Annotated in this window: 48 protein-coding genes and 2 pseudogenes (1 of these 50 cut by a window edge); 21 read left to right on the top strand and 29 right to left on the bottom strand. The window is 64.8% G+C overall.

Going from position 1 to position 57,671, the window contains the following annotated elements; genetic code table 11:
* The 4 genes in view from ACVIHF_RS07140 to ACVIHF_RS07125 are tightly spaced (at most 45 nt apart) and all read right to left on the bottom strand, a layout consistent with a single transcriptional unit that may run on beyond the window.
* Positions 1–674: the 5' portion of an ABC transporter ATP-binding protein gene (locus ACVIHF_RS07140; protein ID WP_092083309.1), read on the bottom strand. 55 nt of this gene lie to the left of the window's left edge; 674 of the gene's 729 nt are visible here — the first part of the coding sequence; the start codon lies at positions 672–674; the stop codon falls past the left edge of the window.
* Positions 664–1,584 (bottom strand): branched-chain amino acid ABC transporter permease, encoded by a 921-nt coding sequence (locus tag ACVIHF_RS07135; RefSeq protein WP_253609610.1) that lies wholly within the window; start codon positions 1,582–1,584, stop codon positions 664–666. Before ACVIHF_RS07135 ends, ACVIHF_RS07140 begins: the two co-directional genes overlap by 11 nt.
* Positions 1,577–2,500 (bottom strand): branched-chain amino acid ABC transporter permease, encoded by a 924-nt coding sequence (locus ACVIHF_RS07130; RefSeq protein WP_050386056.1) that lies wholly within the window; start codon positions 2,498–2,500, stop codon positions 1,577–1,579. Before ACVIHF_RS07130 ends, ACVIHF_RS07135 begins: the two co-directional genes overlap by 8 nt.
* Positions 2,501–2,545: 45 nt before the next feature.
* A complete protein-coding gene (locus ACVIHF_RS07125) occupies positions 2,546–3,793 on the bottom strand; it encodes an amino acid ABC transporter substrate-binding protein (protein WP_225163931.1) in 1,248 nt (415 codons plus the stop codon).
* Between the two features lie 222 nt (positions 3,794–4,015).
* On the opposite strand from ACVIHF_RS07125, the gene ACVIHF_RS07120 reads away from it, so the two are divergent.
* The 4 genes from ACVIHF_RS07120 to ACVIHF_RS07105 all read left to right on the top strand — a co-directional run bounded on the left by ACVIHF_RS07120 (position 4,016) and on the right by ACVIHF_RS07105 (position 7,880).
* A complete protein-coding gene (locus ACVIHF_RS07120; protein WP_253609611.1) occupies positions 4,016–4,429 on the top strand; it encodes a Zn-ribbon domain-containing OB-fold protein in 414 nt (137 codons plus the stop codon).
* Positions 4,430–4,433: 4 nt separating this feature from the next.
* Entirely contained in the window at positions 4,434–5,573 is a 1,140-nt protein-coding gene (locus tag ACVIHF_RS07115; RefSeq protein WP_253609612.1) for a thiolase C-terminal domain-containing protein, read from the top strand.
* A 109-nt stretch (positions 5,574–5,682) separates the two neighbouring features.
* Positions 5,683–6,597, top strand: coding sequence for an SDR family oxidoreductase (locus tag ACVIHF_RS07110; protein ID WP_018270553.1), 915 nt, complete (start codon positions 5,683–5,685; stop codon positions 6,595–6,597).
* 170 nt (positions 6,598–6,767) lie between these two features.
* Positions 6,768–7,880, top strand: coding sequence for an SMP-30/gluconolactonase/LRE family protein (locus ACVIHF_RS07105; protein WP_253609613.1), 1,113 nt, complete (start codon positions 6,768–6,770; stop codon positions 7,878–7,880).
* Positions 7,881–8,015: 135 nt separating this feature from the next.
* Here the strand turns inward: ACVIHF_RS07105 and ppc are convergent, their stop codons facing one another.
* The 3 genes from ppc to ACVIHF_RS07090 all read right to left on the bottom strand — a co-directional run bounded on the left by ppc (position 8,016) and on the right by ACVIHF_RS07090 (position 13,589).
* A complete protein-coding gene (gene ppc / locus ACVIHF_RS07100; RefSeq protein WP_253610066.1) occupies positions 8,016–10,823 on the bottom strand; it encodes a phosphoenolpyruvate carboxylase in 2,808 nt (935 codons plus the stop codon).
* Positions 10,824–11,093: 270 nt separating this feature from the next.
* Positions 11,094–12,638 carry an acyl-CoA synthetase gene (locus ACVIHF_RS07095; RefSeq protein WP_253609614.1) on the bottom strand — a complete coding sequence of 515 codons (1,545 nt, stop codon included), beginning with the start codon at positions 12,636–12,638 and terminating at the stop codon, positions 11,094–11,096.
* Positions 12,639–12,776: 138 nt separating this feature from the next.
* The gene (locus tag ACVIHF_RS07090) at positions 12,777–13,589 is read right to left on the bottom strand and encodes a crotonase/enoyl-CoA hydratase family protein (RefSeq protein ID WP_253609615.1); all 813 of its coding nucleotides are present in this window, start codon (positions 13,587–13,589) and stop codon (positions 12,777–12,779) included.
* Positions 13,590–13,689: 100 nt separating this feature from the next.
* Here ACVIHF_RS07090 and ACVIHF_RS07085 point away from each other — a divergent pair, with 100 nt between their 5' ends.
* Positions 13,690–14,565 carry an SDR family oxidoreductase gene (locus tag ACVIHF_RS07085; RefSeq protein WP_018270548.1) on the top strand — a complete coding sequence of 292 codons (876 nt, stop codon included), beginning with the start codon at positions 13,690–13,692 and terminating at the stop codon, positions 14,563–14,565.
* 81 nt (positions 14,566–14,646) lie between these two features.
* On the opposite strand, the pseudogene ACVIHF_RS07080 reads toward ACVIHF_RS07085, so the two are convergent.
* Positions 14,647–15,546, bottom strand: a pseudogene (locus ACVIHF_RS07080) (IS481 family transposase); the annotation flags it as partial.
* A gap of 280 nt (positions 15,547–15,826) precedes the next feature.
* Here ACVIHF_RS07080 and ACVIHF_RS07075 point away from each other — a divergent pair.
* Positions 15,827–17,407, top strand: coding sequence for a fatty acid--CoA ligase (locus ACVIHF_RS07075; RefSeq protein ID WP_253609616.1), 1,581 nt, complete (start codon positions 15,827–15,829; stop codon positions 17,405–17,407).
* A gap of 207 nt (positions 17,408–17,614) precedes the next feature.
* On the opposite strand, the gene ACVIHF_RS07070 is transcribed toward ACVIHF_RS07075, so the two are convergent.
* The 3 genes from ACVIHF_RS07070 to ACVIHF_RS07060 form a co-directional block, all read right to left on the bottom strand.
* Entirely contained in the window at positions 17,615–18,583 is a 969-nt protein-coding gene (locus ACVIHF_RS07070; protein ID WP_310885498.1) for an IS4 family transposase, read from the bottom strand.
* Positions 18,584–18,907: 324 nt separating this feature from the next.
* On the bottom strand, positions 18,908–19,387 hold the full coding sequence (locus ACVIHF_RS07065) for a GFA family protein (RefSeq protein WP_057015736.1): 480 nt from the start codon (positions 19,385–19,387) through the stop codon (positions 18,908–18,910).
* Positions 19,388–19,402: 15 nt separating this feature from the next.
* Complete coding sequence (locus ACVIHF_RS07060; RefSeq protein ID WP_038388013.1) at positions 19,403–20,677, bottom strand: acyl-CoA dehydrogenase family protein; 1,275 nt, start codon at positions 20,675–20,677, stop codon at positions 19,403–19,405.
* Between the two features lie 220 nt (positions 20,678–20,897).
* Here ACVIHF_RS07060 and ACVIHF_RS07055 point away from each other — a divergent pair, with 220 nt between their 5' ends.
* Positions 20,898–21,677 carry an enoyl-CoA hydratase-related protein gene (locus ACVIHF_RS07055; RefSeq protein ID WP_253609617.1) on the top strand — a complete coding sequence of 260 codons (780 nt, stop codon included), beginning with the start codon at positions 20,898–20,900 and terminating at the stop codon, positions 21,675–21,677.
* Between the two features lie 191 nt (positions 21,678–21,868).
* On the opposite strand, the gene ACVIHF_RS07050 is transcribed toward ACVIHF_RS07055, so the two are convergent.
* The 3 genes from ACVIHF_RS07050 to ACVIHF_RS07040 are packed head-to-tail and all read right to left on the bottom strand — an operon-like array spanning position 21,869 to position 24,072.
* The gene (locus tag ACVIHF_RS07050; RefSeq protein WP_229189420.1) at positions 21,869–22,240 is read right to left on the bottom strand and encodes a DUF6285 domain-containing protein; all 372 of its coding nucleotides are present in this window, start codon (positions 22,238–22,240) and stop codon (positions 21,869–21,871) included.
* A gap of 60 nt (positions 22,241–22,300) precedes the next feature.
* Positions 22,301–23,284: a phosphotransferase family protein gene (locus ACVIHF_RS07045; RefSeq protein WP_253609618.1), complete on the bottom strand. Its 984-nt coding sequence runs from the start codon at positions 23,282–23,284 to the stop codon at positions 22,301–22,303.
* Positions 23,281–24,072, bottom strand: a complete 792-nt coding sequence (locus ACVIHF_RS07040; protein ID WP_018270541.1) for an enoyl-CoA hydratase/isomerase — start codon at positions 24,070–24,072, stop codon at positions 23,281–23,283. Before ACVIHF_RS07040 ends, ACVIHF_RS07045 begins: the two co-directional genes overlap by 4 nt.
* 151 nt (positions 24,073–24,223) lie before the next feature.
* On the opposite strand from ACVIHF_RS07040, the gene ACVIHF_RS07035 reads away from it, so the two are divergent.
* The 5 genes from ACVIHF_RS07035 to ACVIHF_RS07015 all read left to right on the top strand — a co-directional run bounded on the left by ACVIHF_RS07035 (position 24,224) and on the right by ACVIHF_RS07015 (position 28,478).
* Complete coding sequence (locus ACVIHF_RS07035; protein WP_253609619.1) at positions 24,224–25,006, top strand: SDR family NAD(P)-dependent oxidoreductase; 783 nt, start codon at positions 24,224–24,226, stop codon at positions 25,004–25,006.
* A gap of 450 nt (positions 25,007–25,456) precedes the next feature.
* Positions 25,457–25,834: a VOC family protein gene (locus tag ACVIHF_RS07030; RefSeq protein ID WP_253609620.1), complete on the top strand. Its 378-nt coding sequence runs from the start codon at positions 25,457–25,459 to the stop codon at positions 25,832–25,834.
* Positions 25,835–26,008: 174 nt separating this feature from the next.
* Positions 26,009–27,283: an acyl-CoA dehydrogenase family protein gene (locus ACVIHF_RS07025; protein ID WP_076827195.1), complete on the top strand. Its 1,275-nt coding sequence runs from the start codon at positions 26,009–26,011 to the stop codon at positions 27,281–27,283.
* 293 nt (positions 27,284–27,576) lie between these two features.
* Positions 27,577–28,191 carry a flavin reductase family protein gene (locus tag ACVIHF_RS07020; RefSeq protein WP_092083295.1) on the top strand — a complete coding sequence of 205 codons (615 nt, stop codon included), beginning with the start codon at positions 27,577–27,579 and terminating at the stop codon, positions 28,189–28,191.
* A gap of 11 nt (positions 28,192–28,202) precedes the next feature.
* On the top strand, positions 28,203–28,478 hold the full coding sequence (locus ACVIHF_RS07015) for a GNAT family N-acetyltransferase (protein WP_069276199.1): 276 nt from the start codon (positions 28,203–28,205) through the stop codon (positions 28,476–28,478).
* A gap of 68 nt (positions 28,479–28,546) precedes the next feature.
* On the opposite strand, the gene yghU is transcribed toward ACVIHF_RS07015, so the two are convergent.
* Positions 28,547–29,425: a glutathione-dependent disulfide-bond oxidoreductase gene (yghU, locus tag ACVIHF_RS07010; protein WP_253609622.1), complete on the bottom strand. Its 879-nt coding sequence runs from the start codon at positions 29,423–29,425 to the stop codon at positions 28,547–28,549.
* Between the two features lie 277 nt (positions 29,426–29,702).
* Between yghU and ACVIHF_RS07005 the strand changes: the two genes are divergently transcribed.
* Positions 29,703–30,836: a nitronate monooxygenase gene (locus ACVIHF_RS07005; RefSeq protein WP_253609623.1), complete on the top strand. Its 1,134-nt coding sequence runs from the start codon at positions 29,703–29,705 to the stop codon at positions 30,834–30,836.
* Positions 30,837–30,980: 144 nt separating this feature from the next.
* The gene (locus ACVIHF_RS07000) at positions 30,981–32,492 is read left to right on the top strand and encodes an acetyl-CoA acetyltransferase (protein WP_253609624.1); all 1,512 of its coding nucleotides are present in this window, start codon (positions 30,981–30,983) and stop codon (positions 32,490–32,492) included.
* 183 nt (positions 32,493–32,675) lie between these two features.
* Here the strand turns inward: ACVIHF_RS07000 and ACVIHF_RS06995 are convergent.
* The 6 genes and pseudogenes from ACVIHF_RS06995 to ltnD form a co-directional block, all read right to left on the bottom strand.
* Positions 32,676–33,879: pseudogene (locus ACVIHF_RS06995) on the bottom strand (efflux RND transporter periplasmic adaptor subunit).
* Positions 33,866–37,045, bottom strand: coding sequence for an efflux RND transporter permease subunit (locus ACVIHF_RS06990; protein WP_253609625.1), 3,180 nt, complete (start codon positions 37,043–37,045; stop codon positions 33,866–33,868). Before ACVIHF_RS06990 ends, ACVIHF_RS06995 begins: the two are co-directional and overlap by 14 nt.
* Positions 37,046–37,426: 381 nt before the next feature.
* Complete coding sequence (locus tag ACVIHF_RS06985; RefSeq protein ID WP_253609626.1) at positions 37,427–39,118, bottom strand: methyl-accepting chemotaxis protein; 1,692 nt, start codon at positions 39,116–39,118, stop codon at positions 37,427–37,429.
* Positions 39,119–39,287: 169 nt separating this feature from the next.
* Positions 39,288–40,577: a 3-oxo-tetronate kinase gene (otnK, locus tag ACVIHF_RS06980; protein ID WP_253609627.1), complete on the bottom strand. Its 1,290-nt coding sequence runs from the start codon at positions 40,575–40,577 to the stop codon at positions 39,288–39,290.
* A complete protein-coding gene (otnI, locus tag ACVIHF_RS06975; protein ID WP_253609628.1) occupies positions 40,574–41,356 on the bottom strand; it encodes a 2-oxo-tetronate isomerase in 783 nt (260 codons plus the stop codon). Before otnI ends, otnK begins: the two co-directional genes overlap by 4 nt.
* A gap of 12 nt (positions 41,357–41,368) precedes the next feature.
* Positions 41,369–42,298: an L-threonate dehydrogenase gene (gene ltnD, locus ACVIHF_RS06970; protein ID WP_375167102.1), complete on the bottom strand. Its 930-nt coding sequence runs from the start codon at positions 42,296–42,298 to the stop codon at positions 41,369–41,371.
* 178 nt (positions 42,299–42,476) lie between these two features.
* Here ltnD and otnC point away from each other — a divergent pair, with 178 nt between their 5' ends.
* Together otnC and ACVIHF_RS06960 are read left to right on the top strand one after the other, a co-directional pair.
* Entirely contained in the window at positions 42,477–43,133 is a 657-nt protein-coding gene (gene otnC, locus ACVIHF_RS06965; protein ID WP_253609630.1) for a 3-oxo-tetronate 4-phosphate decarboxylase, read from the top strand.
* Positions 43,134–43,184: 51 nt separating this feature from the next.
* Positions 43,185–43,442 (top strand): hypothetical protein, encoded by a 258-nt coding sequence (locus ACVIHF_RS06960; protein WP_253635992.1) that lies wholly within the window; start codon positions 43,185–43,187, stop codon positions 43,440–43,442.
* 176 nt (positions 43,443–43,618) lie between these two features.
* Here ACVIHF_RS06960 and ACVIHF_RS06955 read toward each other — a convergent pair whose 3' ends face one another.
* The 6 genes from ACVIHF_RS06955 to ACVIHF_RS06930 all read right to left on the bottom strand — a co-directional run bounded on the left by ACVIHF_RS06955 (position 43,619) and on the right by ACVIHF_RS06930 (position 49,235).
* On the bottom strand, positions 43,619–44,323 hold the full coding sequence (locus ACVIHF_RS06955) for an ABC transporter ATP-binding protein (protein ID WP_253609631.1): 705 nt from the start codon (positions 44,321–44,323) through the stop codon (positions 43,619–43,621).
* Positions 44,307–45,038 carry an ABC transporter ATP-binding protein gene (locus ACVIHF_RS06950; RefSeq protein WP_016842862.1) on the bottom strand — a complete coding sequence of 244 codons (732 nt, stop codon included), beginning with the start codon at positions 45,036–45,038 and terminating at the stop codon, positions 44,307–44,309. The genes ACVIHF_RS06955 and ACVIHF_RS06950 overlap by 17 nt, the downstream gene beginning before the upstream one ends.
* Positions 45,035–46,012: a branched-chain amino acid ABC transporter permease gene (locus ACVIHF_RS06945; RefSeq protein WP_016842863.1), complete on the bottom strand. Its 978-nt coding sequence runs from the start codon at positions 46,010–46,012 to the stop codon at positions 45,035–45,037. The genes ACVIHF_RS06950 and ACVIHF_RS06945 overlap by 4 nt, the downstream gene beginning before the upstream one ends.
* Positions 46,012–46,890, bottom strand: a complete 879-nt coding sequence (locus ACVIHF_RS06940) for a branched-chain amino acid ABC transporter permease (RefSeq protein WP_076827182.1) — start codon at positions 46,888–46,890, stop codon at positions 46,012–46,014. Before ACVIHF_RS06940 ends, ACVIHF_RS06945 begins: the two co-directional genes overlap by 1 nt.
* A 191-nt stretch (positions 46,891–47,081) precedes the next feature.
* A complete protein-coding gene (locus tag ACVIHF_RS06935) occupies positions 47,082–48,329 on the bottom strand; it encodes an ABC transporter substrate-binding protein (RefSeq protein ID WP_076827180.1) in 1,248 nt (415 codons plus the stop codon).
* Positions 48,330–48,416: 87 nt separating this feature from the next.
* Positions 48,417–49,235, bottom strand: coding sequence for a putative hydro-lyase (locus ACVIHF_RS06930; protein WP_253609632.1), 819 nt, complete (start codon positions 49,233–49,235; stop codon positions 48,417–48,419).
* 120 nt (positions 49,236–49,355) lie between these two features.
* Between ACVIHF_RS06930 and ACVIHF_RS06925 the strand changes: the two genes are divergently transcribed.
* The 3 genes from ACVIHF_RS06925 (at position 49,356) to ACVIHF_RS06915 (ending at position 52,593) form a co-directional block, all read left to right on the top strand.
* Positions 49,356–50,273 carry a LysR family transcriptional regulator gene (locus tag ACVIHF_RS06925; RefSeq protein ID WP_057017643.1) on the top strand — a complete coding sequence of 306 codons (918 nt, stop codon included), beginning with the start codon at positions 49,356–49,358 and terminating at the stop codon, positions 50,271–50,273.
* Positions 50,274–50,398: 125 nt separating this feature from the next.
* Positions 50,399–51,649: a Zn-dependent hydrolase gene (locus ACVIHF_RS06920; RefSeq protein ID WP_253609633.1), complete on the top strand. Its 1,251-nt coding sequence runs from the start codon at positions 50,399–50,401 to the stop codon at positions 51,647–51,649.
* A 32-nt stretch (positions 51,650–51,681) separates the two neighbouring features.
* Positions 51,682–52,593, top strand: a complete 912-nt coding sequence (locus ACVIHF_RS06915; RefSeq protein ID WP_253609634.1) for an NAD(P)-dependent oxidoreductase — start codon at positions 51,682–51,684, stop codon at positions 52,591–52,593.
* A 390-nt stretch (positions 52,594–52,983) separates the two neighbouring features.
* Here the strand turns inward: ACVIHF_RS06915 and ACVIHF_RS06910 are convergent, their stop codons facing one another.
* Positions 52,984–54,063 carry a tartrate dehydrogenase gene (locus tag ACVIHF_RS06910; RefSeq protein WP_057017663.1) on the bottom strand — a complete coding sequence of 360 codons (1,080 nt, stop codon included), beginning with the start codon at positions 54,061–54,063 and terminating at the stop codon, positions 52,984–52,986.
* Positions 54,064–54,231: 168 nt separating this feature from the next.
* Here ACVIHF_RS06910 and ACVIHF_RS06905 point away from each other — a divergent pair, with 168 nt between their 5' ends.
* Positions 54,232–55,008: an SDR family oxidoreductase gene (locus tag ACVIHF_RS06905; protein ID WP_253609635.1), complete on the top strand. Its 777-nt coding sequence runs from the start codon at positions 54,232–54,234 to the stop codon at positions 55,006–55,008.
* A gap of 116 nt (positions 55,009–55,124) precedes the next feature.
* Here the strand turns inward: ACVIHF_RS06905 and ACVIHF_RS06900 are convergent, their stop codons facing one another.
* On the bottom strand, positions 55,125–55,979 hold the full coding sequence (locus ACVIHF_RS06900) for an alpha/beta hydrolase (RefSeq protein ID WP_253609636.1): 855 nt from the start codon (positions 55,977–55,979) through the stop codon (positions 55,125–55,127).
* 88 nt (positions 55,980–56,067) lie between these two features.
* Between ACVIHF_RS06900 and ACVIHF_RS06895 the strand changes: the two genes are divergently transcribed.
* Positions 56,068–57,492, top strand: coding sequence for an amidase (locus tag ACVIHF_RS06895; protein WP_253609637.1), 1,425 nt, complete (start codon positions 56,068–56,070; stop codon positions 57,490–57,492).
* Positions 57,493–57,671: the final 179 nt, after the last annotated feature.

The following is a 57,671-nucleotide window of genomic DNA, read 5'->3' as shown; positions in this document are numbered from 1 at the left end:
GCGGTCGCCAGCGTGCCCTCGAAGATCTCCTTGCCCGCATTGAGCACGATGACGCGGTCGGTGATCTGTTCGATGAAGCCCATCAGATGCTCGACCACGATGATCGCCATGCCGGTCGCGGCCAAGGCCTTGATGCGGCCGGCGATCCAGTCGAGCTCCGCCGGGTTGAGGCCGGCCGCGAGTTCGTCGAGCAGCAGCAGCCGCGGCCGCGTGGCGAGCGCACGGGTCAGATCGAGCATCTTCTGCTGCGCGCTGTTGAGATCGGCGGCCGGACGGTCGGCGACCTCCTTCAGCCTGAAATCCTCAAGCAGTTCGGCAATCGACGGCGCACCGGTCGCGCCGCCATAGGCCAGCGCCACCTGGATGTTCTCGCGTACCGTGAGCGACAGGAACGGCTTCGGCACCTGGAAGGTGCGGTTGATGCCGCGGTGAACGAGCTTGTGCGAGGCGACGCCGCCGGCGGACGCGCCGTCGAACACGACCTCGCCGCCGTCTGGCGCATAGAGACCGGAGATCACATTGATCGCCGTGGTCTTGCCGGAGCCGTTCGGGCCGACCAAACCGAGGATCTCGCCCGGCACGACGTGAAAGCTGAGGCCGTCGAGAGCGTGGAAACCGCCGAAGCGCTTGACCAGCTTCGAGACCTTGAGGATCGGGTTTTTCTCAGGGGACATGCCACCCCCTGCGGGTTGCCAGCGACACCAGTCCTGCGGGCAGGAACAGCACCAGGCCCATGATCAAAAGACCATAGATCAGCTGGAAATATTGCGGCGTGGTGAAGCCGATCAGATTGTAGATGCCGTAAAGGATCAGCACACCGACGATCGGGCCGGTGATGGTGGCAACGCCGCCGAACAGCGCGAACACGATCGCGAAGATCGAGAACTCGCCGGAGAACACGTTGTCCGGATAGAACACCGAGACGTACCAGGCGTAGATGCCGCCGGCGAGGCCAGCGACCAGCGCCGAGGCGAGCCAGGCAATCACCCGCATCTTCACGATATTGACGCCGGCCATCGAGGCCGACACCGCATCCTCGCGCACGGCCTGCAGCGCCAGCCCGAACGGCGAGTTCTTCAGATAGACCACGGCGCCGACCGTCAGCGCCATCACGACGACCGCGGCATAGTAGGCGTGGGTCGGGTTGAAGGTGCCGGTGAGCGACACGCCGTAGGGGCCCTTGGTGATCCCCTCCAGCGCGGGGTTGGCGACGAAATGCAGCACCGCGAGCGAGGCCGCGAGGTTGGCGATCGCGAAATACGCGCCCGACAGCCGCAGCAGCGGCGTCAGCAACAGGCCGAGCGCAACCGCCACGACGCCGCCGACCAGCACGGCGAGCGGCGCCGGTGTATGCAGATGCATCACCACGATGGCGAAGCCATAGGCGCCGGCGCCGAAGAAGCCGACATACCCGAACGGCAGATAGCCGGTGAAGCCATAGATGATGTTCACGCCTTGCGCGAGGATCAGGAAGATCACGAAGTTGAACAGCAGCAGATGGTTTTGATAGACGCCGGGCAGCAGTGCGAACACCACCACCAACGGCGCCAGGATGAACAGCAGGTGCTTCGAGGCGTTATGCAACGCGCACCCGCCTTCCGAGCAGACCGCTCGGGCGCAACAACAGGATCACGATCAACAACACATAGGGCAGCAAGTCGGCCCAGGAACTGAGATAGGTCTGCACCAGCATGTAGCACAGACCGTAGACGACACCGCCGAGCGCGGTACCGAGCGGATTGCCCAGCGAACCCAGCACGACGATCGCAAACGACGTCACCGTCGCGTCGGCGCCGAACGCCGGCGTCACCGAGCCGAACATGAAAGGCGCGAACACGCCGGCGACCGCCGCGATGCCGAGGCCGATACCGAACGCCGCCGCCGAGACGCGATCGACATCGATGCCGGTCGCCAACGCCTCGTCGCGCCGTGACATCACGGCGCGGGTCAGGGTGCCGAGCCTTGTGTGGTAGAGATAGAGGTAGACCAGCGCGATCGCGATCAGGCTGGTGATGGCCGCGATCACCCAAGGCGCGGGAAAACCCTGGCCGAAGATCTGGATCGGCCCTGCGCCGCCCGCCTTGCCGCCGAACCACTTCACCTTGATGGTCGTGAACACGGTGCCGAGCAGCCGGCTCTGGATCGAGCGCTCGCTGGTGCCGGCGAAGATCGTGGTGACGGCCTCGATCACCTGCGACAGGCCGAAGAACAGGATGATCGACAGCATTTCCGGATTGGCCGAGCCCTGCAGCCGCGGCACCAGCACCCAGTACAGCAGCACGCCCACCAGCACGAAGACCACGAAGGCCAGCGGCACCGCGAACAGCGGGTCGATGCCGGCGAGGCCGACCACGCCGAGCGCGATGAAGGCGCCGAGCATCAGGATGTCGCCATGCGCAAGGTTGACGATGCGCATGACGCCGAACACGAGATTGAGACCGATGCCGACCAGGCTGAAATACAGCCCGAACAGCACGCCGGCAACCAGCGCATAGGTCATGCTACCGCTCGCCGCCGAAGGTTACGCCTGCCGCACTCACCTGCATCACGGCGCCGGATAGATCGGCTTGCCGTTGGCGGTGTCGTGCGGATAGATCGAGACGAACTTGATGTGATCGTGCTCGTCGACCGTGAGCTGGCCGAGCGGCGTCAGTTCGCCGATCTGGCCGCCGGTCTCATCCAGCGCGAAGGTGCCGTCCAGCGTCTTGAGCTGGCCGCTGAGCGAGAACACCGCGCGGCGCAGCTCCATCTGGTCGAGGCTGGTCGCAACCGACAGTGTCTTCTCGATCACCAGCGCCGTGGTGTAGCCGGCCACCGCGTTGAAGCCGAACTCCATCTTGCCGTCGTTGTACTTCTTGGTCCAGGCGGCGCGGAAATCCTTCATGTTCATCCCGAAATTGACGGGATAGTCCAATTCGGACGGCGGCACGTAGGTCCAGATGTGCTCGAGGCCCTTGGCGCCGACATTCTTCTCGAGCAACTCGGTCTCGAGACCGGCATAGATCGCGAACAGCATCTTGAACTTGGTGCCGACGTCCTGGACGTTGCGCAGGAAGGCGATGTCGTTCGGCGCATAGCCGAAATGGATCACCGCGTCCGGATTGGCGTTGCTGATGTTGTTGATGATGACGTTGTAGTTGGTGGTCTCGGTCGGAACGCCCTGGTCATAGACGATCTCGATCGGCGCGCCGGACTCCTTGACGAACTTGCGGAACGCGTTGGCCTGGGTGCCGGTGAACTCGTTGGTCGAATAGAGGATCGCGACCTTCTTGATGCCGAGGCCAGGGCCGTCATGGCTGATGAAGTCGGCGACCGGCTTCGGCCACACCGTCGACACCGGATCGGCCATCAGCGCGATGTAGGGATTGTCCTTGGAGAAGAAGCTCGCGCCGGTGCCGGTCTGGTCGAACAGGAACATCTTGTGATCGCGCGCGATCGCAACCGCGGGCGCCGTCAGCACCGATCCGGAATCGGCGACCAGGAGATCGACCTTATCCTGGGTGACGAGCTGATTATAAAGCGTCGAGGCGGTCGCGGTGTTGCTCTGGTCGTCATAGGAGACGAGCTTGATCGGGATCTTCTTGTCGAACGCCTTCACGAACACGCCGCCCTCGGCGTTCTTCTGTTCGACCCACAATTTCAGCGAGCTGTAGACCGGCATCGAGATCGAGGCGTAGCGCCCCGAGGATGCGTAGAGCGTGCCGATCTTGATCTCCGACGGTGCGTCGGCGGCCATCGCCTGCGTGGCGAATGCGAGGCTGGCAGCGAGTGCCGCGCCGATGATCCTCAGCATGATATTGTTCCTCCCGGCTATCTTGGACGTGTCTTGAACCGCGGCCCTTCTACGCGCCGGATCGGAGCGACACAAGCATCGCGGCCTTAGCAATTGTGCGAGGGGCGGAATATGCGGCATGCGCGGGACACAGGCCGCTGCGCGGAGCATGGATGGACCGTTGACGGGCCTTGGTTCAATGTCGCATCAAGACTGTAACGATTTCGGGAGGAGACATCAGACATGGCCGAGCCCGCGCGCGCGAAACCAAAACCGACACCGGAGACCCAGCATTTCTGGGATGGCGCCAAGGCCGGCGAGCTGCGCCTGCAGCGCTGCGATGCCTGCGCCAATGTCTACTTTCCGCCGCGGCCGTTCTGCCCCTCCTGCGCCTCGCGCAAGGTTTCGATCTTCAAGGCTAGCGGCAAGGGCAAGCTCTACAGCTACGTCATCAACCACCGTCCCGCCGCGCCCGGCTTCACGCCGCCTTACGCGATCGCCGTCGTCGAGCTCGACGAGGGCCCGCGCATGATGAGCAACATCATCGATTGTCCGCAGACGCCGGAAGCGCTCGAGCTCGACATGCGGCTCGAGGTCGCCTTCGAGGCGCTCGACGACAAGATCACGCTTCCTTTGTTCCGTCCGGCAAAGGGATAACGCAATGCGCAGGAACCAGGTTGCCGTCGTCGGTGCGGCCGAAACCACCGAACTCGGCGTCATCCCGAACATGTCGCAGATCCAGCTGCACGCGGACGCGGCGCTGAATGCGATCGCGGACGCCGGCCTGAAGCTGTCCGACATCGACGGCTTCGCTACCGCGGTGGAGACCCCGCAGCAGATGGCGCACTATCTCGGCATCACGCCGACCTGGGTCGACGGCACCTCGGTCGGCGGCTGCTCCTTCATGCTGCACGTCCGCCACGCCGCCGCCGCGATCGAGGCCGGCCTGTGCAAGACCGTTCTGATCACGCATGCCGAAAGCGGCAAGTCGATGATCGGCAAGCAGCCGCGCTTCACGCCCGCCGACAGCCTCAACGGCCAGTTCGAAGCACCGTTCGGCGTCTACGGGCCGCCGAGCATGTTCCCGATTCCCGTGCTGCGCTTCATGAAGACGCACGGCATTACGCATGAGCAGCTTGCGATGGTCGCCGTCGTGCAGCGCGAATGGGCGGCGAAGAACCCGCGCGCGACCATGAAGGATCCGATCACCGTCGCCGACGTCCTGAACTCGCGGATGATCGCCTATCCGCTCCGGCTGCTGCAATGCTGCCTCGTCACCGACGGCGGCGGCGCGCTGATCCTCACCTCAGCCGACCGCGCCAAGGATTTCCCGAACAAGCCGGTCTACATCCTCGGCACCGGCGAGAGCGTGGAAACGCCGATGGTCAGCCAGATGAAGACGTTCGACTCATCGCGCGCCTTCAAAGTGGCAGGGCCGCTGGCCTTCAAGGAGGCCGGCATCACCCACAAGGACGTCGATCATCTGATGATCTACGACGCATTTGCGCATCTGCCGCTCTACGGCCTCGGCGACCTCGGCTTCATGCCGTACGAGGAGACCGGCAAGTTCATCGCCGACGGCAACACCCGCCCCGGCGGCAAGCTGCCGCTCAACACCAATGGCGGCGGCCTCAGCTACATGCACTCCGGCATGTACGGCATGTACGCGCTGCAGGAGAGCGTGCGGCAGATGCGCGGCATCGCGCCGGCGCAGGTGCCGAACGCAAAGATCTCGGTCTGCCACGGCGTCGGCGGCATGTTCGCCGCAAGTGGCACGATCATCTTTACGAACGAGAAGTAACAACTCCGTCGTTCCGGGGCGCGCGAAGCGCGAACCCGGAACCTCGAGATTCCGGGTCTGGTGCTTCGCACCATCCCGGAATGACGGAGAGCAAACCAGGAGAACCGACATGGCAAAATCACTGCAGGATAAAGTCATCATCGTCACCGGCGCGGGGCGCGGCATCGGCCGCGAAATCGCGCTGCTCTGCGCGGCGGAAGGCGCCAAGGTCGTGGTCAACGATCCCGGCGGCGCCGCCGATGGCGCCGGCACGAGTGCCGCGCCCGCCGAGGAGGTGGTCGAGGAGATCAAGAAGCGCGGCGGCACCGCGGTCGCCAATTTCGAGTCGGTGGCGGAAGCCATTCCCGCCAGCAAGATCGTGAAGACCGCGACCGATCATTTCGGCCGGCTCGACGGCGTCGTCAACAATGCCGGCATCCTGCGTGACATGATCTTCCACAAGATGAGCGTGGAAGCGTTCGAGGCCGTCATCAAGGTGCATCTGATGGGCTCGTTCTATGTCAGCCACGCCGCGGCGCGGATCTATCGCGAGCAGGAGTCGGGCTCGTTCGTGCACTTCACCTCGACCTCCGGCCTGATCGGCAATTACGGCCAGGCCAACTACGCCGCCGCCAAGCTCGGCATCGTCGGCCTGTCGAAATCGATTGCGCTCGACATGGGCCGCTTCAACGTGCGCTCGAACTGCGTGTCGCCGTTCGCCTGGACCCGCATGATCGGCACCATCCCGACCGAGACCGACGCCGAGAAGGCGCGCGTCGAGAAGATCAAGCAGATGGGCCCGGAGAAGATCGCGCCGGTCTGCGCCTATCTGCTCTCGGACGCGGCCAAGGACGTCACCGGACAGATCTTCGGCGTGCGCATGAACGAGATCTTCCTGTTCGGCCAGCATCGTCCGGTGCGCTCGGTGCATCGCGGCGAAGGCTGGACGCCCGAGACCATTGCCGAACACGGCATGCCGGCGCTGAAGGGATCGTTCGCCAAGCTCGACCGCTCGGCCGACGTCTTCACCTGGGATCCGATCTGAACTTGATCTGATCCTCCGATCTGATCTGACAGATTTATGAACTAGTCGCCTCCGCGAAACAGCGGGGGCGACACACTCTTTGGTTGTTTCATCATGGCGTGCCCGCATTGTGCCAGAATTGCGGGGGTATGATCGTCCTCCCGATAACAAAAAAGCCTGGGAGGACTTTCGTGACAAATCCAAGCAACATTCAGAAACACGAGGGCGACGGTGCGAAGGCGTTCGACCGTCGGACAATCTTGCGCGGTGCAACCGCGCTTGCTGCAACCGCGATGGCCGCATCCGATGCCGCAGCGCGCGACTTCGGCCCCAACGCGGAGCCGCAGCGCTATCCCGATCCAGACATCGTCGTGATCGACGACAAGCGCTTCAAGGCCAAGGTCGGCAACACCGCGATCAAGCGGCTCTACACCGGCTGCCTGTGGGCGGAAGGCCCGGCCTGGAACGCGCAGGGCCAGTATCTGGTCTGGAGCGATATCCCGGCCAACCGGCAGTTGCGCTATCTCGACGATGACGGCCACATCTCCGAGCAATTCCACAAGCCGTCAAACGAGGCCAACGGCTCGACCTTCGATTTCGAGGGCCGCCAGATCACCGCCGAGCGCACCCGGCTGGTGCGCTACGAGCACGACGGAACCGTCACGCCCTTGGCGGAGCAGGCCAATGGCAAGCAGCTCAACGGGCCGAACGACATGGTCGTGCATCCCAACGACAAGTCGATCTGGTTCACCGATCCCGGCTACGGCGCGATCTCGATCTATGAGGGCCAACTGGCCAACACGGGATCGAAGCAGCCCTACCAGAAGGAAGCCGTGTATCGCATCGATGCTGCGACCGGTCAGATCACCAAGGTTGCCGACGAGCCGTTCAAGCCGAACGGCATCGCCTTCAGCCACGACTACAAGAAGGTCTATGTCTGCGACACCGGCATCACGCACTATCCGAATGCCAAGAACATCGTCTGGCAGTACGACCTCAACGGCGACAAGCTCTCCAACCCGCGCACGCTGATCGACATGACGCTGGACGGCAAGTCAGGCTTCCCGGACGGCCTGCGTGTCGACATCGACGGCAATATCTGGGTCGGCGCCGGCTGGGTCGGACCGGGCTATGACGGCGTGCAGGTGTTTGCGCCCGACGGCCAGCGGATCGGCCAGATCCTGCTGCCGGAGACCTGCGCCAACCTCACCTTCGGCGGCAAGAAGCGCAACCGCCTGTTCATGACGGCAAGCCAGTCGCTCTACGCGGTCTATGTCGAGACGAAGGGCGCGCACAACTGCTGATCTAACCGTCGTCCCGGCGAAGGCCGGGACCCATTACCACTGCAGTTGGTTGTTGAAGAAAGCTGGGGCCCACATCGTTCACGACACTCCCGGTCGTGGTTATGGGTCCCGGCCTTCGCCGGGACGACAGCGTAGCTAGCCGCTATTCCTCAGCCCCGCCGAAATCCCGTTGATCGTGATCTGAATCCCGCGCAGCACCTGCTCGTCCGGGTTCTGCGCGCGATACTCCTTCAGCAATTCCACCTGCACGTGATTGAGCGGATCCATGTAAGGGAAGCGGTTGCGGATGCCGCGCTCCAGCAGCGGATTGCCCTGCAGCAGCCGGTCGTGCCCCATGATGTCGAGCAGCGTCTCGATCGACAGGTGCCATTCGCGGCGGATCTGGCCGAAAATCTTCTCGCGCAACGCGACGTCAGGCACCAGCTCGGCATAGCGCGAGGCGATCGCGATCGAGCTCTTCGCCAGCACCATATCCATGTTGGAGAGCAGCGTGCGGAAGAACGGCCATTCCCGATAGAGCTCCTGCAGGAACGCCATGCCCTGCTCCGGATGCTCTGATATCCAGCTCTCGACCGCGCTGCCGAAACCATACCATCCCGGCAACATCAGCCGGCATTGCGCCCAGGAGAACACCCACGGAATGGCGCGCAGGTCCTCGATCTCGCGGGTCTTCTTGCGCGAGGCCGGGCGGCTGCCGATGTTCAGCGTCGCGATCTCGTTGATGACGGTCGAGCCCCAGAAATAATCGGCGAAGCCTTCGGTCTCATAGACAAGGCCGCGATAGGCCTTGAAGGCGAGCGCGGAAATCTCCTCCATCGCCTTGAGATATTCGGGGCGCGGCGCGCTCTGCCGAGGCTGCAGCAGACTGGTTTCCAGCGTTGCAGCCGCGAGGATCTCCAGATTGCTGCGGCCGACCTCGGCATTGGAGTATTTCGACGAGATGATCTCGCCCTGCTCCGTGATGCGGATCTGGCCGTTCACGGCGCCGCCGGGCTGCGCGATGATCGCGTCATAGCTCGGGCCGCCGCCGCGGCCGACCGAACCGCCGCGGCCGTGGAACAGCCGCAAGCGCACGCCGTGGCGCTCGAACACCTCGACGAGGCCGATCTCGGCCTTGTAGAGTTCCCAACCCGAGGTGACGAAGCCGCCATCCTTGTTGCTGTCGGAATAGCCGAGCATCACCTCCTGCACGCTGCCGAGACTGTCGACCAGCTTGCGATAGTCGTGCAGCACCAGCATGCGGTCCATGATGCCGCTGGAGGCCTGCAGATCCTCGATGGTTTCGAACAGCGGCACGATGTTGACGGCGCTGCGGCCGGACGGGTTGACGAGCCCGACCTCCTTCAGCAACACCGCGACCTCGAGCATGTCGGACATGCCCTGGCACATCGAGATGATGCATTGAGAGATCACCTCCGGGCCGAACCTGGCGTGCGCCTCGGCCGCGGCTCGGAACACGGCGAGCTCGCTCTGGGTCTCCTCGGAATATTTCACGAAGGGCGAGGCCAGCGGCCGCGCATTGCGCAGCTCGCCGAGCAGCAGGCTGACGCGGGCGTCCTCGCCGAGCGCCAGATAGGACATCCCAGGATTGGCGGTGTCGAACAGTTCGGCGATGGTGCGCTCGTGCACCGCCGAGTTCTGGCGGATGTCGAGCCGCGCCAGATGGAAGCCGAAGCAATCCACCGCCCGCCGCAACAGCCGCAGCCGGCCGCGCGCGATCACGCTGGAATTGTTCGCGATCAGCGAGCGGTTGAGCACGTCGAGATCGGCCTGGAATTCCCTGGCGCGCGCATAGGGCTCGGCCTTGCCGACCGGCGGCCGCGTGGTCTCGACCTCGAGCCGAGAGGCCGTCGCCGCAAGTCGTGCATAGATGCCCGAAACGGCCAGACGATACGGCTCGCCGCTGCGATGCGGTGAGGTGTCGGGCGAACGCTCGGCGAGGCTCCGCAGTTCGTCCGAGACATCGGCGAGATGCGCCGCCAGCGACAATTCGGCGCCAAGCGCATGCAGCTCCTCGAGGTAGAAGTTGAGCGCCTGGCTCGACTGCAGGCGCAGCGTGCCGCGCATCACCTCCGCGGTGACGAAGGGATTGCCGTCACGATCGCCGCCGATCCAGCTTCCCATCCTGAGGAAGGAAGCGAGTTCGCCGGCCTCACCGCCCTCCTTGTTCAGGCGGTCCTCCAGCGCGCAATGCAGCCGCGGCACCTCCTGCAGGAAGGTGTAGTCGTAGAACGACAGGCCGTTGGCGACCTCGTCGAGCACGGTCAATTTGGTCCGGCGCAGCAGGTTGGTCTGCCACAGCGTCACCACGGCGCGGCGCAGTTGCTCGTCGCTGGCCTCGCTTTCGTCGGGCGTCATCTGCAGCCGCTCGCGGCGGTCGAGCAGATCGGCGATCTCCATCTCGCGATCCATCGTGCTCTTGCGGCGGACCTCGGTCGGATGCGCGGTCAATACCGGGCTGACCAGTGCACTCTTGAAGAAGCTGCGCAGGTCGGCCGGGCTGATGCCGGCCTGACGGGCATGCACCAGCGTCTGTTCCAGCGTGCTCGGCCGCGGCGCCCCGCTCGGGCCGCGGCTGCGCATCTGGCGGATGTTGTTCTGGTCCTCGGCGATGTTGGCGAGGTGGGAGAAATAGCTGAAGGCGCGGACGATCCGCAGCGTCTCGGCAATCGACATGCCGTCGAGGATGCTCTCCAGCTCCCGCCGCGCCAGCTTGTCCTCGTCGCGATGGAAGCGAACCGAGGTCTGGCGGATGCGCTCGACCAGGTCGAATGCATCGGCCCCTTCCTGGTCGCGCACGGTGTCGCCGAGAACGCGCCCCAGCAGGCGGATGTCGTTCCGGAGCCGCGCATCCTCCTCCTGCGCAGTCGCTTCCAGAAGGCTGGCCTCTGCGGCACGTTTGGCGCGGATTTCCGTCTCGGGCGGCATGGTCTGGGGAGGCATTACCTGGGGAGACATGGCTCGGCTACTCCGGAGGCTGCCCGGCTCCTCCCGAGTGTGCGCTTTTTTTGCCGCAGCGCAAGATGAACTTGGTGGCGGTGCACACACACCAATGTCGTCCCGGGACCCATAACCACCGGCGGCTGCGGTCGAAGCAAGTTGGGGCTACCGCAGCGCGCAATACGGAGATTGGTGGTTATGATCCCGGGTCGCGCGGAGCCTGTCATCGGGCGGCGCTTCGCGCCGACCCGTTGGCTTGCCCGGGACGACGGGCTAGATCCTCCGCCCCGCCCGCTCCCAATAGGGATCGCGCAGCCGGCGCTTGAAGATTTTTCCGGAATCCTCGCGCGGCAGGCTGGTCTGGATCTCGATGTGCTTGGGCACCTTGTAATCGGCAAGCGCGGTCTTCAGCTGGGCGCGGACGGAGGCGATGTCGAGCGCGACGCCGGGCTGCGGCTCGACCACCGCCATCAGCGCCTCGCCGAATTCGGCATCGGGAATACCGAACACCGCGCAGTCGTGCACGCCGGGGACGGCATGCAGCACCGCCTCGATCTCGGCCGGATAGATGTTGACGCCACCCGAGATCACCATGTCGCGCTTGCGATCGCAGATGAAGACGTAGCCGTCGGCATCGATATAGCCGACGTCGCCCGAGGTAATGAATCCCTGCCGGTCGATCTCGGCGCGCTTCTCGGCCTTGTTGTGATAGGTGAAATCGGGATTGCCCTTGATCCGCGAATAGATCTCGCCGATCTGGCCCTGCGGCACCTCCTTGCCGTCGTCGCCGATGAAGCGAAGCTCGGCGCCGGGCGAGATCTTTCCGACCGTGCCGGGCTTCTTCAGCGCGTCCTCGGAATTGGCGAAGGTCACCGCGCCTGACTCGGTCGAGCCGTAGAACTCGTAGATCACCGGCCCCCACCATTCGATCATGGCGCGCTTGACATCGGGCGGACAGGGCGCGGCGGCATGGATGATATGGCGCAGCGACGACCTGTCGTACTTCCGGCGCACCTCCTCTGGCAGCTTCATCAGGCGGATGAACATCGTCGGCACCATGAAGATGGTGTCGATCCGCTCGCGCGCGATCAGCTGCAGAAACTCCTCCGCGTCGAAGCGCGGCATCAGCACCAGCGCGCCGCCGAGCTTGCCCGAGCGCAAGCCGAAGGAATTCGGCGCGGAATGGTAGAGCGGTCCGGGCAGGATCGCGCGTGCACCGGGCTTCAGGCCGTAGATCATCGCGCGCATTGCTTCCGCATTGGCGGTCTGCTCCGGCGTCGGCGCGAAGCGGCGCACGCCCTTGGGATGGCCTGTGGTGCCCGAGGTGTAGATCATGTTCTGCGGCTGCGGCACCACCGGGCCGTCATAGCGCGGGAACTGCGCCAGCCAGGCTTCGAAATCGATCGCGAAATCCGGTGTCGCCAGATGATCGGGATTGATCTTGTAGTTGGCGAGGATTTCCGGTGGCGTCGGCACGCTGAGCACGATGACGCCGGGCGGGATCGCGCCGCGCAGCGGATGCAGCATGTCGGCATGACCGATCAGGACGCGCGTGCCGGAATCCGTCAGCACGTAGTTGATCTCCTCCGGCTTGAAGTGCCAGTTGATCGGCACGCCATAGGCGCCGAGCCGCATCGCGGCATAGGCAGCCTCGATGAAGGCGATGTCGTTGCGCATCAGCATGCAGACGCTGTCGCCCGGCTTGACGCCGAGCTCGTTGAGGCCGCTGGCAATACGGTCGGCGCGCTCGGCCACTGCAGCGTGATCGCGCCGGCGACCGCCGCTGACGATGCCGAGGAAGAGCTGGGACGTTTCCATTGTCGTTGTCCGATCTTTCGTCGGGTTAAATGTCATTCCGGGGCGCGCAGAGCGCGAACCCGGAATCTCGAGATTCTCCGGTGCGCAATTGCGCACCATGGTTCGATGCTTGCGCATCCCCCGGAATGACTGCGGTCGTTACCCCGCATCCGCAAACCTTGGCGCGCGCTTCTCCAGATTGGCGCGCACGGATTCGGTCTGGTTCGGGCTGCCGAGCAATTTCTGCTGCTCGACCGATTCCGCGAGCAGCGCGGCCGCCGGGTCGACCGACAGATTGTTGAGCATGCGCTTGGCGGCACGGATCGCATCCGGGCTCTTGCCGGCGATCTCGCGCGCGACTTCGAGCGCCGCGGCGCGCGGGTCGTCGCAGACGCGGGTGGCAAGGCCGTAACTTTGGGCCTCCTGCGCCGAGAAGATGCGGCCGGTATAGGTGAGCTCGCGCAGGATGTCGTCGCGCACGAGGCTCGCCAGAATCGGCGTGCCCGCCATGTCGGGCACAAGACCCCATTTGATTTCCATGATCGACATCCGTGCATCTTGCGAGAGGAAGCGCATGTCGGCGCCGAGCGCGAGCTGGAAGCCGCCGCCGAACGCGACACCGTGAACCGCTGCGATCACCGGCACCGGAAGCTGGCGCCAGCCCCAGACCGCCTGCTGCGGGAAATTGGCCCTGCCGTGGGTGCGGACGGTGAGATCGCGCTTCTCGCCGCCCGGCACTCCGTTACCGCCATCCTTCATGGCGGCGAAACGGCCCATGTCGAGCCCGGCGCAGAACGCCCGGCCCTCGCCGGACAGCACCACCACCCGAACGGCTTTTTCCCTGGAAAGCCGGTCGGTTGCGGCGACCAATGCCTCGAACATCGCGGCGTCGAGCGCGTTCATCTTGTCCGCCCGCACCAGGCGGACATCGGCGATACCGTCCGAAATCGATATCGAAACGCGATCTTCCATTGAAATCTCCTCCGCTGTTCCTTGTTGGCGCTTTACAGAAAGGCCGTTGTCCGCTTTTAGTCAATCGACCAATTAACTGACAACCCCCGTGGAGGAAACGATGTTCTCTGATCAGCTTCTTGCCGGGCGGCGCATACTGGTAACCGGTGGTGGCACCGGCCTCGGCAAGTCCATGGCCTCGCGGTTCCTGCAGCTCGGGGCCGAGGTGCATATCTGCGGCCGCCGTAAGAGCGTCTGCGACGAAACCGCCACCGAGCTGATGGCCGAGCATGGCGGGCGCGTGGTCAGCCACGGCGTCGATATCCGCAACGCCATGGCGGTCGACGAGATGATCGAGGCGATCTGGACCACCAGCGGTCCGCTCACCGATCTCATCAACAACGCCGCCGGCAATTTCATCTCGCGCTCGGAAGAACTGTCGCCGCGCGGCTTCGATGCGGTCGCCAACATCGTAATGCACGGCACCTTCTACGTGACGCACGCGGTGGGCCGGCGCTGGATCGCCGGCGGCCATCGCGGCAACGTGGTGTCGATCACCGTGACCTGGGTGCGCAATGGCTCGCCTTACGTGGTGCCGTCGGCCATGAGCAAGTCGGCGATCCACGCCATGACCATGTCGCTTGCGATCGAATGGGGCCGTCACGGCATCCGCCTGAACACCATCGCGCCCGGCGAGATCCCGACCGAAGGCATGAGCAAGCGCATCAAGCCCGGCGACGAGGCCGGCGCGCGCACCAAGGCGATGAACCCGATGGGCCGCGTCGGCACCATGGAGGAGTTACAGAACCTCGCGGTGTTCCTGATTTCCGGCGGCTGCGACTGGATCAACGGCGAGACCATCGCCATGGACGGCGCGCAGGCGCTCGCCATGGGCGGCAATTTCTACCAACTGCGCGACTGGAGCGACGACGACTGGACCAAGGCGCGCGAGTCGATCAAGGCCCAGAACGAGAAGGACCGCGCGGCGCGGGGCTGAGGCCCGCGCTTGCTCCTCAATCACTACTGTTGTCCCTGCGAAAGTGTTCAGTCCCGTGAGTTTAGCAACGGCCTGGATCGGGGCCTGGTAGCCGAGGCATTTGAGGCGAGTCCGGTTGTAGTCGTGGACGAACTTGGCGATGAAGGCGTCGCGATCGGCATGGTCGATGAAGGTCCGCCGGGCGCTGCCGCGCTTTTGTTCGCGGCCAATGGCTTCGGCGATACGCCGGTTGAAGCGTTCGACGAGGCCGTTGGTCTGCGGGTGGTAAGGCTTGGTCAGGCGATGCTGGATGCCGCGCTGCTTGCAGAGCCGATCAAAGGGGTGGTCGCCGGAAGGCTTCCCGGGCGGCTTGTTCTTCTTGTCGACAGCGAAGCGGTCGGTGAACTCCGCGCCATTGTCGGTCAGGATGGTGTGAACCTGGTGCGGGAAGTCGGCCAGGAAGCGCTCGAGGAAGCCGGTCGCGGTGGCCCCGTCCCGCCTGGAATGGATCTCGACAAAGACGTAGCGGGTGGCGCGGTCGATGGCGACGAAGGCATAGCTGGTGCGGCGCTGCAGGGACGGCAGATACTTCACGTCGATATGGATGAAGCCGATGCTGGCGGTCTCGAAGATGCCGACCTTGGGTTTGTCAGGCTTGGCGAGCCGGCTGATGCCATTGCGCTGCAGGCAGCGGTGAATGGCGCTGCGGGACAGCTTGGCATTGATGCATCGCTGCATCACCTCGACGATGTCATCCAGCGGCAACTGCAGCGACGTCCGCAGCTCGCAAACCGCCCTTTCTTCGACAGCCGACAGGCTGGTCACCAGGTTCTTCGGCCGGTGCGAGCGATCTTCGACCGTCGTGCGGTCGCGCCAACGATAGATCGTGGTCTCGCTGACCCCCAGTTCCGTCGCCAATTCGGCAACCGACTTCCTGCTGCGCTGGATATAGGCGCGCGTCTTCGGCGTCGTCGTGGCGTTCGCGTGCAGGCTCAGTTCCATGACCCGAGGTGCTCCCTGACAAAGGCCACGCCTCGTTCTACACCGATTCCATCAAACCAATCAGCAGGGACCAAACACGAAAGCAGGGACCCAAACCACCGCTGCGCGTTGTTGAGCTCGCTGTGGCCCCAGCGTCGCGCCACATACAGATTCGTGGTTATGGGTCCCGGCCTTCGCCGGGACGACGATGTTGAAACAGCGCGGCCAATTCCTCCGTATTGTTTTTCCCGCGCGATGCCGCCACACTCCGTGCAACCAAAACAAGACGTCACGGGGGAACATGTCCGACGCGCCGAAACTGACCAACCTTGCCGACATGGTGCGCGAGCGCGCCAAGAGCCGCGGCGATGCGCTGGCCTATGAATTCGAGGGACGGCAAACCAGCTTCGCCGAGTTCGACATCAAGACCAACCGCGTCGCCAACGCGCTGATCGCGATGGGCGTCGAGAAGGGCGAGCGCATCGCCTATCTCGGCAAGAACAGCGATTTCTATTTCGAGCTGTTGATGGGCGCGATGAAGGCCGGTGTGGTGATGGCGCCGGTGAACTGGCGCCTTGCAGGCCCCGAGGTCGCCTTCATCGTCGACGACTGCAAGGCCCCCGTCCTGTTCGTCGGCCCCGAATTCATCACGCAGGCGCGCAACATCAGCGACAAGCTGCCCAGCGTCCGCACCATCATCACGACCGAGGGCGGCGCGCCGGAATGGCCCGACTTCGTCGCCTGGCGCGATGCGCAGGGCGGCGATGACCCGCGCGTTGCGATCGAGCCGAAGGACATCGCGATCCAGCTCTACACCTCGGGCACGACGGGCAAGCCGAAAGGCGCGATGCTGTCACACGCCAATTTCCTCAACCTCGTGCAAAGCGGCAACGAGGCCGAGAAGCCGGAGTGGAACCGCTGGACCACCGACGACGTCTCGCTGGTCGCGATGCCGATCTTCCACATCGGCGGCTCCGGCTGGGGCGTGATGGGCCTCTATCACGGCGCCCGCGGTGTAATCGCGCGCGAGTTCGACCCGACCAAGGTGCTCGACTTCTTCGAGCAGTCCGGCATCACAAAGCTGTTCATGGTGCCGGCGGCGATGCAGTTCGTGGTGCGGCAGCCGCGCGCGCGGCAGGTCGACTTCTCCCGCCTGAAATACATGCTCTATGGCGCCTCACCGATTCCGGCGGCGCTGCTGAAGGAGTGCATCGAGGTCTTCAAATGCGGCTTCGTGCAGATGTACGGCATGACCGAGACCACCGGCACCATCGTCGCGCTGCCGCCGGAAGACCATATCGAAGGGCTCGACCGCATGCGCTCGGCCGGCAAGGCGTTGCCCGGTATCGAGCTTGCGATCCTCGATCCGGACGGCAAGGCGCTGCCGCCGGGCGAAGTCGGCGAGATCGCCACCCGTTCCGGCTCCAACATGGTCGGCTACTGGAATCTGCCCGAGGCCACCGCGCGCACCATCGACAACGACGGCTGGCTGCGCACCGGCGATGCCGGCTACATGGACAGTGACGGCTACCTCTACATCCACGACCGCATCAAGGACATGATCATCTCCGGCGGCGAGAACATCTATCCGGCCGAGGTCGAGAGCGCGCTGTGCGACCATCCGGACGTGGCGGAAGCCGCTGTCATCGGCATCCCCGACGACAAATGGGGCGAGGCGGTGAAGGCGGTGGTGGTGATGAAGCCGGGAAAGACTGCGACCGCGGCCGACATCATCAACTTCACACGCGAGCGGATCGCCGGCTACAAGACACCGAAATCGGTCGACTTCATCCCGGCGCTGCCGCGCAACCCGTCGGGCAAGATTTTGCGGCGGAGCCTGCGTGAACCGTATTGGGCGGGCAAGGACCGGCAGGTGAATTAGCCCTCGCTGTCGTCCCGGCGAAGGCCCATAGGCGCTAAGATAGTTTGATCATAGTCTGATAGTGGCGCTTATGTCTGGGTGGCTCGCGTAGATGTCGCCGGAGAGCGTGACTGGCTCTGCAGAGTAGAGCGATTGCGGGCTGTGGAATGATCGCTTGCCGTAGCGAAGCTACGAGCTGGCGCAGCAGACGCCACGTCACTGGGTGGGTCAGGCGGCGTCGGCCAAGCGGGGAGAGTCTTCGAGTTCGTCGACGAGCGGCTCGAGCAATAGAATGATCAGCAGATGAGCGAGGATATGGGGTCTGGCGGACCGCTCGTCGGTTCCGGGAGGTCCCTTCAGGCCAATCAGGCTTTTCAGCCGCTTGAAGCCGAGCTCAATGCGCCATCGCAGCCGATAGAGGGCGAGGATATCTGCAGTCGTGAAGTCCTCTGGCCTGAGTGAGGTCACCAGGATCACCCAATCTGCGGCGTCAAGTGTTTGCCTGGAGAGCTGATGACCTCCCTTTTGTGCAGTCCGGCGCGCCTTGCGTCGCGCAGCCGCAGCAGCTTGCGCCGGCTTCTTCGCGGCAACCAGACGCACTGCGAGCGGCGGCGCACCTGACTTGCGCTTTATCCAAATCGGCCGATCGATCAGGCCACGCGCCGAGGCGTTGCGCAGTTCGGCAGTGAGGTCAACAAGATTACCTTCGGCATCGAGCCAGCGCGCGCTCTTCCAGCCGGCCCGGATCACGAAGTCCGCATCGGCATCGACGAGATGCGCCATGCGCTCCGGTTGCAGATAGGCGCGATCGGCAAGACGGATCTCACCGGCAACCGCCGGTATCCGATCCAGCGTCTCGCCCGCTCGCTGATCGGTCAGTTCGAAGTGACCAAAGCGCTCCTGCGGAAGATCGAACGCGCTATGGATACGCCACACTGCGTTCTTGTTCCTGCCGCTCGTCCCAGCCTTGGGGACCGTCGTGGCGTCAACAATACGGATCAGACGACCGCGGCTCGCCTTCGGCGCCGCGGCGGCAAGCGCCTGCTCGACCAAGATTGCCAGCCAATCTCCGCACTGACGTAAGCGATACAACAGAGCCACGTTGGAGATATCGACAAGCCCAACCGACGTGGCCCATGCCGCCGTCAACCGCAGCCCTTTCTCACCAAGGCAATAAGCCAAGATCAGGCGCAGCAAGTCGACCGCATTGCTGATCTCCCGCGGACGGACAAACGCCTTCGTCTTGCGCGCGCTAATGTTCAGAGCCTCGGCTCCGCCAAGTCGGGCGACAACGCGCGCCCAATCTTTGTTCACAAGCGATTCGTGTGCCATTCCATCTTGGAATCACAAGCGAATCCAAGGCGCAAATCCTATTTTAGCGCCTATGGGCGAAGGCCGGGACCCATAACCATCGTTGTTCATTGTCTGTCGACGCTGGGGCCACATCTCGTTCAACCAATAGCCGACTGTGGTTATGGGTCCCTGCTTTCGCAGGGACGACGGTGGAGGGAGTGTCGCACTTCACTTCTTCCCCGTCCTCTCCCGCAAGACGCGCCACCGCTCCTGCGCCTCTTTCGGCCAGACCTCTTTCCGATCGTAATACTCGGCGAACACTTTCGCGCCCGGCGGGAACGTCACCCAGGGCTGCTTCGACGAAGTGAAGATGTGCGCATCCGGCGGGCACTGGCTCGGATCGTCCAGCGTGCCGACGCGGACGAAGCGAACTGCCGGTCCTGCGCCCGGATAGTTGCTCCACACCGCGACCTTGCAGATGGGGCAGCGCGCGATCTTCTGCCCCTTGCCGCTCGCCGAGGGCGTGTCGACGATCTCGGGCTCGGCCGCGATGTGCTCAACCCGCTCGGCCTCGTACAACGCGTTGAGCGCGTGCACGGTGCCGGTCTCGCGCTGGCACCAGGTGCAGTGGCAGGCGTGCACGATCAGCGGCCTGCCGGTCAGGCGGTAGCGGACGTTTCTGCAGGTGCATCCACCTTCCATGCTCATGCCGCCTCCTCTGCGTTAGTGCTTGCCGGCTCCCATGTAGCCGAACAGGAAGCCCGCCACCTTGCGCTTCTGGATCTCCTCGCTGCCTTCCGTGATGCGATAGCGGCGGTGATGGCGGTAGATGTGCTCGAACGGCTTGTGGCGCGAATAGCCCATGCCGCCATGCACCTGCATCGCGCGGTCGGCGGCTTCGCAGCACAGACGGTTTGCCCAGAAATTGCACATCGAGACCCGGTCGGACAGCGTGTGCTCGACCTGCGCCTGGGTCAGTTGATCCATCTCCCAGGCGGTCTTGCGGATCAACAGCCGCAGCATCTCGGCCTGGGTCGCGAGCTCGACCAGCGGCCACTGGATCGCCTGGTTCTCCGCCAGCGCCTTGCCGAACGGCTTGCGCTCGCGGGCATACTTCACGCTCTCATTGATGCAGTACACCGCAGCGCCGAGCGAGCTCGCCGCCTGGCGGATGCGGTTCTCGTGCACGAAGCATTGCGCCAGCGACAGGCCGCGGCCGACCTCGCCGAACTGCGCATCCTCCGGCACGAACACATCGGTGAAGCTGACCCGCGGATGGTCGGTCGGCATGTTGAAGGTCCACATATACTCTTCGACCTTCACCCCCGCCGATTTCGCCGGCACCAGGAAGCAGCTGATGCCGCGTGCGTCGCCGTCATTGCCCGAGGTGCGGGCAAACAGCGCGCAGTGCGTGGCGACATGCATGCCTGTCGTCCACATCTTCTCGCCGTTGATGATCCAGCCCTTGACGTTGTCGCGCGTGGCCTGAACCGCTTTGGTTTCCATATGGGTGGCGTCCGAGCCGTGCTCGGGCTCGGTCAGACCGAACGTGATGCGGTACTTGCCGGTGATCGAGCCGTCGATCATCGCCTTCTGCTCGTCGGTTCCGTAGCGGTCGAGCATGGTCACGATCGGCAGATTGCCGACGATCGAGTGTTCGTTCTGCAGGTCGTTGTGCAAACCGAGACCCTTTGAGGCAAAATGTTCGCGGATCACGGCCATCCACAGGTTGGAGCCGTCCTTGCCGCCATAGCGCTTCGGGATCGCGAAGCGCAGATGGCCGGCGGCATCGGCCAGGTTCTTGGCCTTGCGCAGCAGGAGCTCCCATTCATGGCGCGGCAGGCCGCCCTTGTCGAAATCGGTGCGCGCCCATTCACGGCGATGGTCGAAGAAGCGGATGTTGTCGTCAGCCTCTTCCAGCGGCTTGATCTCGCGTTCGATGAAGCGATCGAGCTCGGCGAGATAGGCTGTCAGGTCAGCCGGCAGATTGAAATCCAAGGCGGTCTCTCCCGGAAATATTGTTGATTCTGATTTTGCGTCTAGACGCTGTCGCGCATCCGCGTTCGGATTGATTAAGGTGAGAAGCCTGTCGCCAAGTCAAGCAGGCGAGCGAGGCTTGCGCGCGCGGTCGCCTTGCGTAATTGGATGGCACGGAACGACGCGCAGGCGCTAGGATATCAGCAATATTCTTCGCCGCAGAAAATCGACGGGAGCAAACATGGATCTGAAATTCTCCAAGGTGACGCGCAAGGGTCCCATCACCATCGTGACGCTGTCGCGGCCCGAGGTCTACAACGCGCTGCATATCGACGCGCATTTCGAGCTCAACAAGGTGTTCGACGACTTCTCCGCCGATCCCGAGCAGTGGGTCGCGATCGTCACCGGCGCCGGCGACAAGGCGTTCTGCGCCGGCAACGACCTGAAATGGCAGGCCGCCGGAGGCAAGCGCGGCTGGGACAAGGGCGGCTTTGCCGGCCTCACCACCCGCTTCGACTGCGACAAGCCGATCATCGCCGCCGTCAACGGCGTCGCGATGGGCGGCGGCTTCGAGATTGCACTGGCCTGCGACCTGATCATCGCTTCCGAGAATGCGACCTTCGCCCTGCCCGAGCCGCGGGTCGGCCTCGCGGCGCTGGCCGGCGGCCTGCACCGGCTGCCGCGCCAGATCGGGCTGAAGCGCGCCATGGGCATGATCCTGACCGCGCGCCATGTCAGCGCCAAGGAAGGCCTCGAACTCGGCTTCGTCAACGAGGTGGTGCCGCAGGGCGAGGCGCTGGCAGCCGCCGAGCACTGGGCCGAGACCATCACCAAGAACTCGCCGATGTCGATCCGCGCCTCCAAGCAGGCGATCCAGAAGGGCCTTGAAGTGTCGCTGGAGCAAGCGCTGGCCGAGCAGCGCGAGTATCCGGCGGTGAAGGCGATGGCCGCCTCGCAGGACTACATCGAGGGACCGAAGGCGTTTTCGGAGAAGCGGCCGCCGAAGTGGCTGGGGCGGTAGCACGTCCCTTCTGTCATTCCGGGGCGATGCGAAGCATCGAAGCCGGAATCTCGAGATTCCGGGTCTGGTGCTGACGCACCATCCCGGAATGACGGCAATCCTGTCATGACGACGTAGGATGGGTAGAGCGTAGCGAAACCCATCGAGGCTTGGCGCGTGGTCCTGATGGGTTTCGCTTCGCTCTACCCATCCTACTTTCCGAGCTCCCGCTTGTAGGACGCGTAGTTCGGCTGGTCGACGGCGAGCTTGTCCATCGTGGTCTGCCAGAGATGCTCCGATAGCCCCGGCGTTTTCAGATCGACCTCGCCACCTGCGATCTTCCCCGACAGCACGCGGTTCAGCTCCATCAGCGTCCCGTCGGTGCCCAGCAATTGCTTCAGCCGCGCGGCCTCGGTCGCATCGCCGGCCTCGGCGAGCGCGAGCTGCCGCGTCACCAGGTCGAGCGCGTTGATGCCGACGCGCAGCTTGAAGCCGTTGTGCCCCTTGATCGCGGGCGCGATCTCGCTGCGCAGGAAGTCGGCGACGGCCTTGATCAGTTCGGTGGGTGTCGGTTCGTCCTGCATGTCACTTGCTCTCTTTCTTGCGCATGATCGATTCCGAAGACCGGTCTCCACGTTTCGGGATCATGCGCGCGGCGCCAGCAACCGCAGCAGATCGATCTCGGTCTCCGACGCGCGCCGCCCGATCATCGCGCGCTCCATCGAGTGATCCGGGCCGCTTCGGAAGCGCTGCATCATGCCGCAACACATCACGCCCCAGCGCAGCGTGCCCATCACTTCCCAGAACATCACGCGCTCGGGGTCGGCCTTGCGGCCGGCTTCCTCATAGCCCGCGAACAGATCTTCGCGCGTGCCGAAACCGCCGACCGGCTTGTCGATCTCGCCGAAGCGCCATGAGTTGACGCAGATCCATCCGAGATCCTCCATCGGATCGCCGGTATGCGCGAGCTCCCAGTCGAGCACCGCGCGCACCCCGTCGGGACCGATGATCAGATTACCGTGGCGGAAATCGCCATGCACCAGCGTCGTCTCCGACGACGGACCGGGATCGTGATCGCGCAGCCAGCGCAGCGCCAGTTCGAACACCGGCCGCGGCCAGTTGAAGCTGTGATACTCGCGGGAGAGATCCTCGATCTCCCTGGTCGCGGTCAGGCTGCGCAGCTTCGGCAGTTTGGCCTGCGGCAGGCCATGGATGCCGGCAATGACACGGCCGAGCTGGCGGGCGAGAATCGGCCGCGCGCCGGAAAATTCCTCGTCGCGCAAAATTTTCCGCGCGATGGTCTCGCCTTCGACCCGCGCCATGATGAAGCCGCGGCCAAGGCCGTCCTCCGGCCTCAAGACATGCATCACCTTCGGCGACGGCAGGCCCGCGTCATGCGCGAGCTGCATCAGCGTCGCCTCGGCATCGAGGCCGGCGGCGCGGCCCGGAGCGGCACCGTAGCCCGGCGGCGCGCGGCGCAGGATCGCGCCGACAGTGCCGTTCGGGTGCACGATGTCGAACGACCAGGTCTCCTGGCTGGCGCCGCCGGAGAGTTTTGCCGCGCCGGTGACGCCGGTTGCGCCTGGATGAAACGAGGCGACGCAGCGGGTGAGCTCGGTCTCGATCATTTGCCCTTGAACTTCGCCGGCCGCTTCTCGAGGAATGCGGTGACACCTTCCTTGAAATCCTCGGCGCTGCCGGCAAGGCGCTGCGACTCGAATTCCAGATTGAGCTGATCCTCGAGGGTATTTTCCGGGCTGTCCCAATAGAGCTTGCGGATCAGCGACAACGCCACCGTCGGGCCGTTGGCGAGATCGTGCGCGAGCTTCATGGTTTCTTCCATCAGCGCGGCGTCGTCATAGACGCGGTTGACAAGGCCCCACTCCAGCGCCTTCTCGGCCGGCAGCCGCTCGCCGAGCAGCGACAGCTCGACCGAGCGCGCCTTGCCGATCAGCCGCGGCAACAGCCAGGTCGAGCCGCAATCCGGCACCAGACCGATGCGGCGGAACGCCTGCAGGAAATAGGACGAGCGCGCGCACAGGATGAGGTCGCCCATCAGGGCGAAGCTCATGCCGGCGCCGGCGGCCGGGCCGTTCACCGCCGTCACGATCGGACAGTGCAGCTTACGCAATCGGCGCAGGAACGGATGGAACGCGGTCTCCAGCGCCGCGCCGGCATTGCTCTTGCCGGGCTTCTGCTGGTTGCGGCCCTGCAGATTGGCGCCGGTGCAGAAGGCACGGCCCGCGCCCGTGATCACCAGGCAGCGCACCTCGTCGCGCTTGTCGTCGATCGCATCGAGTGCCTCGGCAAGCCCGCCCAGCATGTCGATCGAGACCGCGTTCATGACTTCCTGGTGGTCGAGCCTGAGGATCGCGACCGATCCGTCGAAGTCGAGCGTGACGTGTTTGAACTGCATGGTTTCCTCTTCACCTTGTTTCGGCGGTGGGTACCGCGGTAGGTCGATGCTTCGACCCATATTTGATTTTTGTGCCGGGCTTGTCCATGGTCGGCGGCAAGCCCATCCGTGAACGCGTGATTAGCGCGCACCCAACCAAATGGAAACCCCAATGAGTGGCATCTTCGATCTCACCGGCCGCGTCGCTGTCATCACCGGCGGCAACGGCGGCATCGGCCTCGGCATCGCGCAGGCGCTGAACGCTGCCGGCTGCAACGTCTCGATCTGGGGCCGCAACGCGGAAAAAAACGCCAACGCCGCGGCCTCGATGAAGGCCGGCCCCGGCAAGGTCGCGACGCAATTCTGCGACGTCACCGATCCCGGCTCGGTCAAGACCGCGATGAAGGCGACGCTGGACACCTTCGGCCGCGTCGACGGCTGCTTCGCCAACGCCGGCATCGGCGGCGGCGGACGTAGAGCCTTCATCGACCGCACCGAGGAGGAATGGCGCAAGATGTTCGCGACCAATCTCGACGGCGTGTTTCACGTATTCCAGGCTGCGGCACGCCACATGACCGACCGCGCCGAGGCCGGCGACAAGTTCGGCCGGCTGGTCGCGACCTCGAGCCTCGCCTCGCTGTTCGGCACCGCGCGCAACGAGCACTATGCCGGCACCAAGGCGGCGCTGAATGCGCTGTGCCGTGCGCTCGGCGTCGAGCTCGCGCGCCACGGCGTCACCGCGAACGCGATCCTGCCGGGCTGGATCAAGAGCGACATGACCGCCGGCATCATGGCCAACGACAAGTTCGTCGCCAATGTGATGCCGCGCATCCCCCTGCGCCGCTTCGGCGAGCCGAGCGATTTCGGCGGCATCGCCGTCTACATCATGAGCAAGGCGTCGTCCTATCATACGGCGGATTGCTTTGTGATCGACGGCGGGTACACGGCGTTTTGAGTTTTCGCTACCGCCACGTCTACCGCTGTCGTCCCTGCGAAAGCAGGGACCCATAACCACAGAATGCTGTTGTTGAAGCAAGCTGGTGCCCCAGCGTCGTCACCCAATGAGCAACGGTGGTTATGGGTCCCGGGTCGCGCTGCGCTTGCCCGGGACGACAGCGAGAATGTGGCGCGAGCTTGAGTCATACATCCGCATCCTCGCGGCACCGCTGCGTCCGAGTCTTGCGTTTACTTGCCTCCTCCAAAGCAGAGGGCGCAGCGAAAGCCCGGTGCCGATCGCAGCGTCGCGCGGGGTGCGCAGTTGCGCGGCGTGGAATGACGGCCGCAGAGTGACGGACAGAACAACGCGCGACGCAGCGTCGCTTCCGTCGTGGCAAAACTGCTGCTAGCGTTTGAGCCGCAAGGGACGCAATAAGGCGGCTTTTAACAAGCAGGGAGGATATTTCAGATGTTTTCACACGTGATGGTTGGCACCAACGATCTGGACAAGGCCAAGGCGTTTTATGATGCGCTGCTTGGCACGCTCGATGTCCGGCCGGCCCGGGTTGACGGTCACCGCATCATGTACCTCACCAAGGCCGGCATTTTCATGGTGTCCAAGCCGATCAACGGCGAACCGGCGACGCACGCCAATGGCGGCACGATCGGCTTTGCCTGCTCTTCGCCGGAGCAGGTCGAGGCCTGGCACGCGGCCGGCGTCGCCAATGGCGGCAAGCCTTGCGAGGACCCGCCGGGCGTACGGGAAGGTTCTGGCGTGAAGCTCTATCTCGCCTATCTGCGCGACCTCGACGGCAACAAGATCTGCGCGATGCATCGGATGAGCTAACCGGCGTCCGCCGGACTCTTTCACGCTGTACGCGGCGGCGTTCAAACAACGTTTGAAACGCCGTCGCGAAATTCCGCGATACGGTAGAGGTGATCGGAAAATCGGTACTCGCGCTTGGCGTCGCACGCGTCTATTGTCCGCCGCGAAACGCGCCTTCGCGAGGGAGAAAAGACAGTGAAACATGCCTATGTGCCGCGCACCACGAACTACACGCTCAGTCCAGGCGACGAGCTCAATGACCTGCGCATGTCGGACAAGGTCCGCCCGCTCTACGACCATGTGAAGCAGTTCATCCGCGACACGGTCGACCCGATGTCGGTCGAGTTCTATCGCGCCGGCGAGAAGAAGACCAATCGCTGGAGCTTCACGGACGAGCAGCTCGCGATCCTGCAGAAGGCCAAGGACAAGGCCAAGGAAGTCGGCCTCTGGAACTTCTTCCTGCCCGATGCAGAAACCGGCGAAGGCCTCAACAACCTCGACTACGCCTACATCGCCGCCGAGCTCGGGAAGAGCCCGCTGGCCTCCGAGACCATGAACTGCTCGGCGCCCGACACCGGCAACATGGAGGTGCTGGAGCGCGTCGGCACCAAGGCGCAGAAGGAGAAGTGGCTGAAGCCGCTGCTCAACGGCGAGATCCGCTCGGCCTACGCGATGACCGAGCCGAACGTCGCCTCCTCAGACGCCAAGAACATCTCGACCACCGCAAAGCTCGTCGGCGACGAGTGGGTGATCAACGGCGAGAAGTATTACATCTCCGGCGCCGGCGATCCGCGTTGCAAGATCATGATCGTGATGGTGAAGACCAATCCCGACGCGGCGCCGAGCAAGCAGCAGTCGCAGATCCTGGTGCCGATCGACACCCCCGGCGTGGAGATCCTCGGGCCCATGCACGTGTTCGGCCATGACCATGCGCCGCGCGGCCACATGCATCTGCGCTTCAACAATTGCAAGGTGCCGAAGGAGAACATGCTGCTCGGCGAAGGCCGCGGCTTCGAGATCTCGCAGGTTCGCCTCGGACCGGGCCGCATCCATCACTGCATGCGCACCATCGGCAAGGCCGAGAAGGCGCTCGACATGATGGTGCAGCGTGGCCTGACCCGCGAGGCCTTCGGCAAGAAGATCGCCCATCTCGGCGGCAACATGCAGATCATCGCCCAGGCGCGTTGCGAGATCGAAGCGATGCGGCTGATGGTGCTGAAGGCGGCCAAGGCGATGGACGTGCTCGGCAACAAGGAAGCCCGCGTTTGGGTCTCGATGGTCAAGGCCATGGTGCCCGAGCGCGCCTGCAAGGTGATCGACCAGGCGATCCAGATGCACGGCGCCACCGGCATCTCGCAGTGGTCCCCGCTCGGCGAAATGTACCAGGACGTCCGCCATCTCCGCTTCGCCGACGGTCCGGACGAGGTGCACTGGATGGTGGTCGGCCGCCACGAGCTGAGCATGCCGTAGTCGCTTCTTCTCCTTCTCCCCGCTCTTGCGGGGAGAAAGCCGCGATGAGGGGCCGCCTCCGAAAGCACGGTGAGAGATAGTCTCGCGGAGAATCCCCCTCACCCGGATCGCATCTGACGATGCGATCCGACCTCTCCCCGCAGGCGGGGCGAGGTAAGGGAAGAGCGCTCCAAGGAACAAGCAAGCAAGTCTGCAAGGCGGGTTCGCGCGAGCGTAACCCGCCTTTTGCTTTGCGGTCCGCTCGCGGCGGGTTACGCTCCCCTAACCCGCCCTACGAACTTCCGGACATTCCCATGGAATATTCCCCAAGCGACCTCACCCAGCGCGAACGCTACAAGGTGCTGACCTCCTTCGTGCTGCCGCGGCCGATCGCCTGGGTGACGAGCACGAGCGCGGACGGCGTGGTCAATGCGGCGCCGTTCTCGTTCTTCAACGTGTTCTGCGAAGATCCGCCGCTCTGCATGTTTGCGGTCAATCGCCGGCCCGACGGCCGCGAGAAGGACACGTTGGTCAACATCCAGCGTCTCGGCGAATTCGTGGTCAACCTGACCGACGAGCCGCTGGCGCGCGCGATGCATGAGACCTCCGGCGACTTCCCGCCCGAGGTCGGCGAGCCTGATTATCTCGGCCTGAAGCTCGCGCCATCGAGCAAGATCGCGGTGCCCCGGCTTGCGGATGCACCGTTCGCGATGGAGTGCAAGACCTGGAAGCTGATCGACGTCAATGGCGACCGCCAGCTGATCATGGGCGAGGGCATCCATTTCCACATCCGCGACGAATTGTGGGACCGCGAGGCGATGCGCGTCCACATGGAGCGCTACCACCCGATCGGCCGCATGTTCGCCGACCGCTACTGCCGCACCGATGACCGCGTGGTGTTCCCCGCGGCCGAGGGCGCAAAGAAATAGAGGATCAGACAATGAGCGAAACATTCCGCGACAACGAAGCGCAGAGCCGGTTCGAGCTCGCCGTCGACGGCTCAACCGCTTTCGTGGTCTACCGCAAGACGCCAGACACGATCACGCTGGTTCACACCGAGGTGCCGGCGGAGCTCGGCGGCCGCGGCATCGGCTCCAAGCTCGCACGCGCCACGCTCGACGCCGTCCGAGCGCAGGGCATCAAGCTCGTCGTGAAATGCGAATTCATCCAGGGCTTCATGAAGAAGCATCCGGAGTATGACGATCTGTTGGGGTGATCGCAGGGCGGGTTGGCAAAGCTGTCATTTCGTCATGGCCGGGCTTGTCCCGGCCATGACGCGTTTCGTCACGACGCCACCGGCTCGCCGATCTTGTCCTGCGTCTTCGTTTCGAAATCGCTGGCGTCGTGGCGCTCATGGAGCTGGCTCGACGGCTCGCCCCAGGTGCGGTTGACCATGCGGCCGCGCTTCACCGCGGGCCGTGCCGCGATCGCATCGGTCCAGCGCTGCACGTTCTTGTAGTCCTGGACCGAGAGGAATTCGCCGCCGCCATAGAGCAGACCCTTGGCAAGGCTGCCGTACCACGGCCACACCGCCATGTCGGCGATGGTGTAGACATGGCCCGCGAGATATTCGTTGTCGGCGAGCCGGCGGTCGAGCACGTCAAGCTGGCGCTTCACTTCCATCGCGAAGCGGTCGATGGCGTATTCGATCTTGGTCGGCGCATAGGCGTAGAAATGCCCGAAGCCGCCGCCGAGATAGGGCGCGGCGCCCATCTGCCAGAACAGCCAGGAGAAGGTTTCGGCGCGGGTCTTGACGTCGGTCGGCAGGAACGCGCCGAATTTTTCCGCGAGGTAAACCAGGATCGAGCCCGACTCGAACACCCTGACCGGCTCCTTCCCGCTGCGGTCCATCAGCGCCGGAATCTTCGAGTTCGGATTGACCGCGACGAAGCCGCTGCCGAACTGGTTGCCGTCGATCTTGATCAGCCAGGCGTCGTATTCCGCGCCCTTGTGACCCGCCGCCAGCAGCTCTTCCAGCATCACGGTGACCTTGATGCCGTTCGGCGTCGCCAGCGAATAGAGTTGCAGCGGATGGCGGCCGACCGGCAGTTCCTTGTCGTGGGTGGGACCGGCGATCGGACGGTTGATGCTGGCGAAGCGCCCGCCGCTTTCCTTGTTCCAGGTCCAGACTTTCGGCGGCTCGTAGGCAGGAATGTCATTCACGTCGTTGGCTCCCGATTCATGTTCTTGCCAGGTGGCGCGGCGGCGCCGTGCCCATCCCCATGTCCGCACTAGATGGTGCGCGGGCTGCGCTTTGCCCACCCCGCGGATCGCATTTTCTATCCAGCGGAATGCGCTGCGAGGGATGCAGCCGGAGCAGCGCCTGCACGCAAGATCGCCGTGGCCGAAACCCGCTTGGCTTCGCGGACCGTGATGCGCTAGCGTTGCAGCGGCTGACGCCAACAAGCACAAGAAGCAGCCGCCGGGAGAGAACCAGTCCATGAAATCACCGATCTGCGACATGCTCGGGGTAGACTTCCCCCTGCTCGCTTTCAGCCATTGCCGCGACGTGGTGGCGGCGGTCAGCCGCGCCGGCGGCTTCGGCGTGCTCGGCGTGACCGCGCATTCGCCGGAGACGCTGGAGCAGGAGTTGACGTGGATCGACGCGCATGTCGACGGCAAGCCTTATGGCATCGACGTGCTGATCCCGGAAAACATCTCGACCGCGGGCGAGAAGAACGTCACCTGGAAGAGCCTCGAGGCGCGGGTCTCGCAGGAGCATCGCGACTTCACCCGCAATCTCTTGAAGAAATACGACATCGAGCTGACCAGCCGGAACGTCGCCGACAACCAGCCGCAGCCGTTCGACGCCGAGACTGCGCTGCAACTGCTCGAGGTCTCGTTCCGGCATCCGATCCGGCTGATCGCGAATGCGCTCGGCGTGCCGCCGAAGGCGATGATCGAGATGGGGCGCAAGCACGGCGTGCCGGTGGCGGCGTTGGTCGGCTCCAAGGAGCACGCGCTGCGCCAGGTCGCGGCCGGTGTCGATATCCTGGTCGCGCAGGGCACCGAGGCCGGCGGCCATTGCGGCGAGGTCTCGACCATGGTGCTGGTGCCGGAGGTGATCAAGGCGGTCAAAAAGATCCGCGACGTGCCGGTGCTCGCCGCCGGCGGCATCATGACCGGCAGCCAGATGGCGGCCTGCATGGCGATGGGCGCGGCCGGCGCCTGGACCGGCTCGGTGTGGCTGGCCACGGTGGAATCGGAGACCTCGGAGATCTTCCGCGAGAAGATGATCGCGGCCTCCTCGCGCGACGCGGTGCGCTCCAAGGGCCGCACCGGCAAGCCGGCGCGGCAGCTCCGCTCGGTCTGGACCGATGCCTGGGACCGCTCGCCGGAAAGCCCCGGCGCGCTGCCGATGCCGCTGCAAAGCATCATCAGCCGCGACGCCTTCAACGCCATCGACCGCGCCGCAGCTGGTGGTAACGAGAAGGCCCGCGATCTCGTCAGCTATTTCGTCGGCCAAGGCGTCGGCCTGATCGACAGCGTCAAATCCGCCGGCGCCGTGGTGCAGGAGTTCAAGGAAGAGTTCGTCGAAGCTGTCGAGCACATGAACGCGCTGGTGGCGGAGTGACGATCCCTCCCCGCCGTCATTGCGAGGAGCGAAGCGACGAAGCAATCCGCCTTTCCCCGTGTCGGAACATGGATTGCTTCGCTTCGCTCGCAATGACGCCCATAACAACCATCGAGTCCAAGACCGCAGAGTGAACCAACAAGAATGTCGAACAGCATCCCCGAAGACCGCATTCCCGTCATCGTCGGCGTCGGCGAGATTGTCGATCGTCCGAAGGACATCGCCGCCGGCCTCGAGCCGCTCACGCTGCTTGAGGAGGCGCTGAAGCGCGCCGAGGCGGACAGCGGCGCCAGGCTGCTGTCCGACGTGCAGTCGCTCGACGTCGTCAACTTCCTGAGCTGGCGCTACCGCGATCCCGAGAAGCAGCTGGCGCAGCGGCTCGGCATTGCGCCCGCGCATCTCTATTACGGCCCGGTCGGCGGCGAGAGTCCGATCCGCTATCTGCACGAGGCTGCGCAACGCATTGCGCGCGGCGAATGCAGCGTCGCCGCGGTCTGTGGCGCGGAGGCGCAGTCGACGGCGACCAAGGCGCAGCGTGCCGGCGTGGAGCTGCCGTGGACGCCGTTCGCGCACGACGTGGAGGAGCCGAAGCGCGGCGCCGCGTTCCAGAAGCCGATGGCCGTGAGCCTCGGCGTGTTCAGGCCGATCACGGTCTATCCGCTCTATGAATCTGCAACATCGGCGCATTGGGGCCAGACGCCGCGCGACGCGCTGAAGGAATCGGGCGAGCTATGGTCGACCTATGCGCGCGTCGCGGCCGACAATCCGAACTCGTGGCTGAAGAAGACGTTCACCGGCGACGAGATCACCACGGCCACGCCCGACAACCGGATGATCGCCTGGCCGTATACAAAGCTGATGGTGGCGAACCCGACGGTGAACATGGGCGGCGCGCTGATCCTGACCAGCCTCGCGAAAGCGCGCGCGGCCGGCGTGCCGGCGGACAGGCTGATCTATCCGCTCGGCGGCGCCTCGGCGGAAGAGCCGCGCGACTATCTGATCCGCGATCAGTTCGTCGAAAGCCACGCGCAGACCGCGGTGCTGAAGGCGGTGATGGATCTCGTCGGCGGCGACGGCAAGAAGTTCGACGCGATCGAGCTCTATAGCTGCTTCCCCTGCGTACCGAAGATGGCGCGCCGGACGCTCGGCCTTGGGCCCGACGTGCAGCCGACCGTGACGGGTGGGCTGACGTTCTTCGGCGCGCCGCTCAATACCTACATGACGCACTCGGCCTGCGCGATGGTGCGCAAATTGAGAAGCGGCGGCGCGCTCGGCCTGCTCTATGGCCAGGGCGGCTTCGTCACCAAGCATCATGGCCTCGTGCTGTCGCGCGCGGCGCCGAACGTCGCGCTCAAGCAGGACACCAGCGTGCAGGCGGAGGCCGACCGCAACAGGCGCAACGTGCCCGACTTCACCGCCGAGGCTGCGGGCAAAGGCAAGGTCGAGGCCTTCACCGTGATCTATCGCGCCAATGGCGAGGTCGAGCACGGCGTCACCATGCTGCGCACCGAGGACGGCCGCCGCACGCTCGGCCGCATCCCGGCGAGCGACACGGCAACGCTGGCCTATCTGCAGGACATGGACCGCACGCCGGTCGGTACCACGGGCAATATCGTCACCGCCGGCGATGGCATGCTGGAATGGCGAGTGGGCTGACAATTCCTGCCACGCCGCAAAATCCGCCGTCATCCTGAGGTGCGAGCGGAGCGAGCCTCGAAGGATGGGCTGCGAACACCATCGTGATCCCATCCTTCGAGGCGCGCAAGGGCGCGCACCTCAGGATGACGGCAGAGCAAGCGGCTTGAGGTGAGAGGCAGGAACGAGCTTACCTGTCCTCCCCTACCCCTTCACGTCCTGCTTTTCGGATGCCGTGGTCGGCTTGCCCTTGGCGCCGGCACCGGTGACGCGGACATGGTCGCCGTCGGCGAGGCCGTCCGGCGGGGCGGTGATGATGCGATCGTCGGGCGCGAGGCCGGTGGCGATCTCGATCTCCTTGCCGAGGTCGCGGCCGATCTTCACGGTCTTGAACAGCACCTTGTCGTCAGGACCGACGGTTGCGACCCGCAGGCCACTGCTGTTGAAGATCAGCGCGCTGGCGGGAATGCTGAGCGGCGTGGATTCGCGCTGCAGATTGAGCTTCACGCTGGCATAGCTGCCCTGGCATCAATTCGCCGGAGGAGTTGTCGAGCCCGAGTTGCATCCGCGTCGTGCCGGAGGCGACATCGACCGCCTGCGAGGAGGCTTCCACCGTCGCCTGGAAGGTGCGGTTCGGGTAATCCGGTAGCGCCAGCGTCGCCTTGGCGCCGATCTTGATCGCCGGGACGTAGTTCTGCGGCACGTTGACATAGACGCGCAGCTTGGTGATGTCCGAGATCGTGAACATCGCCGGGCCCGAGTTGCCGCCGGCGTTGATCAGCGCGCCGACGTCGGTGTCGCGCGAGGTCACCACGCCGTCGAACGGCGCCGTGATCTTCTTGTATCCGGCGAGCGCTTCCAGCCGCTCGACGTTGGCCTGGCCGGCCTTGACCGCACCGTTCTTGTTGGAAAGGTCGGCGGTGCGCTCGTCGATCTCCTGGGCGGAGACGAAGTTCGAGGCCACCAGCGTCTTGCGCCGGTTCAACGTGGCCTCGGAGAGCTTGGCCGAGGCCTGGGCGCTGGCGAGATCGGCGCGCGCCTGCAGCAATTGCTGGTCGAGGTCGGGCGCCTCGATCTCGGCGATCACCTGGCCGGCCTTGACGCGGGCGCCGATGTCGGCGTCCCAGTTCTTGAGATAGCCGGATACCCGGGCATAGATCGGCGCTCGGGAATAGGCCTCGAGCCGGCCCGGCAGGTCGATCGTGGGGCTCAGCGCCTTGGCATTGGGCAGCGCCACCGCGACGGTCGGAATGGCCTGGTCGTCGGTCCATTCCTTCAGCCGCGTGTCCTGTTCCTCACGGGCGCGGATCCCGGTGCCGACGATCAGGCCCGCCCCGACCAAGGCCACCACGCCGAAGATGCCCAGCTTCCGGCGTGAGACCGGGGGGCGCTTTTCAGTGGGCGGCATGCGGAATCTCCGATGAGGCGGCGGCTTTGGCGCCTTGCTTCTTGTGTACCATACTGAATACCACGGGAACAAACATCAGCGTCGCGAAGGTGGCGAAGATCAGGCCGCCGATCACGGCCCGGCCCAACGGCGCGTTCTGCTCGCCGCCCTCGCCCAGCCCCAGCGCCATCGGCGCCATGCCGATGATCATGGCAAGCGCGGTCATCAGCACCGGGCGGAACCGGACGAAGCCGGCTTCCAGGGCCGCCGCGACGGGATCGCCGAGTTCCTCATAGCGCTCGCGGGCGAAGCTGATCACGAGCACGCTGTTGGCCGTCGCCACACCCATGCACATGATGGCGCCGGTGAGCGCCGGAACCGACAGCGTGGTCTCCGTCGTGAACAGCATCCAGACAATGCCGGCGAGCGCAGCGGGCAGCGCCGTGATGATCACGAACGGGTCCGACCAGGACTGGAAGTTCACGACGATCAGGAAGTAGATCAGCACGACGGCGCCGAGCAGGCCGAACAGGAGGCCGGTGAAGGCCGAGTTCATGGTCTGCACCTGGCCGAGCAGCACCACGGACGAGCCCTTCGGCACCTCCTTGGCGGTGTCGGCGATCAGCTTGCGCACGTCGGTCGCGACGCCGCCAAGATCGCGGCCTTGCGTCGTGGCGTAGATCTGCACCAGCGACTGGATGTCATATTGCGACACCACCGCACTCGAGGTCGCGCGCTTGATGTCGGCGATGCCGCCGAGGATCGGTGCCTGGGTGTTGCCGGTCGCGGTGATCGGCAGGGTCTGCAGCGCGCTCAGCGAGTCGATCTGGTATTGCGGCGTCTGCATCACGATCGAATACGACACGCCGTTATCGGGATTGAGATAATAGGTCGGCGCCACCTGCGAGGAGCCGGCGAGGTTGACCACCAGCGAGTTGGTGACGTCGCGCTCGGTCAGGCCGACATATTGTGCGCGGGTGCGGTCGACATCGATGTTGAAGGTCGGGTTGTTCGGCGACTGCTGGATCCGCGCATCGGCGATGCCGGGGATGCGCTTGATCCCGGCCAGCAGCTTGTTGGCATAGGCGAAGTTGGCCTCGAGATTGGCGCCGCGGATCTGCAGGTCGATCGGCGCCGGCGCGCCGAAGTTCAGGATCTGGCTGACGATGTCGGCCGGCAGGAACGCGAAGCTGGTGCCCGGGAACAGCCGCGGCAATTGCTCACGCAGTGCGCGGACATGCTGTTCGGTCGGCTTGTGGCCTTCCTTGAGGCGGATCTGGATGTCGCCATCCTGCGGACCGATCACGCCGGTGTTGTTGTAGGTCATGTTGATGCCGGAGATCGGCATGCCGATGTTGTCGGTCATGGTCTCGATCTCGCCGGGCACCAGCTTGCGGATCGCCTTCTGGATGTCGGCGAGCTGGTTGGCGGTCTCCTCGACGCGGGTGCCGACCTGGGTGCGGACATGCATCAGGATGTTGCCGGCATCGACCGACGGGAAGAAGTTGCGCCCGAGGAACGGCACCAGCAGGAACGACGCGGCGACGACCGCGAGGAAGCAGCTCACGAACACCGTGCGATGACCGAGCGCCATCGCGAGCAGGCCGCGATAGCCGGCGCGGATGCGCTCGAACCGCGCCTCGAAGCCGCGCTGGAACCAGACCAAAGGATTGCGCGATTTCGGCGGCGAGCCCTCATGATGCACATGCGCCTGCAGCAGATAGTTCGCCATGGTCGGCACCAGGGTGCGCGACAGGATGAACGACCAGATCATCGCGAACATCACCGCTTCGGCCATCGGCACGAACAGGAAGCGCGCCACGCCGGTGAGGAAGAACATCGGCACGAACACGATGCAGATACAGAGCAGCGAGACGAAGGCCGGCGTCACGATCTGGTTGGCGCCGTCGAGGATCGACTGCTCGACCGGTTTGCCCTGCTCGAGGTGATAATTGATGTTCTCGATCGTCACCGTGGCGTCGTCGACCAGGATGCCGACCGCGAGCGCGAGGCCGCCGAGCGTCATGATGTTCAGCGTCTCGCCGATCAGGGACAGCATGATGATGGCGCCGAGCACCGACAGCGGGATCGACACCGCGATGATGACGGTCGAGCGCCAGCTGCCGAGGAACAGGAGGATCATGATGCTGGTGAGCAGCGCGGCGATCACGCCCTCGAACGCGACGCCGGTGATCGCGCCGCGGACGAACACCGACTGGTCGCCGATGAAGCCGATCTTGAGCGCATCCGGCATCTGGTCCTTGACCTCGATCACCTTCTGCTTGATGCCGGAGATGATATCGAGCGTCGAGGTGGCGCCGGCCTTCAGCACCATCATCAAGACCGAGCGGTTGCCGTCGACATGGACGATGTTGGTTTGCGGCGGGTTGCCGTCGCGGACCGAGGCGACGTCACGCACATAGACCATCGCGCCGTTGACCTGCTTGATCGGCAGGTCGCCGAGCTCCTCGAGCCGCAGCGGCGAGTTGTTGAGGTTGATGGTGTATTCGAAATTGCCGATCTTCTGCGTGCCGACCGGCGTGATCAGGTTCTGCGCGGCGAGCGCGTTGGCGACGTCCTGGCCCGACAGGCCGCGCGCCTGCAGCGCGGTCGAATTGAGATCGATCTGGACCTGGCGCTGCTTGCCGCCGAACGGATACGGGATCGCCGCACCAGGCACCGTGACCAGCGGCGTGCGCAGCTGGTTGATGCCGATATCGGCGAGGTTCTGCTCGGTCAGTCCCTCGCCCGACAGCGCGACCTGGATGATCGGAACCGTCGAGGCGCTGTAGTTCAGGATCAGCGGCGGCGTCGCGCCCGGCGGCATCTGCTTGAGCAGGGTTTGCGAGATCGCGGTGACCTGCGCATTGGCGGTGCGGATGTCGACGTTGGGCTGGAAGAAGATCTTGATGATGCCGACGCCGTTATAGGAATTGGCGACGATGTGCTCGATGTCGTTGACGGTCGTGGTCAGCGCGCGCTGGAACGGCGTGGTGATGCGGCCGGACATCTGGTCCGGCGGCAGGCCGGTGTACTGCCAGACCACGCCGATCACGGGGATGCGGATGTCCGGGAAGATGTCGGTCGGCGTGCGCAACGCCGCCAGCGGTCCGATAATCAACAGCAGGATCGCGAGCACGACGAAAGTATATGGCCGGCTCAGCGCGATACGGACCAGTGCGATCATAAAACAAGCGTTCCCGAAATGAAGCCCGCCCAGGCAGAGGAATCGACATTGCAAAAGCCGTTCCGTAGCGGCCGATTTACCCGATGCCGGGCAAAACGCCAACCCGCGGAGCCGCGGCGGCTTTCACTTCCTCGGCATAGTGCGTGAGGCTGCGCGCTCCGAGCGACCATGCCGGGCGCAGTGCCGCCGATCGCGTGCGGATCATCGTCAAAAAGAGACGGCTCTGCTGCGAATGCGAGCCGGCCGAGGATGCTATTTCGGCCGACGCGAGGTTAACGCATCGCTGCTCTGCGAAAATGTAAAACGTGGTGGGCCGGGTCAGCCCACCACGTCGGCATCGGTTAGGCGAAGGATGGCGGCCGCCCGAGCGGCGCCGCCGGATCAGGCGGCGCGGACGGCGTCGAGGAACTTGCTGACCTCGAGCTTGAGGCGGCTGCTGTCGCCCGAGAGCGATTGGGCCGCCGACAGCACCTGGCTCGACGCCGAGCCGGTCTCGTTGGCGCCATGCTGGACGTCGGTGATGTTGGCCGAGACCTGCTGGGTGCCCTGCGCCGCCTGCTGCACGTTGCGGGAGATTTCCTGCGTCGCCGCGCCCTGCTCTTCGACCGCGGCCGCAATGGTGGACGAGATTTCCGACAGCCGTTCGATGGTCGAGGAGATTTCCTTGATCGCGCCGACCGACTCCTGGGTCGCGGTCTGGATGCCGGCGATCTGCTGGCCGATCTCGCCGGTCGCCTTGGCGGTCTGCTCGGCCAGCGCCTTCACCTCGGACGCCACCACGGCGAAGCCGCGGCCGGCGTCGCCGGCGCGTGCCGCCTCGATGGTGGCGTTCAGCGCCAGCAAATTGGTCTGGCCGGCAATGGTGTTGATCAGCTCGACGACGTCGCCGATCCGCGCGGCGGCCTTCGACAGCTCGCTGACGCGATCGTTGGTGGTGCGCGCCTGGCCGACGGCATCGCCGGCCATCCGTGCCGACTCCTGCACCTGGCGGCTGATCTCGGTCACCGACGACGACAGCTCCTCGGTCGCCGACGCCACCGACTGGACATTGGTCGAGGCCTCCTCGGACGCGGCCGCAACCGATGTGGTCAGCTCCTGCGAACGCCGGGCGGTCGACGACAGCGTGCCGGCGGAGGCTTCGAGCTGGGTCGAGGCCGACGACACGGTCTGCACGATCTCGCCGATCATCTGTTCGAAATTGCGGGTGATGGTATCGACCCGGCGGCCGCGCTCGATCTTGGCTTCGGCGTCGGCAGCGGCGGCTTCATCGGCCGCCTTCTTGGCGACCAGGGCTTCCTTGAACACCTGCAGCGTATCGGCCATCGCGCCGATCTCGGTCTTCTCGCCCTGATGCGGGACGTTTGCGGTCAGGTCGCCGCGGCCCAGCGCCTGCATCGGGCTCACGATCGAGGCGATGCCGGCCGAGACGTCGCGGATCATCAGGAAGCTGACGCCGACGCCGACGATGATGGCGGCGCCAAGGATCATCGCAAGCAGCATGACGGCCGACGCGTAGCTGTTTGCCGCGTCCTGCGCCGCCTTGTCGGCGCCGGCATTGTTGAGCTCGATGTCCTTGCGCAGGATCTCGTCGGCCTCGAGGCCGATCTTGTTCACGGTCTTGGCGTTCAGCTCATGCGCATCGTGCGGGGTCTTGCCGACATCCCTGCGCGACAACGCCATCACCTCCTCGGTGCCCTTCTTGTAGCGGGTCCAGGCATCGACCCATTGATCGTAGAGCGCGCGCTCCGAGGGGGTCGCGATCAGCGGCTCATAGGTCGCGCGGACCTTGAGGTTGGCGTCGACCACCGAGGTCAGGGTCTTTTCCTGCGCGAGCTTCTCCTCCAGCGTCTCGGACAGCATGTGTTCGCGGATCACGTTGCGATAGGTGATGACGCCGGCGCGCAGATCGCCGAGCGCACGCACGCTCGGCAGCCAGCTCGTCGTGATGTCGACGGTGTTGGCGTTGATCGACCGTAAATTCACGACCGCGAGCAGGCCCATGCCCGTCATCGCGACAAGCAGGAACGCAACCACGGCAATAATCTTGGCGCGGATCGAGAATTTGGCGAACATCGTGGGGTCTCTTGATATCGGGCTCGCGATGCCCGATCGAATGGCTGGGGGCGTGGCGGGACGCCGCAGACATCAAAGCCAGCCCCCCTCCTTAAGTAGGGTTAATTTGGTTCCCCGTTGAACTACGGAGGCGCTCATCTACGGCGTGGCATGATGCGCGCCAGCCGCATCAAGGCATCAATGCCAGCGCATCCGAGAAAAACTCCGGCCCGCCGAAATTGCCTGATTTCAGGGCAAGCACCATCTCGTCTCTTCCGGCGCCGACCGCTCGCAGAACCGGCACGCCGGCGGCGATTTCCGCACCGACCAGGAATCCCGGGATGCGCAGGCGATCGACCACGGCGCCCGAAGTTTCACCGCCGGCGACCACCAATCTGTGCACGCCCGACTGCACCAGACCGTCCGCGATGTCGGCCATCGCCTGTTCGATGGCATGCCCGGCTGCATCGCGACCATGACGGGATTGCACAGCTGCCACCTCATCCGGGGTCGAGCTGCTCGCAATCAGGATCGGCCCCGCCCCGAGCCGCTCCCTGGCCCAGGCGAGCGCGCGCTGCGCCTCTTCCTTGCCGGCGACCACCCGCTCGGGATCGAGGTGCAGGACCGGCATCACCTTCTCGGCGTTGGCGATCTGGCGCAAGGTCGCCTGCGAGCAACTGCCGGCAAGGCACGCCGCCGCGCCGCCGACCGGCGTCGCCAGCATTGCATCCGCGGTGTCCGGTTTGGCCTTGCTCGCGGCGACCAGCGCCCGCGCGAGGCCAAGCCCGATCCCGGAAGCGCCGACTGAAAGACGGTGTTCCAGCGCGACCTGTCCGATGGTTTCGAGGTCGCGGTCGAACACCGCATCGACGATGGCGGCGCCGATGCCGCTTTGCGTGAGCTCGGCGAGCTTTGCCCGGACCGCGTCCGCGCCACGGCTCAGCGTCGCCAGATCGACCAGGCCGACCTTGGTCGTGCTTTGCCGCGCCAGCACGCGAACCAGATTGGAATCATGCATCGGGTTGAGCGGGTGGTCCTTCAGCGGACTCTCGTTCAGCGGCACCGAGCCGACGAACAGATTGCCCTGGTAGACGGTGCGGCCGGTCTCCGGGAACGCCGGCGTCACCAGCACGATGCTGTCCCCGGAATCGGCGCGCAGCGCGTCCATCACCGGGCCGATATTACCGGCGTCGGTGGAATCGAAGGTCGAGCAGATCTTGAACAGGACATGCGCGGCGCCCCGGCCGCGCAGCCAGGCCTCCGCAGCACGCGAACGCGTCACGGCAAGGCCGGCCTCGATCGAACGGCTCTTCAGCGACACCACGACGGCGTCGACCTCGGGCAGCGCGAGATCGTCCGCGGGCACGCCGATGGTCTGCACCGTGCGCAGGCCCGCGCGGGTCAGCGTGTTGGCGAGGTCGGAGGCGCCGGTATAGTCGTCGGCGATGCAACCAAGAGACAGCTTTCCGGCTGATGTCACGGCTTCACTCCGGCATAGGGCTTGAACCAGGCGAGACCGTCGGTGCTCTTGCCGCGCGGATTGTACTCGCAGCCGACGAAGCCGCCATAGCCGAGCCGGTCGAGCTCGCCGAACAGGAACGGATAGTTCAGCTCCTCGCCGTCGGGCTCGTTGCGCGAGGGGATCGACGCGATCTGGATGTGGCCGATGATCGGCATCATTTCACGCAGCCGCATGGTGACGTCGCCATGGATGATCTGGCAGTGGTAGATATCGAACTGCAGCTTCAGGTTCGCGAAACCAAGCTCGTTGATCAGATCGCGCGCGAAGATGAAGTCGTTGAGGAAATAGCCGGGCACGTTGCGCGGATTGATCGGCTCGATCACGACGTCGAGGCCGTGCGGCGCGAAGAACTCCGCGGCATGGGCGACCGATTTGCGAAACGCGGCGACCGCCCTGGCATCGCTGCGCTCGGCTATTCCCGCCATCAGATGCACCCGCTTGACGCCGGTCGCCTGCACATAGGGCAGCGCGGTCTTCAGGCTTTGCTGGAGGTCGGCGAAACGGTCCGGCAGCGCGGCAAACCCCTTCTCGCCGGCGTTCCAGTCGCCCGGCGGCAAATTGAACAGCGCCTGCGTCAGCCCATTGCCTTTCAGCCGCTTGCCGACCTCCTCGGCCGGATGGTCGTAAGGAAACAGGAACTCGACCGCGGTGAAGCCCGCCTTCGCCGCCGCCTCGAAGCGGTCGAGGAACGGGACCTCGTTGAACATCATGGTGAGGTTGGCGGCAAAACGGGGCATTGCAGGATCCTCTTATTTCTCGCCTGGAAGCTTGGTGCCGGTAACCTGCGCATACATCCGCGCCACCGACGCATCGTCGTCGCGGCCCATACCGGCGGCCGCGGTCATCAGGAACATCTGCAAGGCCGCGGCCGAGACCGGCACCGGGAAGCGTGCATTGCGCGCCATGTCCTGGATGATGCCGAGGTCCTTCACAAAAATTTCCACGGCGCTGCGCGGCGCATAGTCGCCGTCGAGCACATGCGGCATGCGGTTCTCGAACATCCAGGAATTGCCGGCGGAGGCGGTGATCACCTCATACACCTTGCGGATGTCGAGGCCCTGCCTGGCGGCAAAGGCGATCGCCTCTGAGGCGGCCGCGATATGCACGCCGGCCAGCAGCTGGTTGATCATCTTGAACGCGGCGCCCTGCCCCGCGGCATCACCAAGCTCGTAGAGTTTCGCCGCCATCGCATCGAGTGCAGGCCGCGCCTTCGCAAATGCCGCGGCGCTGCCGGAGGCGAGAATCGTCAATTCGCCCTGCGCCGCGCGCTGCGCGCCGCCGGAGATCGGGGCATCGAGATAGTGCCGGCCGGTCGCCTCGAGCTGCTTTGCGAGGCGCCGCGCGATATCAGGGTCCATGGTCGCCGAGGAGATGAAGACCGCGTCCTTCGCCAAGGTCTCGGCGACGCCGTCCTTGCCGAACAGGATCGCTTCAGTCTGCGCTGCGTTGACGACAACGCTGACGACAATGTCGGCATCCCGGGCTGCCTCGGCCGGCGACTTGGCGCCCTTGCCGCCGTCGGCGACGAAGCGCGCCACCGCATCGGCCGTGACGTCGCAGCCGGTCACCTCGAAACCGGCCCGCCTGAGCGAGGTCGCCATGCCGTATCCCATCGAGCCCAGCCCGATGACGGCGACACGTGATGTTGCGGAACTGGACATGTGGCGATCCCTGAACATTTTTAGTTGTTTGAGCGTGACCTTTTCGGAAAACCGGCTGTCACTTTGCGCCAGCGCGGCCGGCCGGGTCCGGATCATGCTCGTTGCTGCTTGCCTATCACGGCTTGGCCGCGCTGCCAAAGCATGAGACAAAGCGGAAAACGGATAGCGCCAAGGATGGCGCCACGAGCGAAACCGGATGAGCGAAACAAAGCTTCGTGAGGACATCTGCCGCTTCGGCCGCTCGCTGTTCGAGCGCGGCCTGACGCCGGGGTCCTCGGGCAATATCAGCGTCCGGCTCGACGACGGCGGCTGGCTGGTGACGCCGACCAACGCCTCGCTCGGCTTCCTCGATCCGGCGAAAATGTCACGGCTCGACGACAACGGCCGGCTGGTCTCCGGCGACGCCCCGACCAAGGAAGTGCCGCTGCACACCGCGCTCTACCAGACCCGCACGACGGCCGGCGCCGTGGTGCACCTGCACTCGACCCATTCGGTCGCGCTCTCGATGCTGCCGGAGATCGACCCGCGCGCCGCGCTGCCGCCGATGACGGCCTATTACGTCATGAAGTGCGGCCAGACCGCGCTGGTGCCCTATTATCGCCCCGGCGATCCCGCCGTTGCCGACGCGATCCGGGGGCTGGCCGGGAAATATTCATCGGTGCTGCTCGCCAATCATGGGCCCGTCGTGTCGGGCGATACGCTGGAAGCGGCGGTGTTCGCGACCGAGGAGCTGGAGGAAACCGCAAAGCTCTATCTGCTGCTGCGCGGGCTGAACCCGCGCTATTTGTCGCCCGACCAGGTGGCGGATTTGACCAGGACGTTCGGGCTCGTGCTGCCGGATCACCCTCACTAGATCAAGCGGAGGATCGATATGCGGAAGACAGTCGTGATGAGATTCACAGGCTTGGCGTTAGCGATACCGTTTGCCGTCGGCCTTGCGGCGTCGGACGGACGGACCGAAGAGACTTTACAAGGCATGCTGGCAACCCAGTTGCGCGCGCAGGGCTATCCTTGCGACAAGCCGCTCAAGGCCGAGCGGGACGACAAGCTCTCCAAGCCCGACAACGAGGCCTGGACGCTGACATGCAGCAACGCGACCTATCGCGTCAGCCGCGTGCCGGACCTCGCCGCCAAGGTCGAGAAGATCGACGAGAGCAAGTAGGCTGCGTGGGCTGGATCAGTAGCCCGCATGAGCGCAGCGATATGCGGGACGCCCCGGATATCGCTGCGCTCATCCGGGCTACGGGCTGGATTGCGCGCACCGCATACACTGGCGTCATCCCCGCGCAAAGGCAAAGCCTTTGTCGCTGGAGGTGCGAGCGTGGAGATATTCCGTCGCTACAGCCCCAGATACGCCTTGCGCACGTCGGGATTGCCGCTGATCTCGGCGGCGGTGCCCTGCATCAGCACGCGGCCGGTCTGCAGGATGTAGGCGCGGTCGGCGATCTCGAGGCATTCGGCCATGCGCTGCTCGACGATCAGGACCGTCATGCCGGCGTCGCGGATGCGCTTCACGGCCTGGAAGATCTCGTCGACCAGTTTCGGCATGATGCCCTGCGACGGTTCGTCGAGCATCAGAAGCCGCGGCCGCGTCATCAGCGCGCGGCCGATCGCAAGCATCTGCTGCTCGCCGCCGGACAGCGTCTCGGCGCGCTGGTCGAGCCGTTCGCCAAGCCGCGGGAACAGCTTGAACACCAGATCGAGCGGCGCGTCGCGGTCAGACTGACTGCGGTAGAGATAGCTGCCGAGGCGCAAATTGTCGCGCACCGACAGCCGCGGAAACAGCCGGCGGTTCTCCGGCACGTAAGCGATGCCGCTTGACGTGATGACGTGCTGCGGCTTGCCGTCGATGCGCTTGCCGTCGAAGGTGACGGTGCCTGCGCGCGGCCGCTCGGCGCCGGCGATCGATTTCAACAGCGTCGACTTGCCCGCGCCGTTGGCGCCGGCAACGCAGACGATCTCGCCCTTGGTGACATCGATCGACACCGAGGAGATCGCGACCAGGCCCTGATAGGCGGTGGTGACTTCACGCACCGACAGCATGACGATCCCCGAGATAGGCAGAAATGACTTCCGGATTGCGGACGACCTCAGTCGGCTTGCCCTCGACCAGCACCTTGCCGAGATTGAGCACGATGGCGCGATCGACCAGCGGCATCACGATCTCCATCACATGCTCGACCATCAGCACGGTGATGCCGGCGGCGCGGACCTTCCGCACCAGCTCGACGCCGGTCTGCGCCTCGACCGGCGTCAGCCCGGTGAGGACTTCGTCGAGCAGCAGCAGCTTCGGCTCGGTCGCGAGCGCGCGGGCCACCTCGAGCCGGCGCTTCTCCGACGGCACGAGGTCGGCTGCGAGCTTGTCGGCGCGCGCCGCAAGGCCGCAGAACTCCAGCACCTCATAGGCCTTCTGCCGCGCGATGCGCATCTTGGTGTTGCGGATCAGCGCGCCGACGATGACGTTGTCGATCACGGTCATGGTCTCAAAACTCTTGACGACCTGGAAGGTACGCCCGACGCCGCGCTGGCAGCGTTCCGCCGCCGGCAGCTTGGTCACGTCCTCGCCGTCGAAGATGATCGAGCCCTGGGTCGGCGGCAGCACGCCCGCGATCAGGTTGAACAGCGTCGACTTGCCGGCGCCGTTGGGGCCGATCAGGCCGACGATCTCGCCGCGCCCGACCGAGATCGAGACATCGCTGTTGGCGACGAGGCCGCCGAAGCGCTGCCATACTCCGCGCGTTTCCAGCAGCGCCGTCATCGTGCAGCTCCCTTGCGCAGGGAGAACACGCTGACTAGGCCGCGCGGCAGCGCCAGCGAGATCACGACGATCAGCGTGCCGTAGACGATGAGGTCGACGCCGCGCCCGGAGCCGCCGATGAACGAGCGCGTCAGCTCGGTGAGCGGGATCAGGATGACCGCGCCCAGCACCGGGCCCCACAAGGTGCCGATGCCGCCAAGCACCGCGGGCAGCGCCATCAGCAGCGAGAACTGGAAGCCCATCACGCTCTCAGGATCGATGTAGGAGACGAACTGGGCGTAGAAGCTGCCGCCGACCGCAACGAGGAAGGCCGAGACCGCCGCCGCGCCCATCTTGGAATTGAACACGACCACGCCGAGGCTTTCGGCCGCATCGGGATTGTCCTTCACCGCGCGCCACCAGTAGCCCCATTTGGAATCCTCCAGCCACCAGGTGACGAACCAGGCGATGCAGGCCAGCGCCAGCGCGAAATAGAAGTAAGGCAGTTTTGAGCGCGTGAACTGGAATTTCAGCCAACTGTCGCCGCGCACCGGGATGTCGATGCCGAGCGCCGCGCCGGCCCAATCCCAGTTCTGGATCAAGAGCAGCGCGATCTCGGCGATCACGATGGTCGCGATCACGAAGTAATGGCCGCGGAGGCGGAAGCAGGGATAGCCGAGCGCCATCGCGATCAAGGCGGAGATCGCCCCGCCCGCCAGCATGCCGAACCACGGCAGCACGCCGAACTTGGTGAACAGCAGCGCGGTGGTATAGGCACCGAGCCCGAAATACAGCGCGTGGCCGAGCGATATCTGCCCGCAATAGCCGGACAGGATGTTCCAGCTCTGCGACAGCGCCGCATACATCAGCGTCAGCACCATGATGTTCTGGACGTAGACGTCCTTGACGAACAGCGGGACCAGCGCGGCGATCACCGCGAGGCAGGCCGCCACGATCAGGTCACGCCTGCGGCGTTGGGCGAACTGGGTGTCCATCACATCGATCCGAACAGGCCACGCGGGCGGATGAAGACGACCAGCAGGTAAACGGCATAGATGCCGACCGATTTCAGCGACGGCGGCAGGATCAGCGCGGTGGTCGCTTCCACCAGGCCGACGATGATGCCGCCGGCAAAGGCGCCGAACACGCTGCCGAAGCCGCCGAGCGCCACGGTGACGTAGGCGATCAGGGCAAACGACGCGCCGACATCGGGATAGACGTAGAAGAAGATCGCCATGATGGCACCGGCGAGGCCAACCAGCGCCGCACCAAGGCCCCAGCCGAGCGCGAACACCCGGTTCTTGTCGATGCCGACCAGCGCCACCGCGCCGGCGTCCTCGCGCGTCGCTTCGAGCGCGCGGCCGAAATCGGTGCGATTGATGAAGAAGTAGAGCGCGACGAAGGCCGCGATCGATAGCATCGCGCCGATCAGCTGCGGCTCTGGCAGATAGATGCCGGCGATCGACACCGTCTTGCCACCGACCCAGGAGTTGGTGACGCTGCGGTAGTCGGGCGTGAAGAAGAACTGCGCAAGCCCCCGCATCACGATCGCTAGGCCAAAGGTCGAGAAGATCTGCACCATGCCGGCATTGGCCTTGGCGCGCATCGCGAAGCGGACGATCAATAAATAGACCACCGCACCGAACACGAACAGCGCCGCGGCGACCAGCGGCGCCGCGAGCAAGGGATCGATCGCGAAGAACGCGAACAGGAAGAAGGTCGCGTACATCGCGATCATCAGGAACTCGCCGTGCGCGAAATTCACGACGTCCATCAATCCGAAGATCAATGCGAGGCCTGCCGCGATCAGTCCGTAGAGCAGCCCCATCAACAGGCCGCTCGCCAAACTCTGGATAATGGTCTCGGCTGTCACGGTCGACGCTCCATGTTCCGACCATTGTCTTTAGCCCCCGTCATTGCGAGGAGCGAAGCGACGAAGCAATCCATGCTTCCTTTTCGCGGAGAAGTGGATTGCTTCGCTTCGCTCGCAATGACGGAACATGCGAGACTCTGAATGATGTCTTCGGCTGTCACCGCCGTTTGCCCCCTCTGGCGCCCGACCGATCAGCTGTTCATCGGCCAGATCGCCTCGGAGACGGCGGCCTGTTCCGGGAAGATCGTCACGAAGTTCTTCGCGGAGTACTGCAACAGCACCGGATCGGCGAAGTTGTTCTGCCCCATCTCGTCGAACTTGACGCGCCGCCACGGCATGATGGTCTGATCGCCCGGCATGTCGGTGGCGACCAGCGCCTCGCGGATCTTGTCGCCGTCGGTCGACTTGGCGCGGTTGATGGCGTCCGCCATCACGATCAGGCCCATGAACTGGCGCGACGAATAGTCGTTGAAGTCCTTGCCGGACTTGGCGCGGTACATCTCGTTGATGAGACCGACCATCGGACGCTTCTGCGCCAGGTCGAGCGAGAAGCTGCCGCGCGAGATCACGCCCTCGAGCTTGTCGCCGACCGCGTCATAGGTCGCCTTCTCGGAGAAGCCGGCGTCCTGCGCCATGATGTTCTTCGGCTTGTAGCCGAGCTCGGCCATGGTCTTGACCAGGAGGATCGCGTCGGTGGTGTAGCTCGACGGCATCAGCACGTCGGCATTCGCCGCCTTGAGCTGCTGCACCTCGGCGGTCAGCGACGGCGAGTTGGCGCGGTACTTGATGTCGGCCACGATCTTGTAGCCGCGCTCGCCGGCGAGCTTGGTCTGCGCGTTCGCCGAATCGGTGCCGAAGATGGTGTCCTCGTGGAACAGCGCCAGCGTTTCGATCTTCTGGCCCTTCTTCTTCATCGCATCGAAGAAGTCGAACATCGCGGTCGAGAACATCTCGTCATGCGGCGAGGCGCGGAAATAGTATTTCAGGCCGCGCCGATGCAGGCTCGGCGAGGAATTGTCGGCGGAGAGGAACGGAACGCCGTAGCGCTCGCAGATCTGGCTGACGGTGACGGCGACCGCGCTCTGATAGGTGCCGATCACGGCGCAGACCTTCTCCTGCGTGATCAGGCGCTCGGCTTCGGCGCGGCCCTTTTGCGGATCGGCCTGGTGGTCGGCGAATACGAGCTTGACCTTGGCGCCGCCGAGGCCGGACAGGCCCTCGCCCTTGGCGAGCGGCAATGCGAAGTCATAGTTCTTGTTGATGATGTCTGCCGCGGTCTCGAACGCGCGCTGCGCATCGACGCCGATCTGGGCGCTGGCGCCCGAGAGCGGATAGATCACGCCGATTGCCACTTCACTGGTCTGCGCGCGCGCGGCCATCGGACCGAGCGCAGCAGCAGCAGTGGCACCCAGCAACACGTTACGGCGAGAGATCGTCATCGAAATTTCCCCTTGGTCAGCTTGTTATTATCGATGTGATGCTTGTAGCGCGCAGTAAAGCCTCAATGAATTGCACGAATTGCCTATTCAGAACACAGCGAGCTGCTTGTTCTTGAGATCTGTCACCAGCATCAGGCCCGGCGAATGCGTGATCGCGAACGGCAGCTTCGCACTTGCGATCACCGATTGCGGCGTGACGCCACAGGCCCAGAACACCGGGATTTCGTCATCGGCAACCGGTACCGCATCGCCGTAATCGGGCTTGGCGATATCCTTGATGCCGATCGCATGCGGATGGCCGAGATGGACCGGCGCGCCATGCACGGACGGGAAGCGCGAGGTGATCTGCACCGCGCGGATCGCATCCGCCGGCTTGAACGGGCGCATCGACACCACCATGGGTCCAGCGAACGGCCCCGACGGGCTGCAGGCGATATTGGTGCGATACATTGGCACACGCAGATTGCGTTCAATGTGACGGATTGGCAGGCCCTCATCCAGCAGCGCCTCCTCGAACGAGTAGGAGCAGCCGAGCACGAAGGTGACGAGATCGTCGCGCCAGTATTTGGTGATGTCGGTCGGCTCGTCCGCCACCTCGCCGTCGCGCCAGACCCGGTAGCGCGGCACGTCGGTGCGGATGTCGAGGTCGAGGCCAAGCGAGGGAATGCGGGGATCGCCGACGTCGGACATGCCGATGATCGGGCACGGCTTCGGATTGAGCTGGCAGAAGCGGTGGAAGGCGCCGGCGAGCTTTTCCGGCAGGATCGCGAGATTGCCCTGGACGAAACCGTTGGCGAGGCCGGCTGTGGTGGCCGAGGCCACGCCGTCACGGCAGGCGCGGCGCGCTTCGACGCTCGCCGGCACTGGTTCCCCCTGAGATCGCTGCACTGCCGCAAAAACAGTCATGGGATTCTCCTGCCCATAATCTCGACAAGGACAAACCAACACCAAGCGTGATATAATGTCTAATCGTCCTTTCTAATCAAAATCGATAAAACAGATTTATCGATCGGGAAAATGCTTCCAATGACGGACTTCCGCTCGATCGAGACATTTCTTTGGGTCGTCAAGCTCGGCAGCTTCCGCGGCGCCGCCCAGCGGCTCAACACCACCCAGCCGGCGATCTCCCAGCGCATTGCCCAGCTCGAGCGCGAAATGGGCGTCAAGCTGCTCAACCGCGACCACCGGGTGGCCTCGCCGACCCCGAGTGGACGGCTGATGATGATCTATGCCGAGAAGCTGATCGGCCTGCGTTCGGAGATGATGGCCGAGGTCGGCGACCGTTCGGCGATGCGCGGCGCGCTGCGGCTCGGTGTCGCGGAGACCATCGTGCACACCTGGCTGCCGCGCCTCGTCAAGAGCGTCAACGAGGTCTACCCAAACCTGTCGCTCGAGATCGAGGTCGACATCACGCCCAATCTGACGCAGCGGCTGCTGGCGCAGGAGATCGAGCTCGCCTTCGTGCTTGGACCGGTCTCGGCGTCCGGCGCGCACAACCACGTGCTGTGCGATTACCCGATCGGTTTCCTGGCGAGCCCGGCGCTCGGCCTCGGCGACGGCCCGGTGGCGCGGCAGGACCTGGCGCGGTTTCCGATCATCACCTTTCCGCGCAAGACCCAGCCCTACGAGACCGTGCGCGCGCTGTTCAACGCCCCCGATCTGCCGCCGATCCGGCTGCACGCCTCGACCTCGCTCGCGACCGTGATCCACATGGCCAATGAAGGGCTTGGCATCGCGGTGATCCCGGCGGCGATCGTCGAGAACGAGCTTGCCGACGGGCGCTTGCTGCTGCTCGATACCGACCTCAAGCTGCCGCCCCTCACCTTCACCGCGAGCTGGCTCGCCTCGCCCGATGCGGTCGCCATCGAGCGCGTCGCCAATCTCGCCAGGCAGATCGCGCAAACGAGCGTGGCGGTTGACGGCGCGAGAGTGGCGCGTCATTGAACGATTGCCGGATAATCGAACGTCATTCCGGGATGGTCCGAAGGACCAGACCCGGAATCTCGAGATTCCGGGTTCGATGCTGACGCATCGCCCCGGAATGACGAAAATAAAAATGGACTGACGACATGAGCCGAGCCGCCACCAACCTGCAGATCGATTCCGCCCGCCTCTGGGGCACCATCCACGAAACCGCGCAGTTCGGTGCAACGCCCAAGGGCGGTGTGCGGCGGCTGACCTTGAGCGCCGAAGACAAGCAGGTGCGCGACTGGTTCCGCAAGGCATGCGCGGACGCCGGCCTCGAGGTGCAGGTCGACGCGCTCGGCTCGATGTTCGGGTTGAGGAAAGGACGGGACATGTCGAAGCCGCCGATCGGCGTCGGCTCGCATCTCGACACCCAGCCGACCGGCGGCAAATATGACGGCGTGCTCGGCACGCTGGCGGCGCTCGAAATGGTGCGCACGCTGAACGATGCCGGGATCGAGACCGAGCTGCCGATCTGCATCTGCAACTGGACCAATGAGGAAGGCTCGCGCTTTGCGCCGGCGATGATGGCCTCGGCCGCCTATGTCGGCGACTTCACCACCAACGACATCCTGTCGCGCAAGGACGCCGAGGGCGTCACGGTGGCGCAGGCGCTCGACACGATCGGTTATCGCGGCGACGCCCCGGTCGGCCGCCAGAAGTTCACCAGCTTCGTCGAGCTGCATATCGAGCAGGGCCCGATCCTGGAGGCCGAGAACAAGACCATCGGCGTGGTCGATTCCGGCCAGGGCGTGTTGTGGTACGACGGCAAGATCACCGGCTTCGAGAGCCATGCCGGCTCGACCCCGATGCCGCTGCGCCGCGATGCGCTGGCGACGCTGTCCGAGATCGTGCTGGCGATGGAAAGCATCGCGAAGCAGCACGGCCCGAAGGCGGTCGGCACCATCGGCGAGGCCGTGATCGCCGCGCCCTCGCGCAACGTCATCCCCGGCGAGATCGCCTTCACGGTGGATTGCCGCAGCGCCGACGCCACGATCATGGATGCGCTGGATCGCGACCTGCGTGCCGCCGTGAGCGAGATCGCAGCAAAGCGCAAGGTCGAGGTGCAGCTTGATCTCGTCTGGCGCAAGGCGCCGACGCATTTCGACCCCAAGCTGGTCGACGCGGTCGAGAACGCCGCCAAGCAGCTCGGCTATTCGCACCGCCGCATCACCTCGGGCGCCGGCCACGACGCCTGCAACCTCAACACGGTGATGCCGGCAGCGATGGTGTTCGTGCCCTGCAAGGACGGCATCAGCCATAACGAGCTGGAAGATGCCAAGCAGACGGATTGCGCCGCCGGCGCCAACGTCCTGATGCATACGGTGCTGGCGCTCGCCGGCGTCGCGTCCTGATCATCATTTCTCCTCATCGGATGGAGGCTTTCGTGCGCGCAGTGTTTGTCGACGCCAATGAATCGCTTGCTGTCATCACGGAGCGGTTGGAAAAGCCCGGCGATCCCAGGATGCGGATCAACCGCAACCCCGACATCAAGTCCGAGGACTATCCGGCGGTGCTCGACGGCGCCGAGATCGCGGTGGTCGACCACACCGCGCTGCCGACCGATGTTGCGAAGAAGTGCGCCGGCCTGAAGCACGTCGTGTTCCTCGGCACCGGCGCGCGCAGCTACATGAACCCGGAAGAGCTCGCCGAGCTCGGCATTTCGGTGCACCTGATCAAGGGCTATGGCGACACCGCGGTCGCGGAATCGGCGATCGCGCTGATGTGGTCGTCGGCGCGCGTGATCGCGCAGATGGACCGCGAGATACGCGCCGGCAACTGGCTGCGCGAGGACGGCATGCAGCTCACCGGCAAGACGCTCGGCCTGGTCGGCTTCGGCGGCATCGCCGCCGAGGTCGCCCGCATCGCGCTCGGCAGCGGCATGAAGGTGATCGCCTGGAACCGGTCGCCCAAGAGCCATCCGGGCGTCGAATTCGTCGATCTCGACACCGTGCTCGCGATCAGCGACGTGGTCTCGATCCATCTGCTGCTGAACGACGAGACCCGCGGCCTGATCACGCGCGACAAGATCGCGAAGATGAAAAAGGGCGTGGTGCTGATCAACACCGCGCGCGGCGCGATCGTCGACGAGCAGGCGATGATCGATGCGCTCAATTCGGGCCACATCCGCCACGCCGGCCTCGACGTCTACAACATCGAGCCGCTGCCGAAGGATCACCCGCTGACCAGGATCCCGAACGTGACGCTGTCGGCGCACTCCGCCTTCCGCACGCCCGAGGCGAGCGAGAATTTGATCCACGCGGCGTGGGAGCACTGCCGAAGGATCGTGAAGGGGTAATTTCACCGTCGTCCCGGCCAAGCCAACGGGTCGGCGCAAAGCGCCGCCCGATGACAGGCTCCGCGCGAGCCGGGCCCCATAACCATCACTGCCCATTGTCACGAAGGCTGGGGGCACAGCGAGCCCCAACAACGAGACCCTGTGGTTATGGGTCCCTGCTTTCGCATGGACGACAGTGGCCGTAGGGTGGCTAACCCGCCCTACGCAGATTGCGAAGCAATCAATAACGACGTCGTCCTGGACAAGCGAGCGTAGCGAGCGCGATCCAGGACCCATTACCACCGGCCTGCGTCATCGCGCAGGGCGGTGGTCAGACCCAGCAACACAACAAGCACTCGGGGTAATGGGTCCTGGCTTTCGCCAGGACGACCCCGTGCTTGACGGCGCAGCCTAATCCACCATCTCCGCGACGGCCTTGCCGCACGCCGTGGTGTCGGCATTGCCGCCGAGATCGCGCGTGCGCAGCGTGCGTTCGCCGAGCGTGCGCTCGATCGCGCCGACGATCGCAGCCGCCGCCTGCTTCTCGCCGAGATGCTCCAGCATCATCGCGCCCGACCAGATCATGCCGATCGGGTTGGCAATGCCCTGCCCGGCGATGTCAGGCGCCGAGCCATGGACCGGCTCGAACACCGAGGGGAAGTCGCCTTCCGGATTGATGTTGCCCGACGGCGCGATGCCGATCGTGCCGGTGCAGGCCGGGCCGAGATCGGAGAGGATGTCCCCGAACAAATTGGAGCCGACCACGACGTCGAACCAGTCCGGATGCAGCACGAAGTTCGCGGTCAGGATATCGATGTGGTACTTGTCCCACTTCACGCCGGGATATTTCTTGGCCATCGCCTCCACGCGCTCGTCCCAGTAGGGCATGGTGATGGAGATGCCGTTCGACTTGGTCGCCGACGTCAGATGCTTCTTCGGCCGCGACTGCGCGAGGTCGAACGCGAATTTCAGGATGCGATCGACGCCGGTGCGGGTCATCACGGTCTGCTGGGTGACGAATTCGCGGTCAGTGTCCGGGAACATGCGGCCGCCGACGGAAGAGTATTCGCCCTCGGTGTTCTCGCGCACCACCCAGAAATCGATGTCGCCGGGCTTGCGGTTCGCCAGCGGCGACGGCACGCCGGGCATCAGCCGCACCGGGCGCAGATTGACGTACTGGTCGAACTCGCGGCGGAATTTTATGAGCGATCCCCACAACGAGATATGGTCAGGTATTTTCGCCGGCCAGCCGACCGCGCCGAAATAGATCGCATCATGCTTGCCGATCTGGTTCTTCCAGTCGGCCGGCATCATCTCGCCGTGCTTCTCGTAATAGTCGTAAGAGGCGAAGTCGAAATGGTCGAACTTCACGTCGACGCCGTGCTTCTTGGCCGCCGCCTCGATGACGCGTAGGCCCTCCGGCATCACTTCCTTGCCGATGCCGTCGCCGGGAATGACCGCAATCCGATACTGCTTCTTTGCGCTGCTCATCGAGAACACCCTTGTGATTTGCCCGGCCGGCAATGCCGCCTATTCTGATGGTCCTGCAATGGACCAAACTTTGCGCGAGCGCAACGCTGCAGTGCAGTGTTGACCGCGGCGCGACCCTGCCCCACCAAATTCGCCGACACCCACTCCTCATACCAAGCGAGACATCCCATGGATCTGCATCTGCGCGGCAAGCGTGTCCTGATCACCGGCGCCTCCAAGGGCATTGGCGCGGCCGCCGCCGAAGCCTTTGCCGAGGAAGGCGCCAACCTCCTGCTCGCCGCCCGCAACGGCGACCAGCTCAAGGCGCTCGCCGAGCGGCTGCGCTCCGCGCACCAGATATCTGCCGCGACCAGCGTGGTGGATCTGCGCAAGCCCGAGGATCTCGCGCGCCTCGCCGGAGAGGCTGCGGACATCGATATCCTTGTCAACAATGCCGGCGATATCCCCGGCGGCTCGATCGACAAGATCGACGAGGCGACCTGGCGGCATGCGTGGGAGCTCAAGGTGTTCGGTTACGTCAATCTGACGCGCGCGATCTACGCCCAGATGAAGGCGCGCGGCGGAGGCGTGATCGTCAATGACATCGGCGCGGCCGGCGAGAAGTTCGACGCCAATTACATCTGCGGCAGCGCCGGCAATGCCGCGCTGATGGCGTTCACCCGCGCGCTCGGCGGCAAGAGCCTCGCCGACAATATCCGCGTCGTCGGCATCAATCCCGGCCCGGTCGGGACCGACCGCCACGTCACGCTGCTCAAGACCCGCGCCAAGAACCAGTTCGGCGACGAGAACCGCTACAAGGAATTCCAGAAGGGCCTGCCGCTCGGCCGGCCCGCACATGCACGCGAGATCGGCGACCTGATGGCGTTCCTCGCCTCCGACCGCGCCGGCTATACGTCGGGCGTGATCTACACGGTGGATGGCGGGCTGACGTCGGGATGGGGTTAGAAATCGTCCCTCCGCTTGTACCGCCGTCATCCTGAGGAGCCGTGCGTAGCGCGGCGTCTCGAAGGATGGGCCACGGGCTGCGTCATCCTTCGAGGCTCGCCGAAGAGGCTCGCACCTCAGGATGACGCCGTCCGCTCGAACAGCTGCCGGATCAGCGTCGTGATGCGGCCCTGCGGCGCCAGCATCTGGTTCATGATAGAGAAATGATCGGCGCCGGCGATCTCCTCATAGGTCACCGGCAAGCCGTAGCGGGCGCGATGGCCGGCGAAATCGGCGGTCTGCTTGCGCAGCAGCGGCAATTCGGCGCTGCCGACTACCAGCGACAGCGGCTTTGCCGTGCCGCCTTCCGCCATCATCGGCGAGTTGCGCCGCGACGCCGCTTCGTCGAGCTTGAGCTTTTCGTTGAGGTAGGAATGCCTGATCGGCTCGAGGTCGTAGATGCCCGAGATCGCCATGCCGGCCCGGACATGGCCGTTCGACAGCGCCAGCGATGTCAAATGTCCGCCGGCCGACCAGCCCGACACCACGATGCCCTCGGCAGCGGCCCCGAGCGCGGGCAACTGCCCGGCCAGAAAGTCGATGCCGGCATGGATCTCGGCGACGATGTCGTCGAGCGTCGCATCCGGCGCCAGCGTATAGCCGATCAGCGCGACATTGATGCCGTGGACCATCGGCCCCTCGGCGAAGGTCGTGAACACTTCCTTGGCACGGGTCTGCCAATAGCCGCCGTGGATGAACAGCAGCGTCGGCGCGCCGTCGCGTGCCTTCAGGAAATCGATCCGGTTGCGCTCGCGCGGGCCGTATCTGAGGTCGAGATGGCCGGCGTACTTTTGCCGCAGTGCCGCCGAGCGCTGCTCCCAGCCCGCAGCGATTTCGGCGCTGCCCTTGACGGCAACGCCGTTGTTCAGACCGAGATCGCGCTCCTGTTGGCTCATCGCGCGCCAGTCCAGCGCGGAAAACAACGCTGCCATCCCTGCCCCTTCGGTTCACGTCGCATTGCCACGACGGCAGGAAATGTTCTACAGCACAAGCAAACAGAAGGCATAGGAGCAACGGTGCATGGCTGATCAGGGCTTGGTGAAGGAAACGGCGTGTGCCGTCGTCGAGAAACTGAAAGCCGGTGATGTCACGCCGCTTGACCTGCTCGACGTGCTGGAGACGCGCATTGCCGAGGTGGACGGCAAGGTCAACGCACTGCCGACGCTCTGCTTCGACCGCGCCCGCACCCACGCCAAGGCATTGATGCAGAAACCGGTCAGCGAGCGCGGCCTGCTCGCGGGCCTTCCCGTTCCGATCAAGGACCTCACCGCCGTCTCCGGCGTGCTGACCACGCTGGGCTCGCCGATCTTCAAGGACAACATCCCGGCGAAATCCGACATCCTGGTCGAGCGTCTCGAAGAGAATGGCGGCGTGATCTACGCCAAGTCGAACACGCCGGAATTCGGCGCCGGCGCCAACACCTTCAACGAGGTGTTCGGCCCGACCCGCAATCCCTGGGACACATCGCGCTCGGCCGCCGGCTCCTCCGGCGGCGCCGCGGCGGCACTTGCGAGCGGCACCGCGTGGCTGGCGCACGGCTCCGACATGGGCGGCAGCCTGCGCAACCCGGCGAGCTTCTGCGGCATCGTCGGCCTCCGGCCGTCGATCGGCCGCGTCGCGCAGACGCCGAAATTCGGCGTCGACCGCACGCTCGGCCAGCAGGGACCGATGGCGCGCAATGTCGAGGACCTCGCGCTGCTGCTGGACGCGATGAGCGGCGAGCACGCCGCCGATCCGCTGTCGCTGCCCACGCTGCCGACATCGTTCCTGTCGGCAGCCCGCTCCGGTAGCAAGCCGAAGCGCATCGCCTACTCGCCCGATCTCGGCATCACGCCAGTCGATCCCGAGGTCAAGGCCGTAACCCGCAAGGCGGCGGAGCGGTTCGCGGCAGCCGGTGCGATCGTCGAGGAAGCGCATCCCGATTTGCGCGAAGCCCATGAATGCTTCCACGTGCTGCGCGCGTTCGATTTCGCAATCAGCAAGGCCGAACTGCTGCGCACCAAACGCGATCTGCTGAAGCCCGAGGTGATCTGGAACATCGAGGAAGGGTTGAAGCTCACGGTCGAGAAGCTCGAACGCGCCGAGGCGCAGCGCGTCGCGATGACGGCGCGTACGCTCGAATTCTTCGACAAGTACGACCTGCTGCTGGCGCCCGCGACCATCGTTGCGCCATTCCCGGTCGAGAACCGCTATGTCGCCGAGTGCGACGGCAAGAAGTTCGACAACTACGTCGAATGGCTCGGCATCGTCTACGCGATCACGCTGGCCTGTTGTCCGGCGCTGTCGCTGCCCTGCGGCTTCACCGCCTCGGGCCTGCCCGTCGGCCTGCAAATGGTCGCAAAGCCGCGTGCCGAGGCGCAGCTGCTGGCCGGCGCGAAAGTGCTGGAGGACATTCTGGGCGTGCGCGGCACCACCCCGATCGATCCGCGGCCGCCGCGATCCTGACCCTCATGGTGGAGAGGCGGGCGAGACCCTCCACTTCGTCATTGCGAGCGAAGCGAAGCAATCCATTGTCACCGAGCGCGCAGAACGATGGATTGCTTCGTCGCTTCAGCGCAAAATTGCTCTGCAATGTTGTCGCGAGCTCCTCGCAATGACGGGGCTATCGATCTCTATGGGACGAA

Source organism: Bradyrhizobium sp. USDA 4506 (assembly GCF_054058795.1).
This window is presented reverse-complemented; position numbering and strand designations above follow the sequence as displayed.

Bases quoted from the DNA above. Each gene is read 5' to 3' on its own strand.
- ACVIHF_RS07125 (WP_225163931.1), bottom strand. From the start codon at position 3,793: ATGCTGAGGATCATCGGCGCGGCACTCGCTGCCAGCCTCGCATTCGCC.
- ACVIHF_RS07015 (WP_069276199.1), top strand. From the start codon at position 28,203: ATGAGCGAAACATTCCGCGACAACGAAGCGCAGAGCCGGTTCGAGCTC.
- ACVIHF_RS07115 (WP_253609612.1), top strand. From the start codon at position 4,434: ATGCGCAGGAACCAGGTTGCCGTCGTCGGTGCGGCCGAAACCACCGAA.
- ACVIHF_RS07110 (WP_018270553.1), top strand. From the start codon at position 5,683: ATGGCAAAATCACTGCAGGATAAAGTCATCATCGTCACCGGCGCGGGG.
- otnC (WP_253609630.1), top strand. From the start codon at position 42,477: ATGAGCGAAACAAAGCTTCGTGAGGACATCTGCCGCTTCGGCCGCTCG.
- ACVIHF_RS07045 (WP_253609618.1), bottom strand. From the start codon at position 23,284: ATGATCGAGACCGAGCTCACCCGCTGCGTCGCCTCGTTTCATCCAGGC.
- ACVIHF_RS07000 (WP_253609624.1), top strand. From the start codon at position 30,981: ATGTCGAACAGCATCCCCGAAGACCGCATTCCCGTCATCGTCGGCGTC.
- ACVIHF_RS07065 (WP_057015736.1), bottom strand. From the start codon at position 19,387: ATGAGCATGGAAGGTGGATGCACCTGCAGAAACGTCCGCTACCGCCTG.
- ACVIHF_RS07095 (WP_253609614.1), bottom strand. From the start codon at position 12,638: ATGGAAACGTCCCAGCTCTTCCTCGGCATCGTCAGCGGCGGTCGCCGG.
- ltnD (WP_375167102.1), bottom strand. From the start codon at position 42,298: ATGTTCAGGGATCGCCACATGTCCAGTTCCGCAACATCACGTGTCGCC.
- ACVIHF_RS06955 (WP_253609631.1), bottom strand. From the start codon at position 44,323: ATGCTGTCGGTGCGTGAAGTCACCACCGCCTATCAGGGCCTGGTCGCG.
- ACVIHF_RS07005 (WP_253609623.1), top strand. From the start codon at position 29,703: ATGAAATCACCGATCTGCGACATGCTCGGGGTAGACTTCCCCCTGCTC.
- ACVIHF_RS07075 (WP_253609616.1), top strand. From the start codon at position 15,827: ATGTCCGACGCGCCGAAACTGACCAACCTTGCCGACATGGTGCGCGAG.
- ACVIHF_RS07085 (WP_018270548.1), top strand. From the start codon at position 13,690: ATGTTCTCTGATCAGCTTCTTGCCGGGCGGCGCATACTGGTAACCGGT.
- ACVIHF_RS07055 (WP_253609617.1), top strand. From the start codon at position 20,898: ATGGATCTGAAATTCTCCAAGGTGACGCGCAAGGGTCCCATCACCATC.
- ACVIHF_RS07120 (WP_253609611.1), top strand. From the start codon at position 4,016: ATGGCCGAGCCCGCGCGCGCGAAACCAAAACCGACACCGGAGACCCAG.
- ACVIHF_RS06905 (WP_253609635.1), top strand. From the start codon at position 54,232: ATGGATCTGCATCTGCGCGGCAAGCGTGTCCTGATCACCGGCGCCTCC.
- ACVIHF_RS06990 (WP_253609625.1), bottom strand. From the start codon at position 37,045: ATGATCGCACTGGTCCGTATCGCGCTGAGCCGGCCATATACTTTCGTC.
- ACVIHF_RS06925 (WP_057017643.1), top strand. From the start codon at position 49,356: ATGACGGACTTCCGCTCGATCGAGACATTTCTTTGGGTCGTCAAGCTC.
- ACVIHF_RS07090 (WP_253609615.1), bottom strand. From the start codon at position 13,589: ATGGAAGATCGCGTTTCGATATCGATTTCGGACGGTATCGCCGATGTC.
- ACVIHF_RS06945 (WP_016842863.1), bottom strand. From the start codon at position 46,012: ATGGACACCCAGTTCGCCCAACGCCGCAGGCGTGACCTGATCGTGGCG.
- ACVIHF_RS07020 (WP_092083295.1), top strand. From the start codon at position 27,577: ATGGAATATTCCCCAAGCGACCTCACCCAGCGCGAACGCTACAAGGTG.
- ACVIHF_RS06985 (WP_253609626.1), bottom strand. From the start codon at position 39,118: ATGTTCGCCAAATTCTCGATCCGCGCCAAGATTATTGCCGTGGTTGCG.
- ACVIHF_RS06910 (WP_057017663.1), bottom strand. From the start codon at position 54,063: ATGAGCAGCGCAAAGAAGCAGTATCGGATTGCGGTCATTCCCGGCGAC.
- ACVIHF_RS06950 (WP_016842862.1), bottom strand. From the start codon at position 45,038: ATGACGGCGCTGCTGGAAACGCGCGGAGTATGGCAGCGCTTCGGCGGC.
- ACVIHF_RS07050 (WP_229189420.1), bottom strand. From the start codon at position 22,240: ATGCAGGACGAACCGACACCCACCGAACTGATCAAGGCCGTCGCCGAC.
- ACVIHF_RS07030 (WP_253609620.1), top strand. From the start codon at position 25,457: ATGTTTTCACACGTGATGGTTGGCACCAACGATCTGGACAAGGCCAAG.
- otnI (WP_253609628.1), bottom strand. From the start codon at position 41,356: ATGCCCCGTTTTGCCGCCAACCTCACCATGATGTTCAACGAGGTCCCG.
- ACVIHF_RS07040 (WP_018270541.1), bottom strand. From the start codon at position 24,072: ATGCAGTTCAAACACGTCACGCTCGACTTCGACGGATCGGTCGCGATC.
- ACVIHF_RS07035 (WP_253609619.1), top strand. From the start codon at position 24,224: ATGAGTGGCATCTTCGATCTCACCGGCCGCGTCGCTGTCATCACCGGC.
- ACVIHF_RS06930 (WP_253609632.1), bottom strand. From the start codon at position 49,235: ATGACTGTTTTTGCGGCAGTGCAGCGATCTCAGGGGGAACCAGTGCCG.
- ppc (WP_253610066.1), bottom strand. From the start codon at position 10,823: ATGCCTCCCCAGACCATGCCGCCCGAGACGGAAATCCGCGCCAAACGT.
- ACVIHF_RS06935 (WP_076827180.1), bottom strand. From the start codon at position 48,329: ATGACGATCTCTCGCCGTAACGTGTTGCTGGGTGCCACTGCTGCTGCT.
- ACVIHF_RS06920 (WP_253609633.1), top strand. From the start codon at position 50,399: ATGAGCCGAGCCGCCACCAACCTGCAGATCGATTCCGCCCGCCTCTGG.
- ACVIHF_RS07130 (WP_050386056.1), bottom strand. From the start codon at position 2,500: ATGACCTATGCGCTGGTTGCCGGCGTGCTGTTCGGGCTGTATTTCAGC.
- ACVIHF_RS06895 (WP_253609637.1), top strand. From the start codon at position 56,068: ATGGCTGATCAGGGCTTGGTGAAGGAAACGGCGTGTGCCGTCGTCGAG.
- ACVIHF_RS06900 (WP_253609636.1), bottom strand. From the start codon at position 55,979: ATGGCAGCGTTGTTTTCCGCGCTGGACTGGCGCGCGATGAGCCAACAG.